At 48.2% G+C, this 57,671-nt stretch carries 43 protein-coding genes and 1 pseudogene (2 of these 44 cut by a window edge); 28 read left to right on the top strand and 16 right to left on the bottom strand.

Going from position 1 to position 57,671, the window contains the following annotated elements; genetic code table 11:
* The 5 genes from BHV73_RS09190 to BHV73_RS09170 form a co-directional block, all read left to right on the top strand.
* A protein-coding gene (locus BHV73_RS09190) for an RNA polymerase sigma factor (RefSeq protein ID WP_009121703.1) crosses the window boundary here: on the top strand, positions 1–463 show its 3' portion. 149 nt of this gene lie to the left of the window's left edge; the window shows 463 of its 612 coding nt (coding positions 150–612); its start codon lies beyond the left edge, outside the window; the stop codon is at positions 461–463.
* On the top strand, positions 447–1,538 hold the full coding sequence (locus tag BHV73_RS09185; protein WP_009121704.1) for a putative outer membrane beta-barrel protein: 1,092 nt from the start codon (positions 447–449) through the stop codon (positions 1,536–1,538). Before BHV73_RS09190 ends, BHV73_RS09185 begins: the two co-directional genes overlap by 17 nt.
* 21 nt (positions 1,539–1,559) lie before the next feature.
* On the top strand, positions 1,560–2,105 hold the full coding sequence (locus BHV73_RS09180; RefSeq protein ID WP_009121705.1) for a DUF4943 family protein: 546 nt from the start codon (positions 1,560–1,562) through the stop codon (positions 2,103–2,105).
* 37 nt (positions 2,106–2,142) lie between these two features.
* On the top strand, positions 2,143–2,814 hold the full coding sequence (locus tag BHV73_RS09175) for a DUF4858 domain-containing protein (RefSeq protein WP_009121706.1): 672 nt from the start codon (positions 2,143–2,145) through the stop codon (positions 2,812–2,814).
* A gap of 86 nt (positions 2,815–2,900) precedes the next feature.
* The gene (locus tag BHV73_RS09170; protein WP_118047938.1) at positions 2,901–3,866 is read left to right on the top strand and encodes an NAD(P)H-dependent flavin oxidoreductase; all 966 of its coding nucleotides are present in this window, start codon (positions 2,901–2,903) and stop codon (positions 3,864–3,866) included.
* Between the two features lie 131 nt (positions 3,867–3,997).
* Here the strand turns inward: BHV73_RS09170 and gadC are convergent, their stop codons facing one another.
* From gadC to gad, 4 genes are all read right to left on the bottom strand, one after another.
* The gene (gene gadC, locus BHV73_RS09165) at positions 3,998–5,608 is read right to left on the bottom strand and encodes a glutamine/gamma-aminobutyrate antiporter GadC (protein ID WP_286738027.1); all 1,611 of its coding nucleotides are present in this window, start codon (positions 5,606–5,608) and stop codon (positions 3,998–4,000) included.
* Positions 5,609–5,710: 102 nt separating this feature from the next.
* Positions 5,711–6,454 (bottom strand): potassium channel family protein, encoded by a 744-nt coding sequence (locus BHV73_RS09160; protein ID WP_286738026.1) that lies wholly within the window; start codon positions 6,452–6,454, stop codon positions 5,711–5,713.
* Between the two features lie 117 nt (positions 6,455–6,571).
* Positions 6,572–7,537 carry a glutaminase A gene (gene glsA / locus BHV73_RS09155; RefSeq protein ID WP_009121710.1) on the bottom strand — a complete coding sequence of 322 codons (966 nt, stop codon included), beginning with the start codon at positions 7,535–7,537 and terminating at the stop codon, positions 6,572–6,574.
* A gap of 52 nt (positions 7,538–7,589) precedes the next feature.
* Entirely contained in the window at positions 7,590–9,026 is a 1,437-nt protein-coding gene (gene gad, locus BHV73_RS09150) for a glutamate decarboxylase (protein ID WP_009121711.1), read from the bottom strand.
* A 237-nt stretch (positions 9,027–9,263) separates the two neighbouring features.
* On the opposite strand from gad, the gene BHV73_RS09145 reads away from it, so the two are divergent.
* Positions 9,264–10,478 (top strand): MFS transporter, encoded by a 1,215-nt coding sequence (locus BHV73_RS09145; protein WP_009121712.1) that lies wholly within the window; start codon positions 9,264–9,266, stop codon positions 10,476–10,478.
* 575 nt (positions 10,479–11,053) lie between these two features.
* On the opposite strand, the gene ald is transcribed toward BHV73_RS09145, so the two are convergent.
* Positions 11,054–12,160 carry an alanine dehydrogenase gene (gene ald, locus BHV73_RS09140; RefSeq protein WP_022218484.1) on the bottom strand — a complete coding sequence of 369 codons (1,107 nt, stop codon included), beginning with the start codon at positions 12,158–12,160 and terminating at the stop codon, positions 11,054–11,056.
* A 188-nt stretch (positions 12,161–12,348) separates the two neighbouring features.
* Here ald and BHV73_RS09135 point away from each other — a divergent pair, with 188 nt between their 5' ends.
* The 3 genes from BHV73_RS09135 (at position 12,349) to BHV73_RS09125 (ending at position 17,565) form a co-directional block, all read left to right on the top strand.
* The gene (locus BHV73_RS09135; protein WP_087413158.1) at positions 12,349–14,052 is read left to right on the top strand and encodes a M23 family metallopeptidase; all 1,704 of its coding nucleotides are present in this window, start codon (positions 12,349–12,351) and stop codon (positions 14,050–14,052) included.
* Between the two features lie 51 nt (positions 14,053–14,103).
* A complete protein-coding gene (locus BHV73_RS09130; protein ID WP_087413159.1) occupies positions 14,104–15,741 on the top strand; it encodes a C69 family dipeptidase in 1,638 nt (545 codons plus the stop codon).
* Between the two features lie 81 nt (positions 15,742–15,822).
* Positions 15,823–17,565, top strand: coding sequence for a phospho-sugar mutase (locus BHV73_RS09125; RefSeq protein ID WP_009121716.1), 1,743 nt, complete (start codon positions 15,823–15,825; stop codon positions 17,563–17,565).
* Positions 17,566–17,630: 65 nt separating this feature from the next.
* On the opposite strand, the gene BHV73_RS09120 is transcribed toward BHV73_RS09125, so the two are convergent.
* The 3 genes from BHV73_RS09120 to BHV73_RS09110 form a co-directional block, all read right to left on the bottom strand.
* On the bottom strand, positions 17,631–18,272 hold the full coding sequence (locus tag BHV73_RS09120) for a DUF4858 domain-containing protein (RefSeq protein ID WP_195620962.1): 642 nt from the start codon (positions 18,270–18,272) through the stop codon (positions 17,631–17,633).
* 435 nt (positions 18,273–18,707) lie between these two features.
* Positions 18,708–19,520 carry an NAD(+) diphosphatase gene (nudC, locus tag BHV73_RS09115; RefSeq protein ID WP_229116252.1) on the bottom strand — a complete coding sequence of 271 codons (813 nt, stop codon included), beginning with the start codon at positions 19,518–19,520 and terminating at the stop codon, positions 18,708–18,710.
* Between the two features lie 23 nt (positions 19,521–19,543).
* Entirely contained in the window at positions 19,544–20,185 is a 642-nt protein-coding gene (locus BHV73_RS09110) for an HU family DNA-binding protein (RefSeq protein WP_009121719.1), read from the bottom strand.
* Positions 20,186–20,543: 358 nt separating this feature from the next.
* Between BHV73_RS09110 and BHV73_RS09105 the strand changes: the two genes are divergently transcribed.
* From BHV73_RS09105 to BHV73_RS09075, 7 genes are all read left to right on the top strand, one after another.
* A complete protein-coding gene (locus BHV73_RS09105; protein ID WP_229116253.1) occupies positions 20,544–21,140 on the top strand; it encodes an RNA polymerase sigma-70 factor in 597 nt (198 codons plus the stop codon).
* A 66-nt stretch (positions 21,141–21,206) separates the two neighbouring features.
* Complete coding sequence (locus BHV73_RS09100; RefSeq protein WP_009121721.1) at positions 21,207–22,214, top strand: FecR family protein; 1,008 nt, start codon at positions 21,207–21,209, stop codon at positions 22,212–22,214.
* Positions 22,215–22,381: 167 nt separating this feature from the next.
* Positions 22,382–25,852, top strand: a complete 3,471-nt coding sequence (locus BHV73_RS09095; protein WP_022218493.1) for a TonB-dependent receptor — start codon at positions 22,382–22,384, stop codon at positions 25,850–25,852.
* A 13-nt stretch (positions 25,853–25,865) separates the two neighbouring features.
* Positions 25,866–27,869, top strand: a complete 2,004-nt coding sequence (locus BHV73_RS09090) for a RagB/SusD family nutrient uptake outer membrane protein (RefSeq protein WP_286738018.1) — start codon at positions 25,866–25,868, stop codon at positions 27,867–27,869.
* A 13-nt stretch (positions 27,870–27,882) separates the two neighbouring features.
* Positions 27,883–29,598, top strand: coding sequence for a DUF5123 domain-containing protein (locus BHV73_RS09085; RefSeq protein ID WP_286738016.1), 1,716 nt, complete (start codon positions 27,883–27,885; stop codon positions 29,596–29,598).
* A 51-nt stretch (positions 29,599–29,649) separates the two neighbouring features.
* Entirely contained in the window at positions 29,650–31,035 is a 1,386-nt protein-coding gene (locus BHV73_RS09080) for a pectate lyase family protein (protein WP_129618218.1), read from the top strand.
* A gap of 8 nt (positions 31,036–31,043) precedes the next feature.
* Positions 31,044–32,342: a glycoside hydrolase family 88/105 protein gene (locus tag BHV73_RS09075; RefSeq protein WP_373129677.1), complete on the top strand. Its 1,299-nt coding sequence runs from the start codon at positions 31,044–31,046 to the stop codon at positions 32,340–32,342.
* A 216-nt stretch (positions 32,343–32,558) separates the two neighbouring features.
* Here the strand turns inward: BHV73_RS09075 and BHV73_RS09070 are convergent, their stop codons facing one another.
* The 6 genes and pseudogenes from BHV73_RS09070 to cdd all read right to left on the bottom strand — a co-directional run bounded on the left by BHV73_RS09070 (position 32,559) and on the right by cdd (position 40,711).
* Positions 32,559–33,071: an ECF transporter S component gene (locus tag BHV73_RS09070; RefSeq protein WP_087413189.1), complete on the bottom strand. Its 513-nt coding sequence runs from the start codon at positions 33,069–33,071 to the stop codon at positions 32,559–32,561.
* Between the two features lie 118 nt (positions 33,072–33,189).
* A pseudogene (locus BHV73_RS09065) lies at positions 33,190–35,082 on the bottom strand (TonB-dependent receptor).
* Positions 35,083–35,146: 64 nt separating this feature from the next.
* Positions 35,147–36,568 carry an aldo/keto reductase gene (locus BHV73_RS09060; RefSeq protein ID WP_009121729.1) on the bottom strand — a complete coding sequence of 474 codons (1,422 nt, stop codon included), beginning with the start codon at positions 36,566–36,568 and terminating at the stop codon, positions 35,147–35,149.
* Positions 36,569–36,762: 194 nt separating this feature from the next.
* Positions 36,763–38,283, bottom strand: a complete 1,521-nt coding sequence (locus BHV73_RS09055; protein WP_039950665.1) for a 4Fe-4S binding protein — start codon at positions 38,281–38,283, stop codon at positions 36,763–36,765.
* Between the two features lie 81 nt (positions 38,284–38,364).
* Complete coding sequence (locus BHV73_RS09050; protein WP_195621014.1) at positions 38,365–39,966, bottom strand: ABC-F family ATP-binding cassette domain-containing protein; 1,602 nt, start codon at positions 39,964–39,966, stop codon at positions 38,365–38,367.
* Positions 39,967–40,228: 262 nt separating this feature from the next.
* Positions 40,229–40,711, bottom strand: a complete 483-nt coding sequence (gene cdd, locus BHV73_RS09045; protein WP_087413192.1) for a cytidine deaminase — start codon at positions 40,709–40,711, stop codon at positions 40,229–40,231.
* A 99-nt stretch (positions 40,712–40,810) separates the two neighbouring features.
* Between cdd and BHV73_RS09040 the strand changes: the two genes are divergently transcribed.
* On the top strand, positions 40,811–41,731 hold the full coding sequence (locus BHV73_RS09040; RefSeq protein ID WP_087413193.1) for a glucosaminidase domain-containing protein: 921 nt from the start codon (positions 40,811–40,813) through the stop codon (positions 41,729–41,731).
* Positions 41,732–41,818: 87 nt separating this feature from the next.
* On the opposite strand, the gene BHV73_RS09035 is transcribed toward BHV73_RS09040, so the two are convergent.
* Positions 41,819–42,046 (bottom strand): hypothetical protein, encoded by a 228-nt coding sequence (locus BHV73_RS09035; RefSeq protein ID WP_195621016.1) that lies wholly within the window; start codon positions 42,044–42,046, stop codon positions 41,819–41,821.
* A 110-nt stretch (positions 42,047–42,156) separates the two neighbouring features.
* Here BHV73_RS09035 and BHV73_RS09030 point away from each other — a divergent pair, with 110 nt between their 5' ends.
* The 9 genes from BHV73_RS09030 to BHV73_RS08990 all read left to right on the top strand — a co-directional run bounded on the left by BHV73_RS09030 (position 42,157) and on the right by BHV73_RS08990 (position 54,619).
* Entirely contained in the window at positions 42,157–43,404 is a 1,248-nt protein-coding gene (locus BHV73_RS09030; RefSeq protein ID WP_009121736.1) for an efflux RND transporter periplasmic adaptor subunit, read from the top strand.
* A gap of 19 nt (positions 43,405–43,423) precedes the next feature.
* Positions 43,424–44,089, top strand: a complete 666-nt coding sequence (locus tag BHV73_RS09025; protein WP_009121737.1) for an ABC transporter ATP-binding protein — start codon at positions 43,424–43,426, stop codon at positions 44,087–44,089.
* 72 nt (positions 44,090–44,161) lie between these two features.
* Positions 44,162–45,436 carry an ABC transporter permease gene (locus tag BHV73_RS09020; protein WP_087413194.1) on the top strand — a complete coding sequence of 425 codons (1,275 nt, stop codon included), beginning with the start codon at positions 44,162–44,164 and terminating at the stop codon, positions 45,434–45,436.
* A 13-nt stretch (positions 45,437–45,449) separates the two neighbouring features.
* Positions 45,450–46,727: an FtsX-like permease family protein gene (locus BHV73_RS09015; protein ID WP_195621018.1), complete on the top strand. Its 1,278-nt coding sequence runs from the start codon at positions 45,450–45,452 to the stop codon at positions 46,725–46,727.
* 47 nt (positions 46,728–46,774) lie between these two features.
* Positions 46,775–48,067: an ABC transporter permease gene (locus BHV73_RS09010; RefSeq protein WP_195621020.1), complete on the top strand. Its 1,293-nt coding sequence runs from the start codon at positions 46,775–46,777 to the stop codon at positions 48,065–48,067.
* Between the two features lie 33 nt (positions 48,068–48,100).
* The gene (locus tag BHV73_RS09005) at positions 48,101–49,339 is read left to right on the top strand and encodes an FtsX-like permease family protein (protein WP_087413196.1); all 1,239 of its coding nucleotides are present in this window, start codon (positions 48,101–48,103) and stop codon (positions 49,337–49,339) included.
* A gap of 28 nt (positions 49,340–49,367) precedes the next feature.
* Positions 49,368–50,648, top strand: coding sequence for an ABC transporter permease (locus BHV73_RS09000; protein ID WP_009121741.1), 1,281 nt, complete (start codon positions 49,368–49,370; stop codon positions 50,646–50,648).
* Positions 50,649–50,657: 9 nt separating this feature from the next.
* Positions 50,658–51,920, top strand: coding sequence for an ABC transporter permease (locus BHV73_RS08995; RefSeq protein WP_195621021.1), 1,263 nt, complete (start codon positions 50,658–50,660; stop codon positions 51,918–51,920).
* A 95-nt stretch (positions 51,921–52,015) separates the two neighbouring features.
* Positions 52,016–54,619, top strand: a complete 2,604-nt coding sequence (locus tag BHV73_RS08990) for a sensor histidine kinase (RefSeq protein WP_195621023.1) — start codon at positions 52,016–52,018, stop codon at positions 54,617–54,619.
* Positions 54,620–54,643: 24 nt separating this feature from the next.
* Here the strand turns inward: BHV73_RS08990 and BHV73_RS08985 are convergent, their stop codons facing one another.
* Positions 54,644–55,879 (bottom strand): fucose isomerase, encoded by a 1,236-nt coding sequence (locus BHV73_RS08985; RefSeq protein ID WP_009121744.1) that lies wholly within the window; start codon positions 55,877–55,879, stop codon positions 54,644–54,646.
* A gap of 210 nt (positions 55,880–56,089) precedes the next feature.
* Here BHV73_RS08985 and BHV73_RS08980 point away from each other — a divergent pair, with 210 nt between their 5' ends.
* Positions 56,090–57,289, top strand: coding sequence for a pyridoxal phosphate-dependent aminotransferase (locus BHV73_RS08980; RefSeq protein ID WP_022218728.1), 1,200 nt, complete (start codon positions 56,090–56,092; stop codon positions 57,287–57,289).
* 149 nt (positions 57,290–57,438) lie between these two features.
* On the top strand, positions 57,439–57,671 hold the beginning of the coding sequence (locus BHV73_RS08975; protein ID WP_087413199.1) for an ABC transporter permease. Its footprint extends 1,012 nt past the window's final position; 233 of the gene's 1,245 nt are visible here — the first part of the coding sequence; its start codon is at positions 57,439–57,441; the stop codon falls past the right edge of the window.

The following is a 57,671-nucleotide window of genomic DNA, read 5'->3' as shown; positions in this document are numbered from 1 at the left end:
GGCGGTGTGCTACCGTTATACGGGCGATATGGATGCGGCGCACGATGTTTTGCATGACGGCTTTATCAAAATCTTCACCCGTTTCACGTTTCGTGGCGAATGTGCGTTGAGCACATGGGTGACGAGGGTCATGGTGACGCAGGCCATCGACTATCTGCGGCGGAAGCACCGTTTCAGCCAACTGGTGGTAAACGAAGAACAGCTTCCCGATGTGCAGGACGAAGCAAGTGTTGCCGAAAGCGGGAGCCGCTTGTCGGAAGAAGTGCTGATGGCATTTGTGGCGGAGCTTCCCGACGGATGCCGTACCGTGTTCAACTTGTACGTCTTCGAGGAAAAGTCGCACAAGGAAATAGCGGAGCTGCTCCATATCAAGGAGCATTCGTCTACCTCGCAATTGCATCGTGCCAAGTGTATGTTAGCGAAAAGAATTAAAGAATATACCGAATATGAGAGAAAAAGATGAAATAACCGGATTGTTCCGCAGCCGTCTGGCCGGCACAGAGATGACGGTACGCAAAGGCTTCTGGGAGAAGTTGCGGGAAGACGTGGCGTCTTCCGCCTCGGAAGACCGGAAGAGGGCTGCGTTTCTTTCTCCGAAATATTATCGGGTGGCGGCTGCCGCATCCGTTATATTTGTGTTGGGAGCCGCATCGGCCGCTTTCTGGTACTTCTCTCCGAAAGAGGAAATAAAGGAAGCCTTTACGCAAGTGGTTGTTTTGACACCGGAAGGCAGTCTGAACGGTGATGTGGTGCAGGAGTCTTTCCCGTCCATCCGTCCGGCAACCCCGACGGCGCAGCATTCCGGCATGAAGCGACCCGCAAGCGGAACTCCCGCAGGCCTGACTGACCAGGCGGAAGATGAGGGCGAATCCGTTTCCGTCCGGCTTTCCATTACTATCAGGCAGCGAGTACAGGCCGGTGGCGGTTACTTCGACAACAATACCGTTTCACAGGCCGGTAGTCCTTATCAGAACGCCACCGCTCAGGCAGACGTTGCTTCGGATGCCTTTTCCGCTGTTCCCGCGGAAGAAGAACAGGAATCCGCTCCTGTAAAATATCGGAAATCGCGTAAGTGGGCGTTGAAAGCGGCTCTCGGCACCTCGCTCCCTGAAGGCGACTGCAATATGCCGCTGACGGCGGGAGTTACAGTGGAACGCAGTCTGAACAATTGGCTCGCTTTGGAAACGGGTATCCGGTACAATCGTTTGCCCGCCGACCGTACGCTGCACACTTTGGCCATTCCCGTAAAATTGAATATGACGCTGGCAAGTACTCCGAAAGTCGATTTATATGCCACCGTAGGCGGAGCCGCCGAAAAATGTATTGCCGGCGCTTCGGATAACGGCTTTCATGCGGAGCCCGTTCAACTGTCGGTAGCGGCAGGAGTAGGGGTGCGTTACAAATTGAACGACCGCTTTGCTTTGTTTGCCGAGCCTTCGGTTTCCCATCATTTCGATACGGATTCCGAAACCGGAACTTTGCGAACGGAACGCCCCACGAACCTGAACCTTTTGTGCGGAGTGCGTATGACTTATTAACCTTAAAGACAGTACAACAAAATGAATACTCTTTGTAAAATATATAAATACGGATACGTAATGCTCGCGATGGTATGCTGCCTTGCGCTTGTATCTTGCGGAGAAGAATCGCTGGATTATAATCATCCGGATGTGGATTTGTTTGTGAAGCAACTGAAGGCGGGAAAATACTCGGCTCAAAGCCCTGAGGGGCTGAGCAATGTGCCCAAGTTCGCCAAAGAAGATATTGAAGAGCTCTTGAAATATGCCGAGGATTTAACGGTGATACCTTCCTTCCCGCTGGCTCCCGTATCTTATTCGGCAGGCGGGAAATTGCGGTTGGGCGAGTGCATTCTGTGGACGGTGGAAACGATTCGCCTGGGACATAACGCCTCGATGGGATGCAAAATGGTGCATGTGGATGCCGAAAACTATGAGGGCATCTACTTCCTGACCGATGAAGAGGTGCTCGATGCGGCCGCCCGTTATCGCCGTTGGTGGGAAGGCCGGAAATATCCGCGTACCATGTGGACCATCGACCCTTGCTATGACGAACCGCTTTGCGGAAGCGGCTATATGTGGTGGTGAGATAAGGTATAAAGTATAAGGTATAAAAATTAATCGGGTGAAGTATTCTATTCTCTTTTTAGGGCTGCTTTGTGCGGTAGCCTTCCCCCTTTACGCTCAAGAGTGGACACCGCAAGACTCTTTGCGTTTGCACCGGTTGCTGAATGGCGGGGGAGAGGTGAAGCTGAATCCGGACGTGTTGAAAGAGATGGGCGCCGATGCTCCTTCGGGTTCTCCGAAAGCCGATGTGCATAAAACATGGCTGGACTTTAATACCGCCTTACCCGTAATGCCTCGGATGCCGGAGAAAAAGGTGGTGCTTACCCTGCGGCCTTATACCGCGAATACCAAATACAACTGGGACCCCGTCTATCAGAAAAAAATTACAGTGAATAAGAATACATGGCGGGGCGATCCGTTCTACGAACTGACCACGCGTTTCATCTATTCCGATTGGGCTAAAACTCCCATGGATGCCGGGCCTCGCGAAAGTATCGAACAAATAGAAGCTACGGGTTTGCGCTATATGGTGACCGAGCGTGCCAACAATATGGCGGTAGGAAGTTGGCGGGGTACCGGCAGCAGCGGATTTACAGGCGATTTTATGCGTCCTTTCACAAAAGAGTTCTGGAACAGGAAAGCGGCGAGGCGTCGCGCACGTACGCTGGAAGTATTAAAAGCTTATGGTGATTCCGTTAGCGCCCGCCGTAAAGAGGCAATAATCAAATAGGAGTATCCCGTCTTTAATTTCTTAAATATTGAACTTTCTTTCTCTTATCCTTGTTTTCATAAAGACAAACCTTTAAAGGATAAACAATGGATAGAATAACTTCTCTGTTTGGGATAAAATACCCCATCATTCAAGGTGGCATGGTGTGGTGTAGTGGCTGGCGGTTGGCGTCGGCAGTGAGTAATGCCGGTGGCTTGGGACTGTTGGGCGCAGGTTCCATGCATCCCGAAACTTTACGCGAACATATACAGAAGTGCCGTGCGGCCACGCATCATTCGTTTGGAGTGAATATTCCTTTAATGTATCCCCAGATAGAAGAAATCATGCGGATTGTGGTGGATGAGGGGGTGCGTATCGTGTTTACTTCTGCCGGAAACCCTAAAGCATGGACAGGCTGGCTGAAGAAACACGGCGTCACAGTGGTACATGTCGTTTCATCATCGCGCTTCGCCATGAAAGCCGAGGCGGCCGGCGTAGACGCCATTGTTGCCGAGGGCTTTGAAGCCGGCGGACACAACGGGCGTGAGGAGACGACCACTCTTTGTCTGATTCCTGCCGTACGCGCGGTTACCGCATTGCCCCTGATTGCTGCCGGCGGCATCGCCACCGGTGAGGCGATTCTCGCCATGCGCGCTTTGGGAGCCGAGGGCGTTCAGGTCGGTACGCGGTTTGCCTTGACCGAAGAAAGCTCTGCCAGCGAAGTGTTTAAAGAGTACTGCCTGCGTCTGAAAGAGGGTGACACCCGTTTATTACTAAAGAAATTATCTCCCGTACGTTTGGCCCGCGGCAATTTTCAGCGGGCGGTGACGGCTGCCGAGGCTGTCGGAGCTACGGAAGAAGAGTTGCGCATCCTCTTGTCGAAAGGACGTGCCAAACGCGGTATCTTCGAAGGAGACCTTGAAGAAGGCGAACTTGAAATAGGACAGGCTTCCGCCTTGCTCAATGAGAAAGGAATACAGACGGTTGCGGAAGTAATGGATGAACTGGTAACGGACTATCAGCGGGCGTGCGAAACGCTTGCCGCCAATATCTTCGAGCGTTTGGAAGTGTAAGTCCGGCTTTTGATTTGCTGCTTGTTTTAGTTTGACAGTTGATATAAAAGATTTTGCCTATAATGAAAATCCTGTATGATGTACATCAAAAGGATTTTCATTATAGGCAAAATTATATGGCAAGCCTGTCTTTACCCTTTAGGGGGAGTATTCGGAGCTTTACTGCCATTGCCGCCGTTTGCCGACGGAGTATTTCCCGTAGAAGCAGGTGCGACGCTCTCGCTTGCGGTCGCCGAAGCGCTTGTTCCGGCAGTCACTGTGGCTGTTTTACCCGCAACTTGCGCGGCCGGTTGTTCTTCCCAATGGAACGGTTCGAAAGTACTGTTCGGGTCAACCCAGCCCGGCTTCTTGGAAGCGTAGATGATGAACGGAGCGATTACCACGATAAGCGCGCCGATGATAAGCACGGAGAACCATACGGTATTGCTGCCGGTAGAAATCTGGCTGGGCGGGATGAAGCTCAGTACGAACGCGAGCAATGAGCCGCAGAAACCGAGACCGCCGACAAGCCACATCAGACCGTTACCGCCTTTACCGATACGGAACGGACGGTTCAGCTTCTTCATCTTATAACGCAATACGATAGCTCCGGAGAACATCAGCATATACATGATGAGGTAAAGAACCACCGTCAACTGTGAAAGAATCTGATAGAAGCTTTGCACCGAAGGCATCACCACGAACAAAAGGCTTAATATGGTTACAGCGCCGCCTTGCACGAACAGAATGTTCTTTTGTACACCCAGCTTGTTCGTTTTCTGGAAGAACGGGGGCATATAACCTGCTTTACCTACGGCAAAGATACCTTTGGACGGACCGGCGACCCATGTCAGTACACCTGCCAGCACGCCGAACGCCAGCGCAATGGCTATAATCGGTGACAACCAGGAAGCGTGGATATAACGGAAGTAGTTGTCGAAGCCTACCAGCAAACTCTGTGTAAGGCTGATATCCTTGGCCGGAATAATGACACCCAGAGCGAATGTACCCAACACGAAGATAAGCACCGTAATCAGCGCGCCGATAAACACAGCCTTCGGATAGTTCTTAGACGGATTGTTGACATCCTTCACGTGGATACCGCCCATCTCCATACCTGCATAAAAGAGGAAGATACTTGCGGCGAGCACCACATTGTCAAAGTTCGTCAGGTCCGGGAAGAAGCTGCTGTGGAAGTCCATATTGGAATGCCCGCCTGTTGCAAGGTAGATGATACCGAGTACAATCAGTAATCCGGCAGGGATAATCGTACCTACCAAACCGCCGACTTTAGCGACTTTTCCTACCCAGCTCATACCTTTCAGAGAGATGAAAGTTGCCAGCCAGTAGATAACGAGCACCACGACCAGCGTGTAATACTTGTTGTTCGCCAGCGACATGTCGTGCACGTCATTCATGCCGATAAACGCAATGGACACAGCGCCGAACGTCAGCACCGTAGGATACCAGATCGTACTTTCAATCCACTGTACCCAGATAGCGAGGAAGCCGAGCTTCTTTCCGTAGGCTTCGCCCACCCAGCGGAACACACCGCCTTGTTTGTCTTGAAACATAGCAGCCAATTCCGCAGCGACGAGTGACGTCGGGATAAGGAAAACTATGGCCGCAAATAAGTAATAGAAGGCCGAACTCATTCCGTACACGGCCTCGGCGGGCAGTCCACGCAGGGATACTACTGCCGTCACATTCATGATTGCCAGGGTAAACACGCCCAGCTTCACTGTTTGTTTAATATTTGCCATAAGTTAAGGTTTTAGATGAAAAATATATTCAAAATCAGCGTTTATAACAACCCCTGGGAACAGTTGTTCCCGGCGGGTAAGGGAAAATCTTGGTTTTAACAATTAAGGAGCGCTGTTTGCAGGCTCCTGTTTCTGTTCTATCTTTTTATAATAGTCCTGCTTTTCCTTGTTACGCCTCTCTACCAGGCTCGTTACATATACTGTGAAAATAGGGAACATCATCATGCCCAACGCCGCCAGCAGCACGGACAATACCCGTCCGGTGACGGTGGCCGCTATTATGTTGGAGCCTACCGTGGTCACATCCATGAACGCCCACCACAAAGCATCGCCATAGCCCGTAACCAAAGGATTGGTTCCATGCTCCATGACGTAGAAGGCAAGGCTTGAGAAGTAGACGGTAGCCAGCAACATGGTCAGGTAGGATACGAACAGACCCGATGCGCGGTTGTACGTCAGCCAGCCCACCACGATAGCCATGGCATAGCCGCCCCGTACTAACGGGATAAAACGCAGCATATAGGTAATTTCGGGTGAGAAAGTCCAGCCCATATAGGCTATGATATTCTGATAAGGAATTGCCACCAGCAGGAAGATGAAATGCGTGGCGACATACCGTTTCTTGTCTGTTGCCAGAATCCACTCCAGCACAAAGTCCGCCAGGAACAATGCGCAAATCCACAACTGTACTTCCATGTACACCGATTGCTCGTAGAAAGGGATGCCTTTGAACGTATCGATGGAGATGCTGATTACCAAAAACAGCGAAAGCAGCAGGATGATGACATGCAGGATGCCGTATATTCCTTTTTTTCGCAAAACGAATTCCGATAGAGCCATTTTCATAATGAGGTCTGTTTTGTGACGAGTTGCCACCTGCAACTCATCATTCATCATTAAATAGGTTGCCCCTCGGCGTTCGCGACGCTTTTGGAGCAACCTTGGAAAAAAGAGTATGAGAGATTATTCTGTAATCGTCACATTGTCACCGTTGAATACGCCCAGACCGAGCTTGTTCATGATGAACTTGATAGCCAGTTGCGCTTTGACGGAGTTGCCGGCTTCGTCCAACGGGGGAGCGAAAGCGGAAACACCCATCACACCGGGCAGTACGGCCATTACGCCACCGCCTACACCGCTCTTGGCGGGTATGCCGGCAGTGTACATCCAGTCGCCTGAATGCTCGTAGAAGCCTACGGTGGAAATCATTGAAGTGATTTTCGGCGCGAGCCCGGCCTCAAACACGTTTTGTTTGGTGACGGGATTAACGCCGTTGTTGGCAATCGTTCCGGCTGCAATGCCCAATTGTTCGGCTGTGATACCCAGTGAGCATTGGCGGGTATAAAGGTCGAGCGCCAAATCCGGATCATCGTAGATACGGTTGTAATTCTTCAATAACCAGGCAATGGAGCGGTTATTGAAGTTCGTAGCCGTTTCCGATTTGTACAGTTCGTCGATAAGCTGCGGAGCGGAGCCGCACAGTTCTGTGATGTTCTGTACGATGGCATCCCATTTCTTGTCCGAATTGCCTGCCGGCTGTACCATGGAGCAAGCGGAAATGGCTCCGGCATTTACCAATGGCGTAGAGGGATGGTCGTTCTCCAGCAAAATAGCGATGATAGAGTTGAACGGCAGTCCTGTTGCATCGGCGCCAATCATATCCAACACTTTCTGCGCACCGTACTGGCGCAGGATAAGTATGGCGGTATGTACCTTTGACACGGATTCTATGCCGAAACGGTAGTCCGTATCTCCGATATTGATGGTCTGTCCGTTCATCAGGCAAATGCTGAGGCCGAACAATTTGGAATCTATATTGGCAAGGTACGGAATATAATCCGCATTCTTGCCGCCTGTTTGTCCTTTCACCTCATTATAGGCTTGTTGGGCAACTTCCTTGATTTGAGAGATTGATATTTTCTTTTCCATATTTATATATACTGTGTTAAAGTGATAAGGCAGTAGAGTGATTATGACTTTATCACTTTTTGTGACGTCTGCCGCCGTGATTGAAGATTTTGCTTTCTACCGGCAGGTTCTTGTCCTGTGCCATGCGGGTAGGAGTGGGGTAGTCCAGTTTCTCCAGTTCGGCAATGGCATTCTTGATGTCGCCCAGCAACATGTCCGCCATGTCGCGGCTGAATCCTTGACGGACCACGACGCGCATCACTACGTAATCTTCCAGTTTGGAAGGCAGCGTATAGGCCGGAACCATCCAACCGTGTTGCGAAAGTTTATCCTGCAAGTCGTACAGCGTCCATTTGGCGGTCTTTGCGTATTCCGGTTTCAAATACCAGATGAACAACGGGTTCACCACCTCGTTGGAATAGTTGACGAACGGAGCCATTTTACCGATTTCGTCATGGATATACTTGGCGATTGTGAGTGAATTGTACTGTACTTCTTTGTAACCCTGGAAGCCTAAGCGGATAAATTGGTAATACTGTCCTAAAATCTGTGCGGCGGGACGGGAGAAGTTCAAACCTACTTGGGTAATATTGGCGCCGAGGTAGTTTACGCTGAATGACATTTCTTCGGGCAGATATTCTTTGCCTTTCCAGCAAACCCAACCCAGACCCGGATAAACCAAGCCGAACTTGTGACCGCTGACACTGATGGAAAGTACCCATTTCAAACGGAAGTCCCATTTCTTTTCAGGATACAGGAACGGAAGGATAAAGCCGCCGCTTGCAGCATCTACGTGGATAGGAATGTCGTAGCCGGTCTTGGCGTTGTATGCGTCGAGCGCTTTGTCAAGGGCTTCAACGTCGTCATTCAGTCCTGTCCATGTAACACCCTGGATAGGTACGATACAGATAGTGTTCTCATCACACATTTTCAGAGCTTCTTCGGGGTCGAGCGTGGTCTTGTCGAGTGTCAGGGGCACTTCACGCATTTCAATCTGCCACAGTTGGGCGAATTTTTCCCATACCACCTGGAAACCGGTCGAGATAACGAAGTTCGGTTTGTCGAACGGTTTGCCTTGAGCCTGGCGTTTCTTGCGCCAACGCAGCCATGCGGCCACACCACCCAGCATACATGCTTCTGAAGAACCGATGGCGAGCGCGCCGGTTTTCCAGGTTTCTTTTTCCGGAGAGTTCCACAGATTGGCGACGATGTTGATACATTTACCGTTCATTACGGCGATGCGGGGATACTCGGTTTCGTCGATGTAGTTGATGTTGATAGCTTCGTTCATCAACTTGGTTGCGTATTCGTCCATATAAGTAGTGACGAACGTAGCCAGGTTCAAACGGGGCTGGGTCTGCGCAAACGTTTCATCCTTCACCATCTGGTAGGCAATCTCCGGAGTGGTAGGCCCTTCGGGGATTTTCTCTACCGGTGAGGGTTGCAACATACGGTTCGAACCGAATACTTCGGTCTTTGCATCTCCTTTTCTGAAATTCAAATCTTCCATATAACTATAAGTTTTTAAAGGTTTAGGCGGCGGGGACCTTCCCCGTCGAATTTTCCACAACAACGACCCCCACGAAAGAAAGTTCCGCCGTTTTACATTATTTGGCGTTTATTAAAAGGGCGGGGCGGGAAATCCCGGCGCTTTTACGTCTTATTACTCTTTAATTATTACTTATCCTGTCCGAACATTCTGTTGCATCGCTTGTTTTCCTTCAACTAACCCACTCACTTTAAAATTATGAAAATTAATACCGGACAAGGAACCATTCCTCTTATTACGCTCATAGGTATCTGGTCTATTTCCGCGCTGACCTCATTGCCGGGCTTGGCTGTCTCACCTATTTTGGGAGAGCTCTCCACTATTTTTCCCCATGCCACGGAGCTGGATATACAGATGTTGACTTCTTTGCCTTCCTTACTGATTATCCCGTTTGTATTGTTGGCGGGCAAGTTGGCGGAGAAACGCGATTTTATCCGTTTACTGCGGGTGGGGCTTTGGCTGTTTGCCGCAAGCGGGGTACTTTATTTGTTTTCTTCCAAGATGTGGCAACTGATGGCTGTCAGCGCTTTGCTCGGTATCGGGGCGGGATTGATTATTCCTCTTTCTACGGGGCTGATTTCACGGTATTTCACGGGAGAGTATCGCGTCAAACAGTTTGGATACAGTTCCGCCATAACCAATATGACGCTGGTGGTGGCTACGGCCGTTACGGGTTATCTGGCAGAGGTACACTGGCGTTTGCCTTTTGTCGTTTATCTGTTGCCGCTGATTTCTTTGGTTCTTTCGGCCTATTTAAAAAAGAATACGGTTTCGGTCACGGTGAAGCAGGCGTCGGCTGTTATTCCTTCCATGCAGTCTGCGCCTGTGATTTCCGGTAAATATGGCATACATATACGCCATCTTATTCAGTTAATGCTGTTCTATGGGGTGGTTACATACGTAGTCCTTGCGGTTACTTTTAATTTACCTTTCTTAATGGAAGCGCACCACTTTTCAAGCGGAAATTCAGGGCTGATGATTTCTTTGTTTTTCCTTGCCATTATGGCTCCGGGGTTTATGTTGGATAATATAGTGAAGCTTTTGGGAAATAAAACAAAACTTTATAGCCTTTTGGCTGTTGCCGTCGGATTACTATTGATATGGATTTCTCCTACGGAATGGCTTATTGTGCCGGGATGTATTTTGGTCGGTTTAGGCTATGGTATCATTCAACCGCTGATTTATGATAAGACGGTCGATACTGCCATTCCTCAAAAGACAACGCTTGCCCTTGCTTTTGTAATGGTGATGAATTACCTTGCCATACTGTTGTCGCCTTTCATCACCGATTTTTTCCAATGGATATTCCATACCGGTTCGCAAGAATTTCCGTTCATTTTCAATTTGTGCATAACAATATTGACTATGTATTGGGCGTATGCGAAGAAAGGAGATTTCTTGTTTGATGATTGAGGTGGTGGATAAGTTATACGATGAGTGATGAATTATGAGTTATAAGTTATGAATTATAAATGATGGGTGATAAGTTATAAATTACAAGTTATGAGTGATGAATTATAATTTATAAATAATGAATTACGATTCTGCATAACAGCGCAGCCCAAGGCTGAAGGCCTTCTATCTCCAAGCCCGGGGCAACGCCCTGGGTTTAAAATGTCTTCTACATTTCTGCGCCCTGTAAGGGCAAAATATTTTATAATGCCAAAACAGAATTCAGATATAAGAGAACTTATAACTGAATCCCGTTTACATTTACACAAAATTGTGGATAGTGCCTTTGTATACAAGAATTCTGCCCTTACAGGGCGCAATGCTAATCAAATGTATATACCCGGGGTGTTACCCCGGGCTTGGAGATAGAAGGCCTTCAGCCTTGGGCTGCGCTGTTTATAATTCATCACTCATAACTTGTAATTTATAACTTATCACCCATCATTTATAATTCATAACTTATAACTCATAATTCATCACTCATCGCTCATAACTCATAACTTATCACTTATCACTTATAACTTATAACTTATAACTTATAATTCTACCTCCTCATACCTCATTCCGAACACATCCGCTACCGCCTTATATGTCACTTTCCCTTCTACCACATTCAGTCCCAATGCCAATGCCGGATCATCTTTACAAGCCTGTTTCCAACCTTTGCAAGCTAATGCCACGGTATAAGGCAGTGTTGCATTTGTCAGCGCCATAGTAGAAGTAAACGGTACAGCGCCGGGAATATTGGCTACCGCATAGTGCACAATACCATCCACAACATACGTCGGTTCGCTGTGGGTGGTGGGATGAGACGTTTCAAAGCAGCCGCCCTGATCAATGGCGACATCCACAAGTACGGTTCCGGGTTTCATCATTTTCAGCATATCCCTTGTGATGAGATGCGGAGCTTTATCACCGGGAATAAGAACGGAGCCTATTACCAAATCTATGGTAGGCAGTTCCATTTTTATATTGTGAAGCGAGGAATAGAGCGTTTTTACGTTTTTGGGCAAAACCTCGCTGAGATAGCGCAGGCGTGGCAGGTTGACATCCGTAATCATTACCTCGGCACCCATTCCCGCAGCCATTTGTGCGGCATTGGTACCGACTACGCCGCCACCTAAAATAAGTACGCGCGCGGGGCGGACACCCGGTACGCCACCCATCAGCTTTCCTTTTCCGCCTTGTGGCTTTTCCAGAAAGCGGGCTCCTACCTGGGTAGCCATACGTCCTGCCACTTCGCTCATAGGAGTGAGCAATGGCAAGGAATGGTCGTCCTTCTCCACCGTTTCATAAGCGATACATACGGCACCGCTTTCAATCATGGCTTCGGTCAGTAATTTATCGGCCGCAAAGTGGAAATAGGTAAATACCACTTGTCCCTTTTTAATCAGTTTGTACTCCGGTGCAATAGGCTCCTTCACCTTGACAATCATGTCGGCTATGGCATAGACATCTTCAATGGCAGGCAGGATTCGCGCACCTACGGCGATGTAATCATCGTCAGAGAACCCGCTGTTTGCGCCGGCCGTAGCCTGCACATACACCGTATGACCTTTCTTCACCAACTCGGCTACTCCGGCAGGGGTCATTCCTACACGGTTCTCGTTGTTCTTGATTTCTTTGGGTACTCCGATAATCATAATGTCATCTGTTAATGGTTAAACATGTTGCAAGATAGCGATTTCTCTGTCTCATTGTCATTTAATATAAGGTGTTTTACAACAGAAAACGCCTGCTTATTTATAGGGTAGGACGGTAGGATTATGCTTTTTTGTTTAGGCGGAGAGAACTATTCTTTTTATATTTGCATGCATTAAAAAAATAGGATATGATTTGTAAGAATATAAAACACTCTATATTTCTCTCAGTTTTATTTTTCGTTGGCAGCGTACAAGGCGGATATGCACAAGAGGCGTCCGATATGGAAACTGTGCCGGAGATGCAGACGGTGTCTTTTACTCCCCCTTTTGATTTTCCTATCGTCTTCTCCGGTAACTTCGGTGAGATACGTGCCAACCATTTTCATGGCGGATTGGACTTCAAGACCGGTGGGGCCATCGGCAAACCCGTGCGTGCTTTGGCAGACGGGCATATCTCACGCATCCGCGTAACGCACGGTTCGGGCTATGTGCTCGATGTGGATTACGACAACGGCTATTCCACTATCAACCGCCACCTCAGCGCGTTTGTAGGCGATATAGCCCGAAGGGTGAAAGATTTGCAGTATGAAAAGGAAAGCTGGGAAGTGGAGATTACTCCCGAGCCGGGGGAATATCCGGTAAAGGCAGGGCAGGTGATAGCCCTTAGCGGCAATACGGGCTACTCTTTCGGCCCTCACCTGCATCTGGATATGATTGAGTCGGCAACGGGAGACTATGTTGACCCGCTGCCTTTCTTTATGAAAAAAGTGAAAGACAATACCGCCCCTCATGCCGAAGGTATCATCCTGTTTCCGCAACCGGGCAAAGGTGTGGTAAACGGAAAGCAGATACATCAGACTTTCCCTGCCAGCCCTGCAAAACCTATCACGGCCTGGGGACTGATAGGCGCGGGAATTCGTGCCTATGACCACATGGACGGAGTGGGCAACCGCTACGGCGTGCATACCGTTATTCTCGAAGTGGACGGTGAAGAAGTATTCCGCAGTGTGGTAGACCGTTTTGCTTACGAAGAAAACCGCTATATCAATTCATGGACACACGGACAGTACATGAAGTCATTCATCGAACCGGGCAACCGCCTGCGTATGCTGCATGCCTCCAACGGCAATCACGGACTGATAGAAATCAACGAAGAACGTCCTTATCGCTTTGTGTACACTTTAAGCGACGCGTTAGGCAACACCTCGAAAGTCCGTTTTACCGTACAGGGAAAGAACACCGGCATCCGTCCTGTGGAACATCGCGAAAAGTATGCTTTCAAATGGGACAAAACCAATTATCTTCAGGAACCCGGTTTGGAGCTGGTCGTACCGCGCGGAATGCTGTACGATGATGTCTGGCTGAACTATTCCGTACGTGCCGATAGCGGAGATGTGGCTTTCACTTATCAGTTGCACGATACGCGTATTCCCCTGCACGGAGCTTGTGAAATGCGTATCGGTTTGCGCCGCGACCGCCTGGAAGATAAATCGAAATATTACGTAGCCGGCGTTACAGCCCGAGGTGGGAAATATAGCGTAGGCGGCACGTATGAGGACGGCTTTATGAAAGTCCGCATCCGCGACTTGGCTGCTTATACGGTGGCTGTCGATACCGTACCGCCGGAGATTACTCCGCTCAACCCTCAGCAGTGGGGGCGTACGGGGCGTATCGTCTTTAAAGCGAAAGACAAGGAGACAGGAATACACAGTTATCGCGGAACGATAGACGGAAAATACGCCTTGTTCGGCAAGCCCAACTCCATTAGCGGCAATCTGGTTTGCGAACTCGACCCGAAGCATGTAAAGAAAGGCGGCAGGCATACCGTAGAAATGACTGTAACCGACGGTTGTGGCAATCAGACCACGAAACAGTTCCGTTTTGCATGGTAACTCTTCATTTATATCATGGCATTATCAAATAAACTATATAATAACAGAAGTATGAAAAGATTAACTCTCTCCGTCGCGTTAGTGGTGGCAGCTGTGGCAAACGCATTTGCCTGTACCAACCTCATTGTGGGTAAGAACGCCTCTACGGACGGTTCTACAATTGTTTCCTATTCTGCCGACTCCTATGGATTGTTCGGCGAGTTATATCATTATCCCGCAGGTGTGCACAAAAAGGGCACATTGATTGACGTACACGAGTGGGATACCGGCAAATACCTCGGCCGGATAGAACAGGCACGCCAGACCTACAACGTTATTGGCAATATGAACGAATTCCAGCTTACTATCGGTGAGACGACTTTCGGCGGCCGTCCCGAGTTGGTGGACACTACCGGCATCATCGATTACGGAAGCCTGATTTATCTCGGTCTGCAACGTTCCCGCACCGCCCGCGAAGCTATCAAAGTAATGACGGAACTCGTACAGGAATACGGTTATTACAGCGGTGGCGAGTCATTCACCATCGCCGACCCCAATGAAATCTGGATTATGGAGATGATAGGCAAAGGTCCCGGTGTGCGTGGAGCCGTATGGGTGGCTGTCCGCGTGCCCGATGATTGCATTTCCGCGCATGCCAACCAAAGCCGTATCCACCAGTTCGATATGAACGACAAGAACAACTGTATGTATTCTCCTGACGTCATATCCTTTGCCCGTGAGAAAGGCTATTTCGACGGAGTAAACAAAGACTTCAGCTTTGCGAATGCCTATGCGCCGCTCGACTTTAGCGCTCGTCGTTATTGCGAAGCCCGCGTGTGGAGCTATTTTAATATGTTTACCGCCCGTGGCAACGAATTCTTACCTTATATATTAGGCGATACCGACACTCCGATGCCGCTTTTCGTAAAGCCCGACCGTAAAATCTCCGTACAAGATGTAAAGAATGCCATGCGCGATCATTACGAAGGCACTCCTCTCGACATTAGTAAGGATTTCGGCGCAGGACCGTATCATACTCCCTACCGTCTTTCTCCTCTTTCTTTCAAAGTGGGCGATAAGGAGTATTTCAACGAGCGTCCCATCTCCACGCAGCAGAGCGGTTTCGTGTTTGTGGCGCAGATGCGTTCCACGCTGCCCGATGCTATCGGAGGCGTATTGTGGTTCGGTACGGATGACGCCAACATGACTGTATTCACTCCCGTATACTGTTGCACGGATAAAGTGCCCGTATGCTATTCGCGTGTAGACGGTGCGGACTATATCACTTTCTCATGGAATTCCTCTTTCTGGATTTTCAACTGGGTTTCCAATATGGTATATCCCCGTTACGATCTTATGATTGGCGATGTACGTGCCACGCAGAACGAACTCGAAACCACTTTCAACGAGGCGCAGGAAGGCATTGAATCCGCCGCAGCCAAACTTCTGGAGAAAGACCCGGCCAAAGCGAAAGCATTTTTGACAAATTATACCAATATGACGGCACAGAGCGCTTTCGACACATGGAAGCGTCTGGGTGAATTCATCATTGTGAAATATAATGACGGTGTTGTCCGTAAAATGAAAGACGGAAAGTTCGAGCGCAATGCTATCGGTCAGCCCGCAGGGGTGCTTCGTCCGGGTTATCCGAAGGAATTCTTGGAAGAATATGTAAAACAAACGGGCGACCGTTATAAAATGCCCGATTGATTAGGATATTTGAACTTATTCTTTTACATTTGTGACTTAACAAAAAAATGAAGTATTAACCTTTAATATTAAAATAGTCTTATGGAAAATCAAGAACTGATTAAACAGGTAACTGAGAAAGCTGAAAAATGGCTTACCCCGGCTTATGATGCCGAAACTCAGGCTGAAGTGAAAAGAATGTTGGAAAATCCAGATAAGACCGAACTGATAGAATGTTTTTATAAAGACCTGGAATTCGGAACAGGTGGTTTGCGCGGTATCATGGGTGCGGGCAGCAACCGTATGAACATCTACACAGTAGGCGCGGCTACCCAGGGATTGGCGAACTATCTGAACAAATGCTTCAAGGACAAAGAGCAAATCTCCGTAGTAGTGGGTCACGACTGCCGTAATAACAGCCGCAAGTTCGCTGAAATCTCGGCTGATATTTTCTCGGCGAACGGTATCAAGGTTTATCTTTTCGATGACTTGCGTCCTACTCCGGAAGTTTCTTTCGCCATCCGTCACCTCGGTTGCCAAAGCGGTATCAACCTGACCGCAAGCCACAACCCGAAAGAATACAACGGCTATAAAGCCTATTGGGATGACGGTGCGCAGGTACTTGCTCCGCACGACACTGCCATTATCGATGAAGTGAACAAAGTAACTGTTGAGGACATCAAGTTCCAAGGCAACAAGGATTTGATTCAGATTATCGGCGAAGACATCGACAAGGTATATTTGGATAAAGTCCACACTCTTTCCATCGACCCGGAAGTGATTAAACGTCAGAAAGACCTCAGTATCGTTTATACGCCGCTTCATGGTGCGGGTAGAGTGCTTATTCCCGCTTCTCTGAAAGAATGGGGCTTTGAGAATGTACACTGCGTGCCCGAACAGATGGTCAAGAGCGGTGACTTCCCGACGGTAATCTCTCCGAATCCTGAAAATGCGGAAGCGCTTTCTATGGCCATCGAACTCGCCAAGAAGATTGATGCGGACATCGTAATGGCAAGCGACCCGGATGCCGACCGCGTGGGTATGGCTTGTAAGGACGATAAGGGCGAATGGGTGCTGATTAACGGTAATCAGACTTGCTTGCTCTTCTTGTACTATATCATCAAGAACCGTATCGCGACGGGCAAGATGCAGCCTACGGACTTCATCGTGAAGACCATTGTGACTACCGAACTTATCAAGGCGGTTGCCGATAAGAATAAGATTGAAATGCTCGATTGCTATACCGGCTTCAAGTGGATTGCCCGTGAAATCCGCCTGCGCGAAGGCAAGCAGCAATACATCGGCGGCGGCGAAGAAAGCTACGGTTTCCTTGCCGAAGATTTTGTTCGCGATAAAGACGCCGTTTCCGCCTGTTCACTGTTGGCTGAAATCTGCGCTTGGGCTAAAGACCAGGGTAAGACGTTGTATGACATCCTGATGGATATCTATGTAGAGTACGGTTTCTCTAAGGAAACTACCGTGAATGTAGTGAAGCCGGGTAAGAGCGGTGCAGATGAAATCAAGGCTATGATGGATAACTTCCGCGCCAATCCGCCGAAAGAAATCGGTGGTTCTGCCGTTTCCTTGATTAAGGACTACAAAACTCTGAAAGCTACCGATGCCAAGGGCAATGTAACCGACTTGGATATGCCCGAGACATCCAACGTTCTCCAGTACTTTACAGAAGACGGCACGAAGATTTCCGTTCGTCCTTCGGGTACGGAGCCTAAGATTAAGTTCTACATTGAAGTGAAAGGTGAAATGGGTTGCTCCAAGTGCTACGGCAATGCAAACGCCGAGGCTGAAAAGAAAGTGGAAGCAGTACGCAAATCACTCGGTATCTAAGACGACTTGACTCTTGATATGGAAAGGTGCAAGCGGCAGTAAGCCGCCTGCACCTTTTTTCATATCTAAAAAGATATTCCCACACTTGTTTCCCACACCCATTCCCAGCGTCCGTGGATTATATTGAATTGGCGTCTGACACCTGTTTTTACCTGTACCTGCCTGTTGATGTCATACGAGAATCCACTTCCAAGATACAGCGGGCTTACTGTTCCCGGCAATATGGTGGATTTACCGCTGCTGCGGTTATAGCCTGCGTAAACATGATAGCCGAGCTTTTGAGTGACGTCAAACTTGAAATCTGTCTTTTGCTGTAAAAGTACCCTTGCTCTTTTGCCATATTCCGTAGTGGCTGAGATACTGAATCGCTGAGTGTTCAGTATATATTTATTCCGTCGTTGGGTGTTGTAATATATGTGCGTATTGTCCAGCCGGAATCCGGGTATCGCGTATATCTGCCGGAGATTTTCCGGCTTGGGTAAAAGTTCCTCAACGGGTAAAATGGGAATACTGTGTATCTGTGCGGGTGTGGAAAATAACAGGTCGATTTCTTGTTTGACAGTAGGATTAATGGATATATCCGTTGTTCCGTCCAGTATCTCTTTCAGTTTAATGGAATCTTGTTTCGTCCATGTAGTCTGTCCTTGCACCGGAAAGGAAAAACCGGCAGATAATACTGCCAACAATATATATTCCTTTTTAATCATTTCTGTTCATTGTTGAGTCTTGGTTGTAGGTTAGACGCAACACGCCACAGAATGCTGTAAGAAACGGCTGTAAAAAAGGTTAAGAGGGAGCAGGGCAAAATCTTGCTTGCTGTTTGCTTTTTAGGTACGGATTACAAGGATTGCGCGGATAAATTTAAAGAGTACCGTGGAATCCGCGCAATCCGTGTCTAAAAGAAATCATCATACGTATTTTGAAGTACCTCAATTAAGTTTCTTTTATATTCTTTATGCCGATTATCTAATCATTCTCCGTTAAATGCTGTTCTTATATGCGACGGAGGTCAACAGTTAACAGATGTACTTACAGATTGCGGTTGCACGCCGATTGGTTGATGTGAATGAGAGTCGTTTCATTCGTAGTTGTTCGTTTGTGAGCGCGTGTTTTCCGCAATCTGTTTTTTTATGCCCTTTCCTTTAATTATTTTCCAACCACCAGTCAATCAGCTTTCGTGCAATACTTAGCTTACGTGGAATTTCCGGCAGATTGTCTTTGGAATAGAATGCGCCGGAACTGAGCTCATCGGCTTGCAGCTTGATTTCTCCGCTTTCGTAGTCGGCAATGAAGCCTACCATTAACCCGCTGGGATAGGGCCATGGCTGACTGCCGAAATAAGTGATGTTCTTCACCTTCAGTCCCGTTTCTTCCATAACTTCCCGCTCTACGCATTGTTCCAGTGTTTCGCCCGTTTCCAGAAATCCGGCTACCAGCCCATGGAAAGTACCGCGGAAGTTGCGTGCATGCACCAGCAATATTTCTTTGTCTTTCCGTATCAGCACGATGATAGCCGTAGAAACGGGGGGATACATCTCATTTCCGCATTCTGGGCATTTCTTCATGATAGGAGTGTGTTGTTCCATAGGAGTGCCGCATACGGGACAGAAGCGGCTGTGCTCGTCCCAATAGAGTATCTGGAATGATTTTCCCGCTGCCTGGTAATCCGCCAATGGCAGATAGTCGTAAGAAGCGCGTAAACCTGTCATTACCCATTCTTCGGTTTCGGGTACAGGCTGTTCGAGGGCGAAGGTTTTTACCTTATGTCCGTCCGTCAGAGTTACCTCGTGTATCGTACATCCCGCTTCGGGTGTTACAGGCGGATTTATTCCATGGGGTATACCGTATTTGTTTTCTCCGTTTGTTGTGTATTCTTTCTTTAACAGCAGTTGGTCTTTGAAAAAGACGAACCACTGCATGGAATTTTCCGGTTCTGTTGTTTTTGCGATTTCCATATTCTGATTTCTATCGAGATTTGTTATTCTTTTATTTCTTCATTGTATTTTTCGCCTGCAACATAGACGGCAGACCTTCCCGAACCTCTACGTCGCAGAATACCTTGTTGAATAAGGTTATTCAGTTCGTTCATGGCGGCGTATGGCGTAAGCTTGGTTATTTGGACGTACTCCCGGCGGGTGATGCAAATATTGGCTTTTAAGAATACAGCCAATGCGGCTTTGCGCTCTTCTATGCTGGACGTAATTGCAGCGGCCTTACGTGAGGGAGAGTGTACGCGTTCCAGTGTCATTTTGTGTATAATCCTCTTACGGAATGTACTGCTGATACGTAGATGCACATTTTGAAACACAACGGATTCCGCCCTTATTTTTTGCTGGTTATCGTCTGTTTTCCGAAGGCATTTTAGCGAAGTACTGAGAAATCCGAGTTCACCCAGTTCCACGATATTTCCGTCGGCAAGTAAATCGCAGAGGTCATCAATAAGAACTCCTAATGAGGCTCCCAATACATTTTTAGGCAGATGTTGGTATTTTGAAGCATGCTCTATAAATTCTTCTTTGGTATAAGTCCTTTTAGGATAGATACGTGCGTGAAGAATTTTTTTGTTCTCTTTCTTTTGTCCCGGTGAGGGTGTTTCGTAAAAATCGTAGTAGGCACTCATTATATAAGTATTGCAGTTAGTTTTTTGCTATTCGATGAATAAATTCTGCTCTCTCTACAAACTATTTTTCAGCTTGCATAAATTTATTCATTCGACAACTATCTAATAATCATTCGACAATTGTCTAATAATTATTTGATATCTATCGAATGATTATTAGATAGTTGTCGAATGAATAGATTTCAGGTAACAAAGATATAAATTATTAAGATGCAAAGGCAGATTTATTGCAATAGAAATATAAGTTATTGTGTGCGGTGGCGCATAATTGAGCGCCTCTTTTTCTGAAAAATCTTCTTAATGATTGTGTAGTTACCTAAGTTTGACTACTTTTGCTCTTCTATAAATGGAGGCGGCTATGAAAGATACATTAATCATTGAACATTTACGCAGAGGGGATGAGGAGGCATTTAAATACATCTATGAGCATCATTATGTCCTGCTTTGTCGCTTCGCCAATCAGATATTGAATGATGCGGCTCTTTCGGAAGAGGTGGTGGACGACGCTATATTTTATTTATGGGAGCATCGCCGGGAGATAGAAATCACGTATTCTGTACGTGCTTATCTGATGCGTGCTGTACGTAACCGTTGCCTGAATGAATTGCAATCCTTGAGCCATCGCGAAGAACTGCATTTTTCATCTTTTATGCTGCCGGAAAATATGGAATTCCTCGATTCTGTTTTTGTGGAAGAGAATCAGCCCTTAGGTGTATTGCTCGAACAAGAACTGGAAGATGAATTGACCCGCAGCATAGAAGAACTGCCTGTGGAATGTCGCACCGTATTTAAAAAAAGTCGTTTTGAACAAAAAAAGTACGAAGAGATTGCTTTAGAGTTAGGAATCTCCATTAATACGGTTAAGTATCATATAAAGAATGCTTTAGCTCTTCTTCAAAAGCGTTTGGATAACTATTTGCATTTATTGATTATTTATATTTTTATGGATATTTGAAAAAATATATATTTTCGACTACCCTCATTCTTGATTTTTTTGTCTTATATATAAAGCAACAGAATTATGCAACTGGAAGAACATACTGATATAGATTTATTGATAACTCGATATCTTTCGGGAAAACTGGATAAAGAATCCTTTGCCGAACTGAAACGTTGGAGTTTGGAGTCTGAGTCTAATCGGAAATATGTACGGAATAAGTTAGAGGTATGGTTTTCCTCGGGGGCTGCCGATACTGCTGTACGGTTTGATAAAGACAAGGCATTCTCTTTATTCAGACAACGGGTTGCCGGGGCGGAGAAGAAACAAAAACAGATGCTCCGTTTCTCATGGAAAACCTTTATGCGGGTAGCTGCCGTTGTGCTGATTCTGATGATTCCATTTGTTACTTATTGGCAGGGAAAGCAGGCTGTGAAGCAAAATTTTGCGGATATGGTTGTAGAGGCGCCTATGGGAGCGCATACTAAACTCTATTTGCCGGATGGTACATTGGTATGGCTGAACGCAGGATCGAAAATAATATATTCGCAGGGTTTTGGAGTAGATGACCGCCGGTTGCGTTTGGAAGGAGAGGGGTATTTTGAGGTAATGAAGAACGAAGAAGTACCTTTTGAAATAAACACGAAAGAACTGAATCTGAGAGTGCTGGGAACGAAATTCAATTTCAGAAACTATCCGGATGATGAAGAAGTGACGGTGAATCTGATGGAAGGAAAGGTGGCTCTTAGGAACGGCATCAGGGAAATGCCTGAACTTTATCTGACGCCGGACGAGAAAATGGTTCTCAACAAGGTGACCGGTCAAATGGTAAAAAGCAGCACAAGGGCGGCCAAAGCTAATGTCTGGATTAACGACGAGCTTTTCTTTGATGAGGAGCTGCTGGAAGATATAGCTAAGAAACTGATGCGCAGCTATAATGTTAAGGTGGAAGTTGCCGATTCTTTACGCAACAAACGTTTCTATGGAAGTTTCGGTATCTCGGCCAATACGATTGATAAGATTCTGGATGTGATGGCTTCGACCCAGCAGATGAATTATAAATACGAAAACGGTGTATATATACTATATTAATGTTGAACTTAAAAAATAAAATATGAGAAACATGAATTGCATGAGATTTACTTTTTCCGGCTGACACAGGTATTTTGCTTCCCGGATATAATGTTCCGGGAGTCAGCTTTATTTGGTAATTTTACCAAACCTTATTTCTATTCATTAATTAAAAATTCAAAAAGTTTATGGGAAACTTCAGTAAGGCTGTTTTAATAGCCTCAGTAGCTCTTTGTCTTCACCTTTCTGCTTTTTCACAAGATATATCACTGAAAGCTAAGCAAATAACGGTGAAAGAAGCGATAGAACTATTGAAAGAAAAATCCGGTTACTCATTTGTGTTTTCATCTGCGGATGTAAATACGAATAAGCGAATTTCAATATCTACGGATAAAGCGACGATTGATGATGTCGTTAAGCAAATTCTTCAGGGACAAAACAATCTGACTTACGAAATTCAGAATAAACGAATAATAGTAAAGAAGATACAACCGGAAGGAAAAACAAAGAGTAAGCGAGTTAAAGCCATCGGTAAGGTTGTGGATGATGCAGGGGAGCCTATCATCGGTGCGACTGTCAGAGAGCAGGGAACAACCAACGGAGCGGTTACCGGTATTGACGGCAGCTTTTCGCTGGACGTTACGGATAATGCCAATCTGGAAATATCTTACATCGGCTATGAGACACGCAAAGTAAAAGCCCAGCAAGGTAAAAAACTGGATATAACTTTACGTGAGGATGCGAATGTGCTGGATGAAATTGTGGTATTGGGATATGGCAATATACGCCGTAGCGATGTGACGGGTTCCATTGCATCTGTTTCATCCGAGTCTATATCCAAGGTGGCTTCGGCTTCCGTAGCCGATGCTTTGGCTGGAAAAATGGCCGGTGTACAGATTACCACTACAGACGGTGCGTTGGACGCTGAAATCAGCGTTCGCGTGCGTGGCGGTGGTTCCATTACCCAGGATAACTCGCCGTTGTTTTTGGTGGATGGTTTTCCGGTAGATGATTTGAGCGGTATTCCGCCGACGGATATTGAATCCATTGATGTATTGAAAGAAGCGTCAATGACAGCTATTTACGGAGCGAGAGGTGCGAACGGTGTTGTTATCGTGACTACCAAGAATCCTAAAATGGGTAAAACAACGGTGCAGTTTAACAGCTATCTGCAGATGCGTACGCTGGCACGCAAAATACCGGTGATGAACAACTATGAGTTTGTAATGGCCGAATATGAATACCAGATGATCCGTAAAGGTTCGGATGAGGGCTTTATCAAAAACTTCGGCTATTATGACGATATCGATTTGTACAAATACACGAACACTACTGACTGGCAGGATGAAATTTTGGGCGGTAATCCTCTTTCACAGTATTATAATATAACCGTTAACGGCGGTAATGAAAAAACTAAATTCAATTTAAGTTATACCCGCAATAAAGATGAGGGACAGTTGATTGGTTCGGGACTGACACGTAATAACATCAACCTGAAATTGAATCATCAGTTGTTCAAGAATCTGAAACTGGAAACAAATGCAACGTATCGCACACGCACCATTGACGGTGCCGGAACTTCGGGAACAAATATCGTTACCGCACTTCGTTTCCGCCCTACCAACGGATTGTCGGCGGGAGTTGCCGTTGACCCCGATGATGACGAGGAAAACCTGGATGAAGACGGAAACTCTCTGAATCAGAAATATACTCCGGTAGAAGAGAATAAACAGAATTACAGAAAACGGGACGAACAGGCTATCAGCCTAAAAGCTGCCTTGGTGTGGGATGTGATAAAAGGGCTACAATTTCGTTCCGAGTATGGAATCAGTACGACTCATGCAAATGACAATCAGTTTTACGGCCCGTTGTCCAGTACGGCTTCTGCTGCGGGTATGAACAATATGCCTTCGGCTAAGCGTACCAAAACCCATAAGGAATCATATCGTCTGGCAAATACGCTGACCTATCGTAACTCGTTTAATAAGTCTCACAATGTCAATATAATGCTGGGACAGGAAATTAACCATGCGCAGAACGATAATACGTTTATGAGCGCGAAGCTATTTCCGGTTTCAGTAACGGCAGAGGCGGCTTTGGAGAATTTTGCTTTGGGAACTCCCAATCAGAGCACCAGTTACAGAAGCGCTCCCGACAGAACATCCTCTTTCTTCGGACGTGCATTGTATGATTACAAAAATCGTTATTATGCCACTCTGACGGTTCGTGCCGACGGGTCTACCAAGTTTGCTCCCGGTAAGCAATGGGGATATTTTCCGGCAGGTTCTATTGCCTGGAGAATTTCCAATGAAAAGTGGATGAAGCCTATAAGATTCATTTCCGACTTGAAGTTGAGAGCCAGCTACGGTCTGGCAGGTAATAACCGTATCGGTAATGATTTGTGGCATAATATCTATCGCGTATACAGCGGAACGAGCGCTCCCGCTTTCGGCAATGAAGAGTATAATTATTATCAGTTTGCCGACCAGACCTATCTTTATGACCCTGACTTGAAATGGGAAACAACCATAACCCGTAATATCGGTTTGGATTTCGGATTCTTTAGAAATCGTTTGAGCGGTACGGTCGATGTATATTGGAATACTACCAAGGACTTGTTGGTTCCTTCCATCATTCCCAATTCATCGGGTTACTCCCGTCAGATGACAAATGTGGGACAGACCTCAAATAAAGGAGTTGAAATTTCTTTGGACGCAAAAATCGTTCAGACAAAGAATTTCCAGTTATCGGCAAATTTCAACGTCGCGTTCAATAAGAATAAGGTGGACAAACTGGCTACCGGTGAGACCGAATGGAAAACCAAAGCCTCATTGTCCAACTGGTATGGAACGTATAACTATAAGATGGAAGTAGGCAAAAGCATGGGATTGATTTACGGATTCGTCAATGACGGGTTCTATAAGGTAGATGATTTTGATTTCGACGCGACGACTAAAAAATGGACTTTGAAGCCGGGCGTACCCGACAATTCATCATTCAGTTCCGGTAACTTCGCCTTTAAGCCGGGCGCCATGAAATTCAAGAAACTGTCCGATTCCGAATCGAACCTGATTACGGAAGATGATATGACGGTGATAGGTGATACCAATCCTAAAGTGACCGGCGGTTTCGGTCTTTCCGGTAACTGGAAAAATCTGGACTTTACGGCATTCTTCAATTACATGTGTGATTTTGATGTGCTCAATGTGAATAAACTCTACCTGCACTCGGCTGTCCGTCGTAATTATTCCAACTTATCTACGGATATGAATCTTGCCAATCGTTTCCGTTATGTGGATGACGCCGGGGTAAATGTTTCCAGTGACCCTGTTGCCTTGGCTGCATTGAATGAGAATGCCAAAACTTACTCTTGGATGTCCGTAACTCAGGGTATAACAATGACCGATTTGGTTGAAGACGGCTCTTTCCTTCGTTTGAGTACTTTGACGGTCGGTTATACGCTTCCTAAACATTGGTTGCAATCTTTGGGAGTTAAAAGCTTGCGCTTGTATTTCTCCGGAAGTAACTTGTTTACGATAACAGGATATAGCGGTTACGATCCGGAAGTGAATATCCAAAAAGGTTTGACGCCGGGTATTGATAACAATGTAACTCCGCGTAGCCGTGTTTATACAGTCGGTGTTAATTTGAATTTTTAAAATTATATAGAGTATGAGAAAAATATATATATCGGTAATTGCGAGCATATTACTGTTTGCTTCCTGTTCAGATTATCTGGATGTAAATTCTCCGTCTACGTTTGATAAGAATTATGTATTTGGCAGCGAATCCGAAATCGCTACTGCTGTCAATGGCATGTATGTGCCTATGGTCAGCGGTAAGGGTTGGGTAGGGGTCTTGCTTAAGAAGATGCTGTTTAATACGGATGTGGAGTTTAGCGGACTGTCCACCGCATCTAACCTCAATGAGCGTGCGTATGTGCCGAGTACGGGTGATATAAAGTCGTATGGTGATATTTGGACGGGTATGTATGACGGGGTGAACCGTACGAATGACGTTATAGAGGGTATCGAACAGAGTCCGTTGTTTGCCGCCGCCGATAAGACTAAACCGTCTCGTTTGATGCATTACTATGGAGAAGCGAAAGTTTTGCGCGCCATGTATTATCTGGAACTTGTCAGAAACTGGGGTGATGTGCCGTACAGAAGAACATCTGCCGGAAATAAGGATGAATTGTTTATTGGGGCGACAGACCGCAATACGATATTGACAGATATGATAAATGATTTGATAGAAGTAGAACCTTTGATGTTGTATGCGGAAGAATCCGACAGAGGAGTGGAAGCTGCTTCAAGAGAATTCTGCCAGGCACTGATAGCACGTATTGCTTTGCAAAGAGGTGGCTGGAGCCTCCGACCGGATTATGATAATCCTGCGGCTGTGGGTGCAATGGAACGGAGTGATGATTGGAAGGAGTATTATAAAATAGCCGAGGAATATGCCGGAAAGGTTATCTCCGAGGGTAAACACTCTTTGGCCCGCTCTTTCCGCCAGGTTTGGGTAGATGAATGTAATTGGATAGTACCGGTTGCCGATGATAATATTTTTGATGTACCGGCTAAGGTGGGCGGTTCAGGAGAATTGGCTTATTCTTGGGGAACATATATCGTATCGTCAAAGAATTCGGAAGGTGTGAACGCTTCCAATGCTCCTCACGGATATTCGTCGGGCGGTGCCAAATTAGCGCTTACGTATATGTTATCTTTTGATAAGGCGGATTTACGTAGGGATATTACCTGCGAAATGTTCCGTTATGAAAATTCGGGGATGAGTTCTATTGTTCAGAAACCTTTTTCCGAACTTACTGTCGGCTGCGGCAAGTGGAACCGTTTGTTTATGGAATCTCCGCTGGGCAGCACATCCAATAAGGGTACGGGGATTAACTATACGTATATGCGTTATGCCGATGTGCTGTTGATGTATGCGGAAGCTGCCAATGAAAACCATGACGGGCCGACGGCGGGAGCCAAGGATGCTTTGAAGCAGGTACGTAAGAGAGCCTTTGCGCAGGAAGACCATGCGGAAAAGGTGGAAGCCTATGTAGATGCTTTGGGGACAAAAGAAGATTTCTTCAACGCTATTGTTCAGGAACGTGCGTGGGAGTTTGGCGGAGAAAAGCATAGACGCTATGATTTGGCGCGCTGGAACTTGTATGGCAAAACATTATATAACTTGTATTTCGATTGGATTGAATTAGGTAAGGTTGCCCGCACTAAGCAGTATGAAAATACGACAACTCCTTTTGAAGATCCTACTTATAATGCGCGTTTTGATTCTTATCCGGCCGTAGCCTATTATAAGATGGTACCGGCTGATAAAACGCTGTTCCCGGTATGTGTAGCCGAAACAATGGATTGGTATAAGGAAGGTGATGTCAATTCTTATGACGAGGCGCTACCTGCATATCCTTCTAAGAATCCTACCGGTTACTCGCGCGTAGATATGTGCGTTCAATATTGTACGCAAGTCAAAAACGCCAGCCCTCGCCAGTGGGAACCGTCTGCCCGTATTCTGCATTCGTTCTATGGATATATCAACGCTTCGAATGCCGGGTCTGTAAATCCCGAGATAGATCCTGTACGCTATTTGGTTCCTATACCGCCGGACGCATTGTCGAGCCATCAGGGATTATTGAAAAATTATTATGGATATTAAAACTAACAGTAGGATGAAAACAAGATATATAGTACCGCTTTTACTTTTTTGTCTGTTTGCTTGCATGGCGTGTGAAGACGATAAGACGGAAATGCCCCGTTTATTCAGACCTTCTTTTATAGCTTCTTCCTGTTTTGCAGAGGATAATACCATAACCTTGGCCTGGAGAACCTCCGGTGAAGCGACTTCATATACGGTAGAACTTTCACAGGATGCCACGTTTCAGTCGGAAAAGTTGGAAACGCAGACAGTGGAGCATGGTAAGTGTGTGTTTACGAATTTACGTTATGAGACTAAGTTTTATGCTCGTGTCAGAGCCAATAACGAATCTCTTGCCATCACATCGAATTGGACGGAAATGGGTTCTTCCATTTCAACTTTGTCCCGTACCATTCCTAAAATTTTATATGCCGTGGAAGGTTCGCGGATTAGTGAGACTTCTGTAGAAATCAAATGGGTGGTATCAGAGAAAAATCCGGTTGACGGATTGGCGATATGGGAAGAAGGGACCACAGAGGAAAGACAAATCAGTTTGGAAAATGCTTCCGCCGGACAATATACAATTACAGGATTAACCCCTCGTATCACGTACTATGTGGCTTTAACAAATAGCGCTGCACCGGAAGGCGCGGAGAAATACAATCAACAAAGGTTTACCACTGCGGGAATGCCTGCTGATGCGGTTGTGGTAGAAGATGGTGTCGATTTGATGGATAAGATAAAGGCCGGTATGACAGATGCAAGTAAGCAAGCCCTTGTATTCCAATTGAAGAATGGAGTTGATTACTACCTGACAGCAGGCGGGGAAGTAGCTGCGAAAACCGGCGATATAAAATTGACCAAGAGCATTGCTCTTCTTGCCAATCCGGGAGAACGTCCTACCTTGTATATTCGTGAGGGATGCTTCAACGTAAAACCGGAAAGTGGCAATATGCCTGATATTGAATATTTTGTTGTTGATAATGTGAATATTAAGGAAACCTGGACTGACAGTAAGCCCAGTAAGGGTAGTAAGACACGTTTACTGAATATTGGGAAGCATGATGCCGGCACTGATTTTACAATAGACAGATTTGAAATTACAAACTCGGATATAGTTTTACCGTCTGCTGTCCTAATGATGAGCGACGCCAGTGAAGGGGTAACTACAATCAACCATATCCGTATAGATAATTGTTTGGTTTCAGGTATTAATACTAGTGCTGTAACAAAGCAATTCGGTTTTATTCATGCTATAAATAAAGGCTCTAATGTATGGAATGATGTCTCTGTCACTAATTCCACATTCTATGAGTTTTATATTTCACCCGGTGTGTTTGGAGCGCCTACTGCTAATGTTCCTATTGCCGCAGGTAACAAGGTTGTTATTTCTAATTGTACTTTCTACAACTGGGGCTCGAATAAGGATGGTAAAAACACTTATAGGGCTGTTGGAAATTTCTCCAAACTGACTGCTCCGCTGAATTTGTCGGTAAATAATTGCGTCTTTGGCAGCAGTGAAAGTAAAGTGCTCGATGCAGGCGGTATCAATTTAGATTCGAAAGGTAATTATTGCACATCGGATTTTGAAAAGATGTCTGATGCCGGTTTGACACTTATCTCATTGGATACGGATGATGCTTCATTATTCCGTAATATCGAGGAGAATGACTTTACTGTGATTGATGCGGAATCCGTTATATATAAGTCGGAATATGGCGATCCTCGTTGGATTACAGTATTGGATTGATTATCTGCAAATTTAATAAAAAGCTAAAAACTCTAATTAATGAGATGTACTATGAATCTAATAGGGCTCTTTAGTCTTGCATGGGTATTCCTGTCCTGCAACCAAGAAGAAGGAAAAGATAATCCGGCGGTTCCTTTTCCGGATTATGGTGAAGTACTGGCCTTTCCCGGTGCGGAAGGGTACGGACGGCATGCCACAGGCGGCAGAACGGGTGAAGTGTATCAAGTAACGACTTTGGCGGATTCGGGTAAGGGTTCTTTACGTGATGCCGTCAGTAAGCCCAACCGTATTATTGTATTTAAGGTAGCAGGGATAATCAAATTAGAGTCTCCTCTCGACTTCTCAAAGAATTTGACAATTGCAGCACAGACAGCTCCGGGTGACGGAGTTGTCGTGTATGGCAATCGGGTTTCCTTTTCGGGGGCGGACAATTTGATATGCCGTTATTTACGTGTACGAATGGGCATGAACGGCCGTGAAGGTAAAGATGCGGCCGGTATCGCCTACGGGTCGGATATGATTTTCGACCACATGTCCGTAACATGGGGACGCGATGAATGTTTCTCCATCAATGGAGACCCTAAAAAGCCTGCCGACCAACCTCGGAATATCACTATACAGAATTCGTTCATAGGGCAGGGACTGCAACCCCATTCTTGCGGCGGCCTTATCCAGACTACGATAAACAACGGGGTTACTTTGTACCGTAATCTGTATATAGACAATAAAACCCGTAATCCGAAAGTGAAAGGACTGAATCAGTTCGTAAACAATGTCCTTTATAATTGGGGAAATGGCGGTGCTTACATTATGGGGGATACCGAGCAAAAATCGGATGCGGATATTCGGAATAATTATTTTATAGTAGGAACTACAGATAATTACGATGGCAAGAAGTTAGGCGCGACGGCTCCCTTTACCCGATATAACGAGCATTTCAGCGCCTATTTGTCCGGTAACTTCTATGATGATAATAAGGATGGCGTATTGAATGGCCGTGAACTGGAACGTGCGGACTGCATGAAGAAGTCGGTTGTAGCCGGAGAGGAGATTATAACTTCTCCTACGTTCCTTGAACGTCCGTCCGATATACATCCCGAAATAAAAGGACTGATGACTGCTCAGGAAGCCTATGAATGGATTGTCGATAATGGCGGAGCTTCCCTGCCCGCACGGGATGAGGTGGATGCCTATCTTATTGACGAACTGACTTCATTAGGGAAAAAAGGGCTGATTATCCATACGGAAGAAGATATACCGACAAAAGGGCCGGGCAGTATAAAATCAGCGGATGCTCCCGCGGATACCGATAATGACGGTATGCCGGACGAGTTTGAAGATAAATACGGCCTTGATAAGAACGATCCGGCAGATGCCATGAAGATAGCGTCCAATGGATATACGAATATAGAGAATTATATATTTCTGATTAAATAGAATACCGAATGATGAAAAAATTATGTCTTGTTTTTATAAGCGTGTTGCAATTGTGTAGCGTGCCGGCAGGGGCGCAAACGAATGACAAAGCCAGAGAGATGGCGGTGAAGATAGCCGACCGTATTTTAGCGTCCACCACTTATGAGTTTGTGGATAAGAAAAGCGGGAAGACCTATACATCCTTAAAGAATACGCCATTGAGTAAAGCGGTGAAGGTCAAGAGTAAATATCTGGATTGGCATTATACGAACGGAGTTACCAATATCGCCTTAATGGAATTGGGTAATAAGCTGGGTAATTCCAAATACGAAAACTATGTATTGAAAAACATGGATTTCGTATTTGACGCGGACAATCAATCTTATTTCCGCCGATTGTATGAAGAAACGCTGAAGAATGAGGGTTGGAAAGCGGTGAACGCCTTGAACTGGCACATGATTTATCGTAATAAACGTTTGGACGATAACGGACCGATGGGAGCAAGCCTGATTGATTTGAACCGGAAGCATCCTGACGAAGCGTTCCGGAAATATATTGAAAGCACCAATCATCATTTGATGTTTTCCGAGCCCCGGCTCGCCGATGGCACTATTGCCCGGTTGTGGCCGCATGTAAATACGGTATGGGCTGATGATGCTTTTATGGCTCTTTCCTTTCTGGTAAGAATGGGAGAGGTGACGGGAGATAATAAGTATTTCGATGATGCTGCCAATCAGATATTGAATTATACCCGCTATCTGTGGTGTCCGGAAAAGGGAGTATATTATCACTGTTACCATACCGACACGAAGATACACGGAGTAGCTCATTGGTCAAGAGCCAACGGATGGATATTTATGGCAACGGCAGATTTACTGTCGAGAATGCCTGAAAATCATCCTATGCGTGAAGATGTCATCGAGAACTTCCGGATGCAGACGGATGGAGTAATCCGTTATCAGGGCGCTAACGGGTTATGGCATCAGTTGCTCGACAAACCGGATTCTTATGAAGAGATAACCGGAACGTCCATGTTTGTTTTCGGCATTGCCAGGGGAGTTAAAGAAGGATGGTTACATCCTGATTATATCTATGTGGCATGGGAAGGCTTGAAAGGGATGCTGACAAAAATCACGCCCGAGGGTGATGTCACTGCGATTTGTGCAGGTACGGGAATTATGCCTTCTTTATCATTTTATTATAACCGTCCGCAATGGAAAAACGACCCTATGGGTGAAGGACCTGTTTTGAGGGCATTGGTCGAGATGATAGATGCGCCTGCTTATACGGAAATTAAAGCAGAACAGCAATATGACAAGATAAAGTAGCGGTTCTGTCTCTTTGTTGAGAAACTGACGTTTTTGATTCTCGTAGATTATATTGGTTGAAACCTTAGAATTCGATAAGCAGAAAAAGTTCATCATTTCTTTCTCTGATTATCGATTCTAAGGTTTTCTTTTTGAGTTGAAGCCAACGGCCTCTATGCTTTTGGTAAAACAGTGTACGGAAAACAGTTCCGCCACTTTTGATAATCCTGCAATGTATTACAGCGATGCGCTATATTTTATCAACGCATACCCGCCTGCTACCTGCATTGCCATTCCCGGCAGACCGATACGGAAATCTTGTACGGCCTGGAAGAAGCTGCCAACCATAACCCACTCGCCTAAAGTACCTGCCACCTGATAGAACAGTACGACAGCCAATAAAATAGGCAGAGAGATGCGGTTGAAGCGGTGTGCCGCCCAACCGGCTGCTACCGCCAGTAATACGGACTTCAACAGAATGGCAGGAAGCACTGCCGGAAGAGGCATCCCGAACAGCAGCGAATTGATTACCGGAGAAAGAACGGCAGTCAGCAATCCCACTTTCCAGCCGAATTTGTAGGCGCCGATTAGGGTAAAGAAATAGATGGGCAACCATGTTATACCACCTTGCGGTATAAGGTGGAAAAGCTGAGGAAGCGCCATATTGCCTGCAATGAACAATGCGGCCATTAAGTAAGTTTTTGCATTGCTGTAATCCAGCGAATAGAGTTTTACAGTTTTTGTTTCCATGTTCTTATAGTTTATAGAGTAATCTTATTGGTTTATCAAATAATCATTTTTATGCTTACAAAGTTATAACTATTATTTCAAACGGCTACGGTCTTGACGACGGTAATGCCTGATTTTGTCAGAAGTTGATGTTCACTCCGCCCATAACGGTGGCTTTGGGCATCGGGAAGCCGTCGTTGATTTCGTAACGTTGCGCCAGCAGGTTCTCACCTCTTACAAAGAGGTCGGCATAACGGCATAAACGATAATTGGCACGCAGATTCCAAAGAACAAAACTTTCTTTCTTCTCCTTACCTTTGCTTACGTTGGTGTAAAGGTCTTTTATATATTGCACCCCGGTTGATACTCCCCAGCGGCCTCGTGTAAAGTCAACACCCGCATAGAGTTTATGTTCGGGAGCGGCAACCACCGGATTCTCCATGTGCAGCCAGCTATAATTGGCGTTTACTTGCCAGTGAGGATTGATGCGGTAGCCGATATTGGTTTCGAGACCCCAGTTCTCAATCTCGCCGGTATTGACGTTCTTGGGCTTGCCGTCCGTGGGAACGGTCATAATCATGTTGTCACCGTCGATGTAGTAGATATTTATGCCGTAAGACAAAGCACCGTCCAACATCCTTTGTGAGAAGGACAGCTCGTAATTCATCAGACTTTCCGCTTTTAAATCCGGGTTCTGCGGCGGAAACATGTACATTTCACGAATAGTGGGATTGCGGAAGCCCTTGCTTACCATCGCCTTCATTTCCACCTGTTCGGGCAAGTGAAACGAAAGTCCGCCTTATGGAATCCATTCCGTACCTACGTGCGAATGATGGTCTACACGGATACCGGCATCCAAAGACAGCCATTCGCCGAGGTCTTGACGGAAGTCGACATATCCGGCAAATTCATCCATTTGCTTGTCTACCCCCGGAATACGTTCGCCGGTGGCCACCACTCTGTTCCATGATTCGCCGCCGAAGTGCTGATAGTCGAAACCCATAGTCAGACGGTTGCCGGTGAAAAGCGTTGCGCTTTGGTACCACGACACGCCCAGCATCCGGTCTTTGGAATTGAAGTGGGATTCCTGCGGTGTTCCGCCGGGATGATAGCCGTCGTTGATTTTATGGCGTCCCCAGTTGTAAAAGAAACTCAAGGCGCCGGAGCTTTTCTCATAATGGTTTTCGAGAGCGAACGAAGTCATGCCGCGCGTGACGCGTGAATCATTGTCTATATACGGATTACCGGCTTCGCCCGGATTGGAAGCCTTGAATTGGGTGATATTTACGTCGCCCCACAGTTTCCAGGCATCGTTGAAGTCATACTCCAGCTTGGCGTAACCGCCGTATTGCTCGAATTCCATATCGTCGCGATGTCCGTCGGTACGGTTGTAAGAGCCGGTGACGATACTGCTGAAACGCCCTTTCTTGATGCGGTTGGAAACCTCCGTCTGTAATGTATTGTAGGAACCGTAACCAATTTGCGCATTGGTCTTTATGCCGTCTTCCTGCATCTTGCGGGTCACGATATTGATGACGCCGCCCATGGCGTTGGAGCCGTACAGCACCGAGGCGGGGCCACGAAGCACTTCCACCCGGTCGGTCAGCATGGTCTGATAGGCGTCGGCAATGGGGTGCCCCATTAATCCCATATATTGGGGATGTCCGTCAATCAGCACCAGCAAGCCTGCCGTAGGACTGCCGCCGATACCGCGCAGGCTCATTCCGCCCGCCGCTCCCGTAGACACGCCGTATCCCATGATACCGCGGCTCGTGGTGAACAGGCCGGGCACTTGCTCCGTCAGTACGGGCAGAACGGACGGCTGAAAACTTTGTTCCAGCACTTTGCGGTTGACTACGGAGATGGTCATTGGCAGATGCCGTATATCCGTTTCGTTTCTTGTTCCGGTGACTACCACTTCATCTATTGTCAGGCTTCCGGCAATGCGCGTGCTGTCTTTTGTTGTTTGCGCGAATCCCGCCATTGCCCAGATACCGGTTATCGAAAGGAGTAATATTGCTTTTTTCTTCATTCGTATTACTTTCTTCATTATTTGCTCCGCCAAAGATAGGGCGTATTTTCTTTCTCCGTTTGTATTATAGTCTCTCTTGTTTGAGATTTTCTACAAATAGGTCTATTTCCTGTAACTTTTTGGGAATATCAATGCCCTGCGGACAATGCGGGTTGCATTGGTTGCATCCGGTACAATGACTTGCCTGGCGAAGCTTCGGTACGCTGCGGTCATAGCCGATGAGGAAGGCGCGGCGTGCTTCGCGATAGTTCTCGTCCTGACTGCTTTTAGGCACATTGCCCTCGTTGATGCATCGGTTGTAATGCAGCAATATGGCGGGGATGTCCAGACCGTAGGGACAAGGCATGCAGTATTTGCAGTCGTTGCACGGAACGGTGGGATAGGTCAGCATCATCTGCGCCGTATCTTCCAGCAACGCCATTTCTTCTTCCGTGCAGGGGTCGAGCGGGGAGAAGGTGCGGAGATTGTCTTGCAGATGTTCCATATACGTCATGCCGCTTAACACCGTCAGCACATCGGGAAAGGTTCCGGCAAAGCGGAATGCCCAGGAAGCTACGCTGTCTTGCGGACGGCGTTGTTTCAGGCGTGCCATCAGGTGGTCGTTCAGTTTGGAGAGGCGTCCGCCCAATAACGGCTCCATGATGACGGCAGGTATGCCGCGCTTTACGAGTTCTCCATACAGATATTCGGCATCCGTATTGCGGGTATTTACTTCTTTGGCATGTTTCCAGTCGACGTAGTTCAGCTGGATTTGTACGAAATCCCATTTCAGTTCGTCGTGTCGGGAGAGGAGATAATCGAAAACTTTGATGTCGCCGTGATAAGAGAAACCGAGATTGCGGATGCGCCCCGCTTCACGTTCTTTCAGAAGGAAGTCGAGCATGCCGTTATCCAGATAGCGGCTGCGCAGGGCTTCCATACCGCCCATGCCGATACCGTGCAACAGCAGATAATCGATATAATCCACTTGCAGTTCACGGAAAGAGCGGTGATACATGGCAAGTGACTCCTCACGGCTGTGGGTGCTGGGACTGAAGTTGGACAGTTTGGTGGCGAGGAAGAACTTTTCACGCGAGTGGCGCTTCAGGGCGATACCCGTGGCACGCTCGGACATACCCTGCACATATGCCGGGGATGTATCGAAGTAATTCACGCCGTGGGCAATGGCATAGTCTATCAGTTCGTTGACGGCTTCCTGGTCTATCTCATCCCCGTTTCCGTCAGCCCGTTTCCGGGTAGGCCAGCGCATACAGCCGTAGCCTAATAACGATACACGGTCGCCCGTAGTAGGATTGGTGCGGTAGACCATCTTATCGGTAGGAATCTCGCCCAAAGCGGCCGATTCGCTGTCCGAACTGTTGTTTTTACCGGAACAGCCATACAGCGCGGCTGCCGATGCGAGCGTCCCTGCGCCGGCAAGCTTGAAAAAGTCCCGGCGATTAATCTTATTGCTATTATTATTGTTATGGTTATTATTCTTATCCATAAGTCCCCAATGATATTAATTGATTCAGTCGTTTATTTATATAATTCGTGATGATACTCTTTCATTACCTTGCCGCTTCATCACTGCTTCATCACTGCTTCATCACTGCTTCATCACTGCTTCAGCGCTACTTCAGCGTCTCATCACTTCATTATCTCATCACCTCATCGTATTACTGCTTTTTCACCTGGTCTTTACACCGTCCTGTGCATAATATGTCCTTCCACATAGATTGCGCTGAACGGGCGTGACGGGCAAAGATTCTCACATGCTCCGCAGCCGATGCAGCGTTCGGTATTGACAACGGGTATTTTTTTTGACTCCGGATTCCCGGGGTCTGAAGCTACCATTTGTATGGCGCTGACCGGACAATGGCGGGCGCAGTTTCCACATTCCACGTCATCGGTGATGCAGATGCAATTCTCCTTTATCCATACGGCGTGGCCTATCTGGATAGCAGATTTGTCAGCTTTCGTTATCGGCCGGATTGCACCTGCCGGACACACTTCCGAACACTTGGTACATTCGGGACGGCAGTAGCCGCGCTCGTAGGACATTTCCGGCTGCATCAGTTTCGTCAGGTCGGAAGAGGGGCGCAGTACTTGGTTGGGACATACGGCAACGCATAGTTGGCAGGCTGTACAGTGTTGCGCGAAATTGCGTGCGCTCAACGACCCCGGCGGAGTGATGGCGGCGGCACGTGCGGGTATCTTCTTATCTTCGATGACAGCCAGTCCGCCATCCACTTTCTTCTCTTGCGCCTTTAAGGCCGCGGTAGCGGCCAACACTGCCGTTGCCGAGAGGAATGCGCGCCGGGTATCATCTATCGGTTCGGCAGCACCGGTCGCTGCACGGGACTGATTCCGGGCAGCTACTTTCTCTACACCTGCTTTATGACGGCGGGTGTAGATGATGGCGCCCTGCTTACATTTATCCAGACAATCCATGCACGCCACGCAACGGCTGTAATCGATTTCGTGAGCTTTGGAGTTGATGCACGAAGCTTTGCAGTTGCGTGCGCAAAGTCCGCAGCCGTTGCACTTCGCTGTGTCTATAACCGGTTTGAAAAAGGAATACTTGGACAAGAAGCCGAGTACCGTACCCACCGGACAAATCGTGTTACAGTACGTACGCCCGCCTCTCCATGCCAATATGATGAGTACGGCAAAAGTAAGGGACGCTATGATGAACGTAGGCAGGCTTTTCATCCACACCTCTGTTTCATAGAAAGCGTAGCTGTCCGCCCGTTCCGCCAGGTATGCCAGCAGATTGTTGCCCCACTGGTAGACGGGAGCGAAAAGATTGGAAGCGATACGCCCATAAGAGCTGTACGGTTCGAGCAGCGAAGCGACCGCATGAAAACGTACCCCCGCAATGAGGGTGACGGCAAACAATGCCAGCATTCCATAACGCAGCCATTTTTTTGCGGGAGAGTAGCGGAAGCGGTTTTTCTTCCGTTTGCCCGCAAACCGGGAGATGACATCCTGAAATACGCCGAGCGGACAGATAACGGAACAATAGACCCGTCCGAACAGCAAGGTCAATACAACAAGCAGCAATACCACACCTACATTCAGTGCGAGCAGTGCGGGGAGAAACTGTATCTTTGCCATCCAGCCCATCCATCCGTGCAGCGTTCCGGTAAAATCGAGGAACAGGAGCGTGACGAGCGCAAAGAATACAATTGCAAGTGTCAGTCTGATAGTACGTAACATAGTCATAATAGTTTTATCGTCGCAAAAATACGGAGTTTATCATTAGTTTGTGTATATGGATTACAGTTGTTTTTACCAATTTTACAGAAAAAAGCTTATTTCTTGTTCAATTCCCGCTTCTTTCAGAAATTCCCGGTCGTGCGAGATAACAAGTATGGTACCTTGATAGTTACGTATCGCGGCCGTGATGATTTCAACGCTTTCGATGTCCAAATTATTGGTAGGTTCGTCCAGCATAAATATGTCGGGAGTGTTATCGGCAATCATCAGGCAGCAGAAGGCAAGGCGCATTTTCTCACCGCCGCTTAATTTGCCGCAAGGCTTGTTCCAAACGTCCTGCGGGAAAAGATAACGGTTTAAGATGGTCTTTATTTCATGTTCCGGCAGATGCCGCAGATTGAAGGTTTCCGCTTGTTCCGAAACGGTATATCCATTTTGGATAAGGGAGTATTCCTGATCCAGATAAACATAGGTAAAGTCTGCACGCTCTATCGCTCCGCCGGTCGGTGCCAGTTCGCCGGTAATCAGTTTCAGCAGGGTTGTCTTACCGCTGCCGTTATTCCCTTTAATGCACAATCGGCTGCCGCTGCGCAGCTGAAAGCTGAGGGGAGCCGGCCAAAGATTTGCGTCGCTGTCCGGGTAATGAAAATTGATATCCCGTGCCGTAACGAGTATTTTGCCTGTATGCAATGCCGGGGCGTTGAAGTCTGTTTTCAACTTGTCGGTTCGCGATAAGGAGCCTTTCAGGCTTGTTATTTCCTGCTGAATCTTTCCCGCCTTTTCGGCGTGGACATTACTGAGCCTGCTACTGCTGTTTTCGGCGTGATTTTTCAGGCCGCCCAACAGGATACGCGGAATACCTTTCTTTATGGAAGCCTTTTCGCCTCGTGTGTTTTGCCTGGCTTTCCGTTCTTCCACTTCACGGGCGGTTTTGCGGGCGAGGCGCAAAGCCTTTTCTTTTTCTTCCAACTGCTGTTGCAGGGCGTTGCGGTGTACTTCCTTCTGTTCTTTATAGAAGTCGTAATTACCGCCGTAGTAAGCCAGTCCGTTGCGGGAAAGCTCGCAAATGGCGGGTAGCAGGTTTAGCAGGGTACGGTCGTGGCTGATAACGAGTACCGTAGCCGAAGTGCGGCGTACGAAATCATACAAGCGTTCCCGTCCGGCGGTATCCAGATGATTGGTCGGCTCGTCCAGCAGTATGGTGTCCGGCTCTCCCAGCTCCATGCCGGTGAGGAACAGGCGTGTTTTCTCTCCGCCGCTCAACTCCTTTAACGGGCGCAAAAGGGAGATACCGGCCAACTGCCATGCGTCGAGCGCGGCTTGGGCGCGTTCTTCGATATTCCAGTCGTCATCGAGCCGGACGAAGTGTTCTTCCGCCGCATCACCGTTCAGGATGGCATGGAGAGCGGTTAGCTTACGGTCTATGCCCAATGCCTGCGCAACCGTCCGGCCGTCGTACTGCCCGAAATGCTGGGGTACATGGAAAAGATGCCCGGAGCAATACGCGCTGCCGCCGCCCGGCGATACTTCTCCCGCAAGGATACGCATCAGGGTGGACTTTCCGCAACCGTTGTTGCCTGTCAGCGCGGTCTTTTCTCCGGAATTGATAATCAGATTGAGGTTGGAAAACAAAACTTCCTTATCGGTATGGATATAGCTGAGGTCTTTGATAATGATACTCATAAAAATACTGTGTTCAGGGTAGATAACATAGGTGTCCGCATGACACATTTTCAACTCTCGCAAGGCTGTGGGGAACAGACAAACACAGTAAAGGCCAAACATACACCTTTTGAGTGATGCTCAGCGTTCTGATATGAAAAGCATGTATAAAGTGATGTTTACCGAAATGTGCTGTCTTTACTTAACTATTCTCATCGGTGGTATTTATTGGTTAGCGGTTGCAAAGGTACGCATTTTATTTATAATAAGGTACACATCTTGTTTATAACATGGAAGACGCATCGAATGAAAGCGGCAGCAATGCGCCTACATTCTTCAGTTCATAAATGCCTTTTTCGCCGAACAGCAAGATGCGCATGGGGCGTTTGAAGCGTTTCTCCGTTTCGAGCATCACCTGCCGGCAGGCGCCGCATGGGGGAATGGGTTCTTCCAGAAACTCCCCGCGTTCGTTGCGGGCGGCTATGGCAAGCGTTTCTACGGCTTGGTCGGGATATTGGGAGTTGGCATAGAACAAGGTGGTGCGTTCCGCGCAAAGTCCCGATGGATAGGCTGCATTCTCCTGGTTGGTACCTGTAACAATCGTATTGTTTGCCAATCGGGCTGCCGCGCCCACGGAGAAATGCGAGTAGGGGGCATAGCTGCGGAAAGTTGCCTGACGGGCGGCATCCATCAGCTCGCGGTCGGCGGCACTCAGTTCTTCGTAGTCGTATATCTTGATAGCAATCTGTATGTTCAGGTCTTTCATAGAGTAATGGTTTATTGTAATTAATGTTACAAAGATAGGAAAGAGATTGGTTTTTTCAATTCTTTTGCAGACTTTTGTGTCAAATTCAACATTTGAAGCATGAAACCTATTTTCAGACTGACCGCTATCATAGCGCTTCTTCTTGTTTCCGTAGCCACGCAGGCGCAACGCAGAAACTCCCGCTACAATGAATACATAAAGCAATATGCTCCGCTTGCCGTAGAGCAGATGAAGGAACATAAGATACCCGCCAGCATTACGCTGGCGCAAGGTCTGCTGGAAAGCGGTGCGGGGCAAAGTACGCTGGCGCGTAAAAGCAACAACCACTTCGGCATAAAGTGCGGAAGCAGTTGGCGGGGACGTAGTGTGCGGCACGACGATGATGCCCGTAACGAGTGTTTCCGCGCCTACCGCAATCCGAAGGATTCCTACGAAGACCACTCGCTTTTCTTGAAACGCGGCGCCCGCTACGCTTTCCTGTTTAAGTTGAAGATTACCGACTACAAAGGCTGGGCGCGCGGCCTGAAAAAAGCGGGCTATGCCACAGACCCCTCTTACGCCAACCGCTTGATAACCATCATCGAGGACTACGACTTATATAAGTATGACAGCCGCGGTATGAGCAAGCGTGAAGCCCGCAATTGGGAGAAGGAATTGAAGAAGAAGCCCTGGCTCGCCAATCCGCACCAGGTGTATATCGCCAATGACATAGCCTATGTCGTGGCACGTGACGGAGATACCTTCCACTTCCTGGGCAAGGAGTTCGGCATCAGTTGGCGCAAACTGGTGAAATATAACGACCTGCATAAAGACTATACCTTAGAGGCCGGCGATATCATCTATCTGAAAGGCAAGCGCAAGAAAGCGGCCAAGCCTCATACCGTTTATATCGTGAAAGACGGCGATTCCATGCACTCCATCTCGCAGACGTACGGCATCCGCCTGAAGAACCTGTATAAGATGAACCGCAAGGATGCGGAATACGTGCCGGAAGTAGGCGACAGGCTGCGTTTGAGATAAGCGGATTACGGCTTTTATATCCTATTGTAATTCAGTGAGGTGCGCGTACCAAAGAGATACCGCACTTTGGTACGTCGTGTACCCTGCTTAGGTACGAAGCGTACCAGCCTTAGGTACACGTCGTACCAAGCGTTGGTATTCCTTGTACCGGCTGTTGGTATCGGCTGTACCAAAGGTTGGTATTGCCGTTACTAAAGCATGTTGTCGGCGGGATGTGCCTTGCCTGTCCCTTTTGTGTACCGGCCCGCTATCCGAAAATGTACAGAGTGTCCGAAAACGGACACTCTGCTTTTTTGTTTTAACGCTTGTTTTCAATGATTTACATTTTTGGCACGGATTTCGCAAGTATAAGGACGAAGAATCGCGGCTGTCCGTTTACGCGACAGGACGGCGGCAACATAAAACAGTAAATAAAGACAGAGAATATGGATAGAGAGATTCCGAAAGAAGTTCGTAACAAAGAACGTAACAAGAAAATCATTCGTTATGGCGGCATGGGCGCTGCGGGTATCGTCGTTATCAGTGTACTCATTTCGTTGATGCGTACCGGCGTGAAAGAAAAAGACCTTGTGTTTTCTAAAGTGAACCAGGGCACTATCGAGGTCAGCGTAAGCGCTTCAGGCAAGGTGGTTCCTGCCTTTGAGGAGATTATCAATTCGCCTATCAACACCCGTATTCTGGAAGTATATAAGAAAGGTGGCGACAGCGTGGATGTAGGCACGCCTATCCTGAAGCTGGACTTGCAGAGCGCCGAAACCGATTATAAGCAGAAGCTGGACGAGGAACAGATGCGCAGCTACAAGCTGAAACAGCTCAAACTGGAGAACATGACCAAGCTGAATGACTTGCAGATGAAGATAAAGGTTTCTGCCATGCAGCTGAACCGCAAAAAGGTGGAGTTGCGCAATGAGCAATACCTCGACAGCCTCGGCTCCGGCACTACCGATAAAGTGCGTCAGGCGGAGCTGAGCTATAATGTGGCCGAGTTGGAATACGAACAGTTGAAGCAACAGTATGCCAACGAGAAAGAAGTGCTGGATGCGGAATACCAGGTGCAGGAATTGGATTTCAGCATTTTCCGCAAGACGCTGGCCGAAACCAAACGTACGCTGGACGACGCGCAAATCCGTTCGCCCCGTAAGGCCATCCTTACTTACATCAATAACCAGATTGGCGCGCAGGTGGCGGAGGGTTCGCAGATTGCCGTCATCTCCGATTTGAGCCACTTCAAAGTAGAGGGCGAGATAGCTGATACGTACGGCGACCGTGTATCTGCCGGCGGCAAGGCCGTTGTGAAGATTGGCAATGAGAAACTGGAAGGGGCGGTCAGCAGTGTCACTCCGTTGTCCAAGAACGGCGTTATCTCCTTTACCGTACAACTGAATGAGGATAACAACCGCCGTCTCCGTTCCGGCCTGAAAACGGATGTGTATGTGATGAACGCCGTGAAAGAGGACGTGTTGCGCATTGCCAACGCTTCTTACTATGTGGGACGCGGGGAATACGAACTGTTTGTCCGCAATTCCGATAACGAGATTGTGAAGCGCAAAGTGCAGCTGGGCGATTCCAACTTTGAGTTTGTGGAAGTTATTGGCGGCTTGCAACCGGGTGATGAAGTGGTGGTGAGCGACATGAGCCAGTATAAGAACAAGAATAAGCTGAAACTGAAATAACAATTAAATACTTACCATTATGATTAAGTTAACTGGCATCAACAAGATTTATCGTACGAACGAGATTGAAACCGTAGCGTTGGAGAATGTAAACCTCGAAGTGAACAAGGGGGAATTCCTCAGTATCATGGGTCCTTCCGGTTGCGGTAAGTCTACTTTGCTGAACATTATGGGTTTGCTGGATGCGCCTACCGGCGGAACGATTGAAATAGCCGGCATTAAGGTGGACGGCATGAAGGACAGGGAACTGGCGGCTTTCCGTAACCGGAAGCTGGGGTTTGTGTTCCAGTCTTTCCACTTGATTAATTCGCTGAATGTACTGGATAACGTGGAGCTGCCTTTGCTGTACAGAAAGGTGTCGGCCAAGGAGCGTCGCCGTCTGGCAGAGGAAGTATTGCAGAAGGTGGGTTTGAGCCACCGTATGCGCCACATGCCTACACAGCTTTCCGGCGGTCAGTGCCAGCGTGTTGCCATTGCGCGCGCCATCATCGGCAATCCGGAGATAATACTCGCCGATGAGCCTACCGGTAATCTGGACTCCAAGATGGGTGCGGAAGTCATGGAGCTGTTGCATCAGCTGAATAAAGAAGACGGACGCACCATCGTAATGGTGACCCACAATGAAGAACAGGCCAGACAAACCAGCCGTACCGTCCGCTTCTTCGACGGCCGTCAGGTAGAATAATTCCCGCCCTTCATCCCCCATAACTCATAACTTATAACTCATAACCCATAACTTATCCCCCCCTTCATTACCATGCAAACCATTCGTCAAGCCCTTATGCTTCTGCGGCAGAATCCGTTGCTGAGTACCATCTTCATATTGGGTACGGCATTTGCCATAACCATGATTATGGCGATTGTAATTACCTGGCAGATGAAATATGCGGATATGGAGCCGGAAGTGAACCGCAGCCGTTGCTTATATATAAGTAAGATGCATTTGCAGGGCAAAGAAAATAAGGAGTGGAATACTTATAGCTCCTGTTCACCGGCTTTTATGAAAGAGTGCGTGCAGCCGTTGCCGGAAGTGGAGGCTTGTACGGCGTTTGTTCCAGCGGGAGTTGCTTTGGTTTCCATGCCCGATGGCACTAACAGCGTAAAGGTGGATGCCATGGAGACGGATCCGGGTTTCTGGAAAGTGTTCCAGATGCAGTTCGTCGCCGGACGCGGATTCGATGATTCGGACCGGGGCGGTGATGTGTCCGCTATTGTGATATCTGCTTCTGTCGCCCGGAAATTGTTCGGCACTACGGATGCGGTAGGTAAGACGGTGCTGCTGAACCGCAACGAGGCGCGTGTGTGCGGGGTGGTGAAGGATGTGTCCGTAATAGCCAAAGACGCTTACGCACAGGTGTGGCGTATGTATCCGGCCGATTTGCAGGATGCCGTTTCCGTTCGGAACTATATCGGCGCGCATACGGTCGTTGCGCTGGCGCGCTCATCTGCCGACTTTCCGGCCATCAGGCAAGGAATGGAGAAACGGGTGAAAGACATCAATGCCGTGCAGAACGAAATGCTGATAGATATCATGGAACAACCCGATGAAATCGTGGCGCATGTCAATCATGTGTGGGCCAACACAGGGCCGGACTTGCGGATGCTGTACATGCAGTATTTCCTGGCATTGCTCATTATCCTTTTGGTGCCGTCACTCAATCTTTGCGGGCTGAGCAACAGCCGTATGCAGCAGCGCATCAGCGAGCTGGGAGTGCGCAAGGCATTCGGGGCGACGCGCGGCGTACTGATAAGGCAGATATTGAACGAGAACCTTGTGCTGACGCTGATAGGCGGAGTCGTAGGGCTGGTATTCAGCTATCTGGCTGTGTATGGAATGCGTACGTGGTTGTTCACCAATAGTCAGAACATCGGTACTTCCGGTGACTTCGACCTGAGCATGTCGGTGCTGTTCAGTCCGGCGGTGTTTGGCCTGGCTTTCCTTTTCTGCCTGGTCATCAACCTGCTGAGCGCGGGTCTGCCCACATGGCTTGCCGCACGGCACACGATTGTAGATTCTTTGAACGATAAATAAAGCGAGATTGATTATGAAATTCATAGTACATAACTTACGTATGATTCGGGCGCGTCTCCGTAATAACGGCTGGGTGCTTGCGGAACTGTTTCTGGTGTTTATCGTGATGTGGTTTCTCTGCGATTCGTTGGGATGCCTGAAGTATACGTTCTATCGCCCGTTGGGGTATGACATAGACCATGTTTACCAGCTTTCGATGATTACGGGCGGTGAAAGCCGGGATGCCGGAATGACAAAAGGGGATAAATATATAAGTATTCTGCAAAAACTCGAAAGGGAACCCACGGTGGAAGTGGCCGCCCTGTCGTATTGGAGCCTGCCGATGAGCGGTAATAATTCTTATAACTCGCTGGCTGTGCAAGATACCATCGGATGCGATTTGCGCATGATAAACGCTACCGGAGGATATACCCGGGTGTTCCGTATGAAAGAAGATGCCAAACGTCCGTTTGCGGCAATGCCCGTAGGAAGTGATATTACCGCCGGCAATTATGTAATGCTGAGCGAGGATGCGGTTCTTTATTTTAAGAAGAGAGTGCCCGGCTTCTCATTGGATACTCCCCTGAACTGGTACGGGGATTCTGCGAACGTTGTTACCCAAAGCGGTATGATCGGCGGTTTCCGTTCTTATCGTTATGGAGCTGACGCGAAGTGGGTTTTCCGGAGAATGGACGAGAATGTAATACGGACGGAATTGAAGGATTATACGGCGCAGATTGTTTTCCGTGTGAAAGAAAACATGGATTCTCCCGATTACAGGAGCAGGTTCCTTAAAGAGATAGCTCCGCATCTGGACACCGACAATATGTTTATAGCCGACGTCGTTCCTTATACGGAACAGCAATATCAGTTTGAGGTGGTGAGAGGCGATGTGGATAAAGTGAATACGCAGACGGTCGTAGTGGTGTTTCTGCTGGTGAATGTGTTTTTGGGGCTGATAGGTACATTCTGGTTCCGTACCCGCCGCCGTCGCAATGAAATAGCTTTAAGGCTTGCGATGGGCAGCACGAAAAAGCAGATATTCTGTTTGCTTATGGGAGAGGGACTGCTGTTGCTGACCCTTGTTACGCTCCCGGCCATGATTGTATGCTACAATGTGGGCATTGCCGAATTTACGATGGGACATACCGAACTGATTACCACCTGGCCGGTGGAATGGAGTTTCCTTCGTTTCCTGTCGGGCACGTTGGGCGCATGGCTGCTGATGGCGTCGATGGTGATAGTGGGAATCTGGTTTCCGGCGCAGCAAGCTGTCAGCATACAGCCGGCAGAGGCATTGCACGAAGAGTAAAAGTAGAAAACTGATTATAGTGTACTGTTAAAATAGCGAATGAACAGATGATAAAGCAATATTTTACACAAGCGTGGGCGCAGCTTCGCCAGCAACCGCTGATGAGTGCGGTCGGTATAACAGGTACAGCGCTTGCCATCTTCCTGATTATGCTGGTGGTAATGATGCAGCAGGTAAAGGTGGCTCCTTTCGCACCCGAAAGTAATCGCGACCGCTTTCTGCACGTCAAGTCGATGAGCATCTCCAACTCGAACTGGGGCGAAGGGACGAGCAACGGACCGATGAGTGTGCAGACCGCCCGCGAATGTTTCCAGTCGCTGAAAACACCGGAAGCTGTCACTATTTATACCATTTTCCCGGTATCCACACCTGTTTCTTTGCCGGGCAAGCCGGCGGTCAGCGTGGATTTGCGGCAGACGGACGACATCTTCTGGCGTGTGTTTGACTTCTCCTTTATCGAAGGAAAGCCCTACGATAAAGCCGTATTCGACGCCGGACAACCGGCGGCCGTACTTACGGAAAGTGTAGCGCGCAGCCTTTTCGGTACGACCGATGTGGAGGGACGTGAATTTCTCCTCAGTCATGCGCCCTATCGCGTGGCCGGTGTCGTGAAAGATGTGTCCACGCTGGCGGATTGCGCTTACGGGCAGGTATGGGTTCCGTATACCTCGACGGGTATGGATAATGATACGTGGAACGACCGGCATATGGGAATGATGAGTTGCACGATACTGGCGCATAGCCGGGATGATTTTCCCGCTATCCGCCGGGAAGCCGAACGCCGTAAATCGGCGTACAACACGCTCATCGGAAAGAACGGCTGGGAACTGATTTACCGTAACCGTCCCTACGACCAGGAAAAGAATGCCATCGCTTTCGGCGCCAATATCGAACCGGATGTGGATGCAGCCCGCCGCCAGCGGATTATCATCTTCGTTATCTTGCTGATAGTGCCTGCCATCAATCTTTCGAGCATGACGCAGAGCCGTTTGCGTCAGCGGGTATCGGAAATCGGGGTACGCCGTGCTTTCGGCAGTACACGCATGGAGCTGATGGGGCAGATTATAGCGGAGAATCTGGTGATAACCTTATTGGCCGGTATTGTCGGCCTGCTGCTGAGCGTGGTTTTTGCGTACGTGGGCAACACGTTGCTTTTTGCGCAGGAGTTCAGCCAGACTTTGAATCCGCCGGAAGTGGACGCTTCAATCCTGCTGCATGCTTCCACCTTTGCCTGGGCGCTGCTCTTTTGCTTTGTGCTGAACTTGATGAGCAGCGGTTTTCCGGCATGGCGCGCTTCACGTATCGGGATAGTGAATGCATTGGGAGGACGGTTGCACTAAACGCTCGTCGCTAACTATTAATCGCAGAAAGAAATGACTAAGAAACTTTTGGTACAGATAAAGAATGAATGGCGCAATAACCTGTGGCTGGCTTTGGAACTGCTGGTTGTGAGCGTTGTGATGTGGTTTGTGGTAGATTATCTCTATACGCGTGCAGCTACCTACTTGGAACCGCGAGGCTTTGACATCAGTCATTGTTACCTTATTGAAATGGGAAAACTCACGGACAAGAGTCCTGATTATATTCCGAACCAAACCGATGAACAGGAAGATGCCGATATTCTTGAACTTGTAGACCGCTTACGCCGCCGTCCGGAAATTGAGGCGGTAAGTCTCTCGCAAAATTCCTATCCATACAATGGCAGCAATTCTACTGATATGGTTCGGTATGATACACTGGTTTCTGATAGTTGGACTATCCGCCGTATGGTAACTCCCGATTTTGTACGTGTGTTCCGTTATCAGGGTACACGCGGTGAAACGCCCGAACAGCTTGCCGGGATGTTGGAAAAAGGAGAGTTCCTTGCTTCCGATAACCTCTACCGGAAGTACGGTCGTCCGCTGACAGAACTTGTAGGCAAACGTTGCCAGCTTTTTGGTGATACAACACAAACTTATCGATTGGGGGCGGCTTTAAAGGATGTACGTTACAACGACTTCCAACAAGCTCGAAGCTCTTATACTTTTCTCTATAAACTGGACTGGTACGATATTGGGTTGGAACTTTGCTTGCGTGTCCGGGCTAATCAAGACCATGACTTCATCCGGCGCCTGAAGGCGGACAGCGAGAAGCAGTTCCGCATCGGCAATGTCTATATTTCCGAAGTGCGTTCTTTTAAGGATATCCGCCGTAATTTCCAGCAGTCATGGAGCAATGATTTGCGTAATTACGTGATGGGAATGGGATTCCTGCTGCTGAATATCTTCCTGGGGCTGCTCGGCACTTTCTGGTTCCGTACCCAGCAACGCCGTTCGGAGATTGCCCTGCATAAGGCGCATGGAGCATCGGACATGAGTATTTTCGTCCGTCTGATAAGCGAAGGACTGCTTTTGCTGTTACTTATCACCCCGATAGCATTCATCATTGATTATAACCTGGCAAGCATGGAACTGAATTCTTGGCGCAACGGTACGACGCTGGAGTGGGGGCGTCTGTTGCTTTGCGCGGCCGTAAGTTTCGTCCTGATAGGATTGATGATTACGATTGGTATCGGTATTCCGGCGCGTAAGGCGATGAAGGTACAACCGGCGGAAGCTCTGCACGATGAATGAATTCAAGAAATTAAACCGATAACAGAATATGATACGTCTTTATTTTCAGCAAGCGCTATATCATTTGCGCGAGAATCCTATCATAACGTGGGTTTCCGTACTGGGTACGGCATTGGCCATCTGTATGATTATGGTGCTTGTCATCACCTTTCAGGTAAGGCTTGTGGACTGTGAGCCGGAAGTGAACCGCAGCCGTTCGCTGTATGTGTCTGCCATGTCCGTCAAGAACAAGGGTGGGAGCGACGGTGATTCGTCCAACGCCCGCATGTCAGTACGTACGGGGCGCGAGTGCTTTAAGAATCTCACCACGGCGGAAGCGGTCACGTTGATTTCCTTGCCCGAAAAGGTACGTGTGTCTTTGCCGGCGGGCAACAAGGCCACTGCCGACATGGTGCAGACGGACGATGCCTTTTGGTCTATCTTCCGGTTCCGGTTTCTCAGCGGCAAGGCGTTTACAAAGGCCGACAGCGATGCCGGACTGCCATGCGCCGTGCTGAGCGCTACGGTGGCGCGCCGCCTGTTCGGCACGACGGACGTTGCGGGAAAAACGGTACAACTGAACCATGTGGAGTACCGTATATCCGGTGTGGTGGCGGATGTGTCCGTACTTGCCACTTCTGCTTATGCGCAGGTGTGGGTGCCTTATACTTCCACGGATATTAACCGGCTGACGTGGTGGGAAGACACTATGGGACAGATGAGAGCGGTTATCCTCGCACATTCCGTAGCCGATTTTCCGGCTATCCGTGAGGAGGTGGAACAACTCCGCCGCAAATATAACGACGGGTTGCGTGACTCGGAAGTGTTTTACCGCGGGCAACCCGATGAACAGTTTGCCAATCTTTACCGCAAGTGGAGCGAAACGCCCGATACCAAAGCCATTATCCTGCATTACACGCTCGTTATCGTCATTCTGTTGCTTGTACCTGCCATCAACCTGAGCAGCATGACGCTTTCCCGTATGCGTAAGCGCATGGCGGAGATAGGCGTGCGCAAGGCTTTCGGGGCTACGGGCGGGGAGCTGATGCGCCAGATATTCTTTGAGAACCTGTTGCTGACATTGTTTGCCGGCGTATTGGGACTTGCGCTGAGCTATGCCGCCACTTTCCTGTTGAACGGCTTCCTCTTCGACAACAGCACCAATGCCTACCTCAGCGGTGAAACCACACTGACACCGGGCATGCTGCTTTCGCCCTGGGCGTTTCTTGCGGCTTTCGGCTTCTGCTTGCTGATGAACATCCTTTCGGCGGGCATACCGGCATGGCGCGCTTCGAGAATGAATATAACGGATGCGATTAACCAAAGGTAAACGATGATTATGAAAACGATATTGAAACAAATAAAGAACGAGTGGAACAGCAATCTTTTTCTCTTTGTGGAGTTGCTGCTGGTCTTTGTCGTGCTGTGGTACATTGTGGACTGGACGCTTGTCACCACACGCGTCTATCACGCTTCGATGGGATTTGATACGGAGCATTGTTACAACATTACCGTAAGCAGGCTGGGAGCAAACTCGCCTCTTTATAATCCGGAGCTGACTGCGGATGACGATATGGATGATTTACTCCGGCTTACGGACAGGCTGCGTCATTGTCCCGGTGTAGAGGCCGTCGCCCTTTCGCAAAACTGTTTTCCGTACAATGAGGGTAGCAACGGCATCGACTTGGGTATTGACTCTGTGGCCGTCAACGCGCGTCTTCTTTGGGTCACCGCGGACTTCTTCCGTGTCTTCCGTTACTCCTTTACGGAAGAAGCGGATTTCGCCAAAGTAGAGGCCGCACTCCGTAACGATGAACTGGTGGTATCTTCCAACCTCACCGAAGGACATCCGGAAACGGGCGGTAGCGCATCTTTGCAGGGACGGGAAGTTTCGCTTTTGAACTACGGTAAGGACGTCCGCCGCCGCATCGGTGCGGTGGGTACGCCTGTGCGCTGGTCGCATTTCCATACGCCGTCGCAGTGGGGCGGGGCTTTTGCCGCCCTTCCGCTTGACGTGAACAGGTTACGGGATTTTGCAGACCCCCGTTATATCACCGTCAGTTTGCGCGTTTCCGAAGATGCCGATAAGGACTTTGCCGAAAAGCTGATGGATGAGGCCGACCGTCTTTATCAGGTGGGCAACCTTTATCTGCTGGATATTACACCGTTCGGGCATTTGCGTGAAATCTGCGAGCTGGAAGACATGAACGAATGGAAGACACAGCTTTGCGTGCTCGGTTTCCTGTTGCTGAATATCTTCCTGGGTGTTATCGGAACATTCTGGTTCCGTACGCAGCAGCGTCGTAAAGAGGTTGCGTTGCGGCTGGCGATGGGCAGTTCGCGCCGGGGTATTTTCTCCTACCTCATGTATGAGGGGATACTGCTGCTCACGTTGGCGGCTCTGCCGGCGGCTGTCATAGCTTTTAATATCGGTTATGCCGAGCTGGTGGATGTGGGCAAGATGCCTTTTGATGCCGTGCGTTTTTTATCGGCTCTTGTTTTGACATGGATGCTTATGGCGCTGATGATTGTTGCCGGAATCTGGTATCCCGCCTATGGAGCGATGAAAGTACATCCGGCCGAGGCATTGCACGATGAATAAAGTTTTTTTAAGGAAAAAGGTGTAAATTCTCAATATAACCTTGTATATTTGCGTGACTATAAAGAAGTTTACGCAGACAAATCAAAACAAACGAAATGGGAAAACACTTTTTCTTACTATGTTCATGGGCTTTCCTGTGCTTGATATCGGGAACACTTTCGGCTGCGGAAAACAACTATAACGTACTTTTCATACAATCATATACCAACAGCGCTTCTTGGCATGATAATCTTATTACCGGTCTGCAGAACGGCTTGGAGAAGGGTGGCGTAAAGGCTGACGTGGTAACGGAATACCTGAACGCCGACTTTTGGACTTTCGCTTCGGAGTGCATTATCATGCGCCGTATATGCGAACGTGCCAGGCAGCGTAAAACAGACTTGATTGTGACGTCCAGCGATGAGGCTTTCTTTACTTTAACCCATTGCGGCGATTCTTTGCCGTATCAGATACCGGTGGTGGTTTCGGGCATTAAGTATCCCGATAAGAAGCTGTTTGACAGAATGCCGAACGTTTCGGGCTTCACTTCAAAGACGGATTTCAATGTGCTGCTTGAAGAAGCCATACGTCTGTTTCCCGCGCGCAAGGAGATTGTCTGCCTGACGGACAGCAGCTTCTTGAGCTCCAAAGGAGTGGAAGCGGTGGAAGATGCTTGGGTGGCTTTTAAGGAGAAACATCCCGGATACAGTTTGAAGAAACTGAATGTGCAGGAGAAGTCCCTTAACACCATTATTACCTCTATCTGCTACGATTATCATGCGTATAAGCACATTGTTATAGCTCCTAAATGGATTCCTTTTCTTTCCTTGAAGCTGAAAGCTCCCGTATTTGCCAATCAGAACCTGGCGATGACGAGCGGCGTGTTATGCGTTTATGACGTAGAGCCGGCGGTGGATACCTATGCTGCGGGCGTACAGGCAGCGGACATCCTGAAAGGTCGGTCACCCGATTCGTTCGGGGTGGGGGATTTGGACGGTAAGTTATTGTTCGATTATAAGCAGCTGGACTTTTTCCATGTGGACGTGGAGAGCGTTGAGAAGCGGGGAACCATTCTGAATGTGCCTTTAATGGATCGCTATCGGGTTTGGTTTATCCTTTTCTATTCGGTGACGGTGGGCGCACTGGCGTTTCTTGTGGCCTGGCTTTATCGGAGCAACCGGCGCGAGGCTCGCAAGCGCATCCACGCGCAGACCCGTCTGCTGGTACAGCACCGTTTGGTGGAGCAACGGGATGAATTCGATAAGATATTCTGCTCCATTCGCGACGGGCTGATAACGTATGATACGGATTTGCGGATCCATTTCGTCAACCGGGCTTTGGTGGAGATGCTGGGCTTATCGTCTGATACGTATATGGCACGTTCGTACGAAGGGCAGATTGCCGGCTCCATTTTTCATATCTACATGAATGGCGAGAATATCCTGCAAACTTTGTTGAAGCAGGTGATACGGGACAAGAAACCTGTTATTATACCGGAAAAGGCGTTTATGCAGGAGAATACGAAAGGCGCTTATTTCCCGGTTTCGGGCGAGGTGGTTCCTATCTTTGCGAAAGACAAGCTGACGGGTATGGCCATTGTCTGCCGTAACATATCCGAAGAGGAGATGCAGAGGCGTTTCTTCAATATGGCCATCGAAGAGAGTTCCATCTATCCGTGGCAGTACAACACGCGGCTGAAATGTTTCCACTTCCCCGGCGGATTGTTGCAACGCTTCAACTGTTATGACAATACGGGGTATATATCCAGGGAAGAGCTGGACCTGATTATCCATCCGGGAGACCTGTCCCGTACACGCAAGCATTTCAATGATATCATGCTGGGACACGAGCCGAACTCGCGTATGAGTTTCCGGCTGCAAAACGCGGATGGCGGGTACGAGTGGTGGGAGTTCCGCAGTACCGCTTATGACGGTCTGACGGCGGATATTCCTTATATGGTATTGGGTGTGTGCCAGAGTATTCAGCGCTATAAAGACACCGAAGACGAGCTTATCGCCGCCCGTGACCGGGCTTTGCAGGCCGATAAACTGAAATCGGCGTTCCTTGCCAATATGAGCCACGAGATACGCACTCCGCTGAATGCGATAGTCGGTTTCTCCGATTTGCTGAAAGACCTGGAAGCGTTTTCTTCGGAAGAAGTGCAGCAGTTTGTCGAGACCATCAATATAAACTGTACCCTGTTGCTGGCTCTGATTAACGATATTCTGGACCTTTCACGTATCGAGTCGGGCACAATGGACTTTCAGCTCTCTTCCTACAATCTTACGTTTATCATGCAGCAGGTCTACGACTCTCAGAGGCTGAGCATGCCGCAAGGGGTGGAATTACGCACCGACTTTCCGGAAGGGACAGGCAAAGATATCGTTACCGATTCCGTACGTTTGAAGCAGGTTGTGAATAACCTGATCAACAATGCCAGGAAGTTTACCGCGAAGGGCAGTATCACGTTGGGATACAGCATGGAAGAACCCGGATACACAACCGTCTTCGTGGAAGATACCGGGGCGGGTATATCCGATGAAGACCAGAAACATATCTTCGAGCGTTTCTATAAGGCGGACAGCTTTACGCAAGGCGCAGGTTTGGGGCTGAGTATCTGCCAGACGATTGTGGAACGTCTGCATGGAACGATAACGGTAACTTCAAAGCTGGGCAGAGGAACCCGCTTTGAAGTCAGACTGAGCGACGATGTGATGTAATGTAATTGCGGAGCGTTTACAGCCTTATTCTATCCTCTTGCATCCGTTCGACTGCAAGAACTCGTCAAGTATTTGTTCATGGTTGCCATGCAACAGGATGTGATGGTTTCCCAGCGGATTTCTCAGGAAATATTCTGCCGGAGCATTCATTTTTATGCGTACCTGCGTGCGGCACATATTGATGTAATTGGTGTTCTCGATGAGCGTACCCGTACCGAGGTAATACTCATCCAGGCATTCTCCGCCGCATTTCACGATTGTCACGTCTCCGGTGGGCAGTATTCCCTGTATGCCGATACCGCTTTCCGTTTCAAAGTGATTGCGGATGATGAACTGCTCTGTCTGCGCGATGCCGATTGTACAATGCGCCAGTATGATTTCGTTGGTGCGCGCGTTAATCATGGACGGGTTGGCCATGAAAGCGGGTTTCCCTGTAAGCACTTTGGCGGTGAGCATGGTGAATATGGATTGCAAATCGCCTTCGCATCCGGCGATGATACCCTCGTCGTTCAGCAGGGAAAGCGCCAGGCATCCGGTAGTGCCCGTCTGCTCTATCAGACGGAAGCAGCTCAGGGTGAGCGCGCTTAAGCGGTCTTCGTCCACAATCTTTCGGATAGCCCGGTACAGGCGCATCGCCTTTATCATATCTTCGGGGGACGCTTCCCGGCAGGCAAGCGCTTTTCCGGCGAGGCGGGCGCATGCTTCGCCCACTTCGTCATCGGTGATTTGAGCGTAATATTCGTAGATGCGGTCAAGGGCGACATCGGTGTATTCCACTCCCCAGCGCCGCTTGGCAAGCAGATAATCCACGTTGCTGGCAATGAGCCATCCGGACGGGGCGCCTATCACGCCGATGCGCATCCCGAAAAGGCTGCGTTGCGCCATGAAGTTGCTGTGGAGTACAAAAATGCGTTTGATGATTTCGGACAGTTCGCCGTGAAGGATTTCGCTTTTCATGCCGCGTCCGCGCAGCCAGGAAGATATTTCGAGGGCGGCGGCGAGTGAGTTCTGCATGCCGTCCGCAAGGATGATGGCGGGGCGGGGAAGCGATTCGAAATGCTGGATGACCAGCCGTTCCACTCCGCCGGTGGCGATGAACAGGATGCTGAAGTCATCGGGGGTCAGCTTGTTAATATCTTGATAATCTATGAAATTGACGGTGAAATATTTCTCCAACTCAGTCAATATTATTTCATGGGAACTGCGAACAGATGCTTGCTTATGTAACAGTGAAGCAAAAGTTATTAGGTTGATGACCATGGTATTACTTACTATTTTTAATGTTGGTTTATGATAAAACGGTTGTAGTTGTCCATTTGTTTACTATTTCAAAGGTACAAGATTCTTTTGAAATAGCATAGTGTTTTTAATATAGATAAGGTTTTTAAAGTTTTTATGTCTTAGCTTCCCTTCAGTATCAAATAAATCACTACATTTGCGACTTAAATGATAAAATGATATAAAAAACTCATGCCAACAATTTCTATTCGCGGAATGGAGATGCCCGCATCTCCTATCAGAAAGCTGGCTCCTTTGGCAGATGCAGCCAAGCAACGGGGCACCCATGTATTCCACCTCAATATCGGACAGCCCGACCTGCCTACGCCGCAAGTCGCGATTGACGCCATTCGCAATATTGACCGTAAGGTGTTGGAGTACAGTCCCAGCGCGGGCTATCGCAGCTATCGTGAAAAGTTGGTGGGATATTACGATAAATACAACATCAAGCTCACCGCCGATGATATAATCATTACTTCCGGCGGTTCGGAAGCCGTGTTGTTCTCATTTATGGCCTGTCTTAATCCGGGTGACGAGATTATCGTGCCGGAACCGGCTTATGCCAACTATATGGCGTTTGCCATTTCCGCCGGCGCTAAAATCCGTACGATTGCGACGACCATAGAAGAGGGGTTCTCGCTACCTAAAGTGGAGAAGTTCGAGGAGTTGATAAACGACCGCACCCGCGCCATCCTGATTTGTAATCCCAATAATCCTACCGGTTATCTGTATACCCGTCGCGAGATGAATCAGATACGCGACCTCGTGAAGAAGTACGACCTTTTCCTCTTCTCCGACGAAGTGTATCGCGAGTTTATCTATACGGGTTCCCCATACATCTCCGCCTGCCACCTGGAAGGCATCGAGAATAACGTGGTTCTGATAGATTCCGTTTCCAAGCGTTATTCCGAATGCGGTATTCGTATCGGTGCGCTGATAACGAAGAACAAGGAGATACGCGATGCCGTTATGAAGTTCTGCCAGGCGCGTTTGAGCCCGCCGTTGATAGGCCAGATTGCCGCCGAAGCATCCCTGGATGCCGGAGAAGACTACCTGCGCGATACCTACGACGAATACGTGGAACGCCGTAAGTGTCTGATTGACGGTCTGAACCGTATTCCCGGCGTATATTCGCCCATTCCTATGGGAGCGTTTTATACCGTGGCCAAGCTGCCCGTAGACGATTCGGACAAGTTCTGCGCATGGTGTCTTTCCGAATTCGAGTACGAAGGCCAGACCGTTTTCATGGCTCCGGCTTCCGGCTTTTATACCACTCCGGGTTCCGGCCGCAACGAGGTGCGCATAGCTTACGTCTTGAAGAAAGAAGATTTGACCCGTGCGCTGTTTGTGCTCTCCAAAGCGCTCGAAGCCTATCCGGGACGTACGGAATAGTTGTTCGGGAAGGTGTACCGGATAATCGGTCTGTCGAATGTAAGAATAGGGCGCGGATTATACGGATTTCACGGAGAAAGGACTAAGAAAGCCTGCGGAATCCGTGTAACCCGTGCCCGGAAGAAATCGGAAGATATATAATACTACTGATGAATTTATCCCGTTTCATAGCGCTGCGTATTTACCGCAGTTCCGATGCCGGAAAGCAAGTTTCCCGTCCTGCCGTGCTGATAGCGACTATCGGTGTCGCTATCGGATTGGCGGTGATGATTATCGCTGTGTCGGTGATAATCGGTTTCAAGAGCGAGGTGCGCGATAAGATAATCGGTTTCGGCTCGCATATCCAGATAAGCAATTCGGACGCGGCGCGTTCTTTTGAAAC

The organism is Bacteroides sp. 44_46 (assembly GCF_001915465.1).
Taxonomy (GTDB): domain Bacteria; phylum Bacteroidota; class Bacteroidia; order Bacteroidales; family Bacteroidaceae; genus Bacteroides; species Bacteroides clarus.
The sequence above is the reverse complement of the archived record's forward strand: the minus strand, read 5'-3'. Positions and strand labels throughout refer to the sequence as shown.

Excerpts from the sequence above, each read along its gene's own strand:
- BHV73_RS09185 (WP_009121704.1), top strand. The coding sequence starts at position 447 with ATGAGAGAAAAAGATGAAATAACCGGATTGTTCCGCAGCCGTCTGGCC.
- BHV73_RS09180 (WP_009121705.1), top strand. The coding sequence starts at position 1,560 with ATGAATACTCTTTGTAAAATATATAAATACGGATACGTAATGCTCGCG.
- BHV73_RS09170 (WP_118047938.1), top strand. The coding sequence starts at position 2,901 with ATGGATAGAATAACTTCTCTGTTTGGGATAAAATACCCCATCATTCAA.
- gadC (WP_286738027.1), bottom strand. The coding sequence starts at position 5,608 with ATGGCAAATATTAAACAAACAGTGAAGCTGGGCGTGTTTACCCTGGCA.
- BHV73_RS09160 (WP_286738026.1), bottom strand. The coding sequence starts at position 6,454 with ATGAAAATGGCTCTATCGGAATTCGTTTTGCGAAAAAAAGGAATATAC.
- glsA (WP_009121710.1), bottom strand. The coding sequence starts at position 7,537 with ATGGAAAAGAAAATATCAATCTCTCAAATCAAGGAAGTTGCCCAACAA.
- gad (WP_009121711.1), bottom strand. The coding sequence starts at position 9,026 with ATGGAAGATTTGAATTTCAGAAAAGGAGATGCAAAGACCGAAGTATTC.
- BHV73_RS09145 (WP_009121712.1), top strand. The coding sequence starts at position 9,264 with ATGAAAATTAATACCGGACAAGGAACCATTCCTCTTATTACGCTCATA.
- ald (WP_022218484.1), bottom strand. The coding sequence starts at position 12,160 with ATGATTATCGGAGTACCCAAAGAAATCAAGAACAACGAGAACCGTGTA.
- BHV73_RS09135 (WP_087413158.1), top strand. The coding sequence starts at position 12,349 with ATGATTTGTAAGAATATAAAACACTCTATATTTCTCTCAGTTTTATTT.
- BHV73_RS09130 (WP_087413159.1), top strand. The coding sequence starts at position 14,104 with ATGAAAAGATTAACTCTCTCCGTCGCGTTAGTGGTGGCAGCTGTGGCA.
- BHV73_RS09125 (WP_009121716.1), top strand. The coding sequence starts at position 15,823 with ATGGAAAATCAAGAACTGATTAAACAGGTAACTGAGAAAGCTGAAAAA.
- BHV73_RS09120 (WP_195620962.1), bottom strand. The coding sequence starts at position 18,272 with ATGATTAAAAAGGAATATATATTGTTGGCAGTATTATCTGCCGGTTTT.
- nudC (WP_229116252.1), bottom strand. The coding sequence starts at position 19,520 with ATGGAAATCGCAAAAACAACAGAACCGGAAAATTCCATGCAGTGGTTC.
- BHV73_RS09110 (WP_009121719.1), bottom strand. The coding sequence starts at position 20,185 with ATGAGTGCCTACTACGATTTTTACGAAACACCCTCACCGGGACAAAAG.
- BHV73_RS09105 (WP_229116253.1), top strand. The coding sequence starts at position 20,544 with ATGAAAGATACATTAATCATTGAACATTTACGCAGAGGGGATGAGGAG.
- BHV73_RS09100 (WP_009121721.1), top strand. The coding sequence starts at position 21,207 with ATGCAACTGGAAGAACATACTGATATAGATTTATTGATAACTCGATAT.
- BHV73_RS09095 (WP_022218493.1), top strand. The coding sequence starts at position 22,382 with ATGGGAAACTTCAGTAAGGCTGTTTTAATAGCCTCAGTAGCTCTTTGT.
- BHV73_RS09090 (WP_286738018.1), top strand. The coding sequence starts at position 25,866 with ATGAGAAAAATATATATATCGGTAATTGCGAGCATATTACTGTTTGCT.
- BHV73_RS09085 (WP_286738016.1), top strand. The coding sequence starts at position 27,883 with ATGAAAACAAGATATATAGTACCGCTTTTACTTTTTTGTCTGTTTGCT.
- BHV73_RS09080 (WP_129618218.1), top strand. The coding sequence starts at position 29,650 with ATGAATCTAATAGGGCTCTTTAGTCTTGCATGGGTATTCCTGTCCTGC.
- BHV73_RS09075 (WP_373129677.1), top strand. The coding sequence starts at position 31,044 with ATGATGAAAAAATTATGTCTTGTTTTTATAAGCGTGTTGCAATTGTGT.
- BHV73_RS09070 (WP_087413189.1), bottom strand. The coding sequence starts at position 33,071 with ATGGAAACAAAAACTGTAAAACTCTATTCGCTGGATTACAGCAATGCA.
- BHV73_RS09060 (WP_009121729.1), bottom strand. The coding sequence starts at position 36,568 with ATGGATAAGAATAATAACCATAACAATAATAATAGCAATAAGATTAAT.
- BHV73_RS09055 (WP_039950665.1), bottom strand. The coding sequence starts at position 38,283 with ATGTTACGTACTATCAGACTGACACTTGCAATTGTATTCTTTGCGCTC.
- BHV73_RS09050 (WP_195621014.1), bottom strand. The coding sequence starts at position 39,966 with ATGAGTATCATTATCAAAGACCTCAGCTATATCCATACCGATAAGGAA.
- cdd (WP_087413192.1), bottom strand. The coding sequence starts at position 40,711 with ATGAAAGACCTGAACATACAGATTGCTATCAAGATATACGACTACGAA.
- BHV73_RS09040 (WP_087413193.1), top strand. The coding sequence starts at position 40,811 with ATGAAACCTATTTTCAGACTGACCGCTATCATAGCGCTTCTTCTTGTT.
- BHV73_RS09030 (WP_009121736.1), top strand. The coding sequence starts at position 42,157 with ATGGATAGAGAGATTCCGAAAGAAGTTCGTAACAAAGAACGTAACAAG.
- BHV73_RS09025 (WP_009121737.1), top strand. The coding sequence starts at position 43,424 with ATGATTAAGTTAACTGGCATCAACAAGATTTATCGTACGAACGAGATT.
- BHV73_RS09020 (WP_087413194.1), top strand. The coding sequence starts at position 44,162 with ATGCAAACCATTCGTCAAGCCCTTATGCTTCTGCGGCAGAATCCGTTG.
- BHV73_RS09015 (WP_195621018.1), top strand. The coding sequence starts at position 45,450 with ATGAAATTCATAGTACATAACTTACGTATGATTCGGGCGCGTCTCCGT.
- BHV73_RS09010 (WP_195621020.1), top strand. The coding sequence starts at position 46,775 with ATGATAAAGCAATATTTTACACAAGCGTGGGCGCAGCTTCGCCAGCAA.
- BHV73_RS09005 (WP_087413196.1), top strand. The coding sequence starts at position 48,101 with ATGACTAAGAAACTTTTGGTACAGATAAAGAATGAATGGCGCAATAAC.
- BHV73_RS09000 (WP_009121741.1), top strand. The coding sequence starts at position 49,368 with ATGATACGTCTTTATTTTCAGCAAGCGCTATATCATTTGCGCGAGAAT.
- BHV73_RS08995 (WP_195621021.1), top strand. The coding sequence starts at position 50,658 with ATGAAAACGATATTGAAACAAATAAAGAACGAGTGGAACAGCAATCTT.
- BHV73_RS08990 (WP_195621023.1), top strand. The coding sequence starts at position 52,016 with ATGGGAAAACACTTTTTCTTACTATGTTCATGGGCTTTCCTGTGCTTG.
- BHV73_RS08985 (WP_009121744.1), bottom strand. The coding sequence starts at position 55,879 with ATGGTCATCAACCTAATAACTTTTGCTTCACTGTTACATAAGCAAGCA.
- BHV73_RS08980 (WP_022218728.1), top strand. The coding sequence starts at position 56,090 with ATGCCAACAATTTCTATTCGCGGAATGGAGATGCCCGCATCTCCTATC.